Genomic DNA, 54680 nt, shown 5'->3' on the forward strand with positions numbered 1-54680 from the left:
AGTGGGCGGGCGTCGACATCGCCACGAGCTTCGTGGGCAAGCAGGCCGATCCCGCGGCCGTCGAGGCCGTACGGGTGAAGCTGGGCCTGAACGACCCGATCTACGCCCAGGTCTGGGAGTTCTTCAAGGGCATCTTCGCGGGCCGCACCTACGCGGCCGGCGGTGACGTCACCCACTGCGCCGCGCCGTGCTTCGGCTACTCCTTCCGCACCGAGCAGGCCATCTGGCCGGTGCTCACCGACCGCTTCCCGGTGACCCTGGGTCTCGCGCTCGGTGCCGCCGTCCTGTGGCTGGTCGTCGGTGTCGCGGCGGGTGTCCTCTCCGCGCTCAAGCGGGGCAGCATCTGGGACCGCGGCGCGATGGTCATCGCCCTGTCCGGTGTCTCGCTCCCCATCTACTTCACGGGCATGATCGCCCTGTCGGTCTTCGCCTTCGGCCTGAAGTGGTTCGACGCCGAGTACGTGCCCCTCAGCCAGAGCTTCGGCGGCTGGTTCGGCGGCATGATCCTCCCGTGGATCACCCTCGCCTTCCTCTACGCGGCGATGTACGCCCGGATCACCCGCGCGACCATGCTGGAGATCCTGGGCGAGGACTACATCCGCACCGCCCGCGCCAAGGGCCTGCGGGAGCAGACCGTCATCGGCAAGCACGCCATGCGCTCCACGATGACGCCGATCCTGACCATGCTCGGCATGGACCTCGGGGCCCTGATCGGCGGCGCGGTCCTGACCGAGAGCACGTTCAACCTGCCCGGCCTCGGCCGGGAGGTGCTGACCGCGATCAAGACCCAGGACCTGCCCATCATCCTGGGCGTCGTTCTGATCACCTCGCTCGCCGTGCTCATCGCCAACCTGGTCGTGGACATCCTCTACGCCGTGATCGACCCCCGAGTGAGGCTCGCATGACCGAACTCAGCAAGAGCGGAGCGGCCGTGGGCGAGCCCACCGCCGCCTCGCCCAGCACCGCCTTCCTGGAAGTACGCGACCTGAAGGTGCACTTCCCGACCGACGACGGCCTGGTCAAGTCCGTCGACGGGCTCAGCTTCAAGCTGGAGAAGGGCAAGACCCTCGGGATCGTGGGCGAGTCGGGCTCCGGCAAGTCGGTGACCTCGCTCGGCATCATGGGCCTGCACACGGCCGGCCAGTACGGCAAGCGCAAGGCGCAGATCTCCGGCGAGATCTGGCTGGACGGCACCGAGCTGCTGTCCGCCGACCCCGACCACGTGCGCAAGCTGCGCGGCCGGCAGATGGCGATGATCTTCCAGGACCCGCTGTCCGCGCTGCACCCGTACTACACGATCGGCCAGCAGATCGTGGAGGCATACCGGATCCACCACGACGTCGACAAGAAGACCGCCAAGCGGCGTGCGGTCGAGATGCTCGACCGGGTGGGCATCCCGCAGCCCGACAAGCGGGTCGACAGCTACCCGCACGAGTTCTCCGGCGGTATGCGCCAGCGCGCGATGATCGCGATGTCGCTGGTCAACAACCCCGAGCTGCTGATCGCGGACGAGCCGACCACCGCCCTGGACGTGACGGTCCAGGCGCAGATCCTGGACCTGATCCGGGACCTGCAGAAGGAGTTCGGCTCCGCGGTCGTCATCATCACCCACGACCTGGGCGTCGTCGCCGAACTGGCCGACGACATCCTGGTGATGTACGGCGGCCGCTGCGTCGAGCGGGGCCCGGCGGACAAGGTCTTCTACGAGCCCCGCCACCCCTACACCTGGGGCCTGCTGGGCTCGATGCCGCGCCTCGACCGCGAGCAGCAGGAGCGGCTGATCCCGGTCAAGGGCTCCCCGCCCTCCCTGATCAACGTCCCGTCCGGCTGCGCCTTCAACCCGCGCTGCCCGTACGCCGACGTGCCGAAGGACAACGTCACCCGCACGGTCCGCCCCGAGCTGACCGAGGTCGGCAGCCGGCACTGGGCCGCCTGCCACATGTCGCAGGAGCAGCGGGAGCGGATCTGGACCGAAGAGATTGCGCCGAAGCTGTGAGTGAGAACGCAGAGGACAACGCAGTGAGCATCCCTGCACAGAGCGACGACGCTGACAACGCCGGTGCGCGGACCGCGGGGACGGCCACCCTGGACAAGGGCGCCGCACCCGGCGAGGTCCTGCTCAAGGTGACCGGGCTGCAAAAGCACTTCCCGATCAAGAAGGGCCTGCTGCAGCGGCAGGTCGGTTCGGTGCGGGCGGTCGACGGGCTCGACTTCGAGGTGCGCTCCGGTGAAACCCTCGGCGTGGTGGGGGAGTCGGGCTGCGGCAAGTCCACGATGGGTCGGCTGATCACCCGGCTGCTCGAACCGACCGCGGGGAAGGTCGAGTTCGAGGGGAAGGACATCACGCACCTCGGCGTCGGCGGCATGCGTCCGCTGCGCCGTGACGTGCAGATGATCTTCCAGGACCCGTACTCGTCGCTGAACCCGCGGCACACCATCGGCACCATCATCGGCGCTCCCTTCAAGCTCCAGGATGTGACGCCCGAGGGCGGCATCAAGAAGGAAGTGCAGCGGCTGCTGTCGGTCGTGGGCCTCAACCCCGAGCACTACAACCGCTATCCGCACGAGTTCTCCGGCGGTCAGCGCCAGCGCATCGGCATCGCCCGCGCGCTCGCGCTCAACCCGAAACTGGTCGTGGCGGACGAGCCGGTGTCGGCCCTCGACGTGTCGATCCAGGCGCAGGTCGTGAACCTCCTCGACGACCTCCAGCAGGAGCTGGGCCTGACGTATGTGATCATCGCGCACGACCTCTCGGTCGTCCGGCACGTCTCGGACCGGATCGCGGTGATGTACCTCGGCAAGATCGTGGAGCTGGCCGACCGCGACTCGCTGTACAAGGCGCCGATGCACCCGTACACCAAGGCGCTGATGTCGGCCGTGCCGATCCCGGACCCGAGGCGCAAGAACGCCAAGAGCGAGCGCATTCTGCTCAAGGGCGATGTGCCCTCGCCGATCGCCCCGCCGAGCGGCTGCCGCTTCCACACCCGCTGCTGGAAGGCCACGGAGATCTGCCGCACGACCGAACCGCAGCTCCTGGAGCTGCGGCCCGGTCAGCGCGTCGCCTGCCACCACCCGGAGAACTTCGCCGACCAGGCACCGCAGGACACCGTCCTGCTGTCCGCGGCGAAGGAGGCCGGGGAACTCGTCCCGGACGCGATCCTGGAGGAGTCGGCGGAGACGTCGGCCGCGGTCGCGGCGGCGGTCTCGGATCAGGACGCGGACGCGCCCGCCGAGGAGTCCGCGCAGGCCCCTGCCGAGGCGACCGCGGTCAAGAGCGCGGACAAGACCGCCGACAAGGGCTCGGACAAGGGCTCCGAGGAGAGCGCGGACAAGGGCTCGGACAAGGGTTCCGAGGAGAGCGCGGACAGGGGCTCGGACAAGGGTTCCGAGGAGAGTGCGGACAAGGGCGCCGCGGTGACCGCGAAGGCGACCGCGGCGGAGCCCGCCGAGGCGAGCGCGGTGCCGGCGGAGGCGTCCGCGCCGAGCGCGCAGGACTCCGAGGCGGACGCAGCCGAGGGCGAGTCCCGGGAGACCTCCGACGACGAGCCCGACGAGGCCGCCCGTGACGCCGCCGGTGAGGCGGCGGCGGACGAGACGCCGCGGTCGAAGGACGCATAGGGACACCTGGTAGGGCGGCCGGCCGAGGCCGCCGAAGGACCGGACGGGAGGGTGCGCGGGGCGCGCCCTCCCGTCCGGCACGTGCGCGGACGGTCCCGCGCCGGGCCCGCGTTCCGGCCCCGGGTGAGAATGTCCGGGTGTTCCAGCAACTCTTCGGCCCGTCCGTCCAGCACACCCTCGATCTCGTCGGCATCTTCGTCTTCGCGATCTCCGGTGCGCTGCTGGCCGTGCGCAAGAACTTCGACGTCTTCGGCATCGCCGTGCTCGCCGAGGTCACCGCGCTCGGCGGCGGGCTGTTCCGCGACCTGGTCATCGGCGCCGTGCCGCCGGCCGCGTTCACGGACCTCGGGTACTTCAGCACACCGCTGCTCGCCGCCCTGCTGGTGATCTTCCTGCACCCCCAGGTGGAGCGCATCCAGGTCGCGGTCAACGTCTTCGACGCGGCGGGCCTCGGCCTGTTCTGCGTGGCGGGGACGACGAAGGCGTACGCCTACGGGCTCGGCCTGACCGCGTCGGCGGCGCTGGGCCTCGCCACCGCGGTCGGCGGCGGCGTCCTGCGCGATGTGCTCGCCAACGAGGTCCCCTCCCTGCTGCGCTGGGACCGCGACCTGTACGCGGTCCCGGCGATCGTCGGCGCCGCCTTGGTGGCGCTGTGCCTGCGCTACGGCGCGCTCAATCCGTTCACCAGCGGGCTCGCTGCGCTCACCGCCTTCGTCCTGCGGCTGCTGGCGATGCGTTTCCACTGGCGAGCGCCGCGCGCCTGGAACCGGCGGTCGACGGTGACGGAGGAGTAGCGCCGCCGACCCGGCTCTGGCCCATCTGCACGGTCAGCCAGCGGAACACGGCCGGCACCTGGGGCCGCCACAGCGCCATGGTGTGCCCGCCCGCGCTGCGCGGCAGGAACACCACGTGCACCGTCGTCGGCGCCCTGGCCACCGACTCCAGGGCCACGCCGGCCTGGTAGCCGTCACCGGACTCGCCGGAGACGTACAGCGCGATCCTGGGCGGCACGGGGGCCTTCTTCAGCAGCAGATAGGGGTTGTTGCGGGCGCGTACGGCAGGGTTCTGCGCCGTCAGCGAGTTCCGCTCGCCGATCGGGTCGTTGTAGCCGGACAGGCTCACCGCGGCCCGGTAGCGGTCGGGGTGGGCCACGGCCAGCTTGACGGCGCAGTGCGCGCCCGCCGAGTACCCGGCGACCGCCCAGCCGGCCGGCCCGGGCTCCGCGCGGAAGTTGTCCGTGACCATCTTGGGCACGTCGATGCTCAGCCAGCTGTCGGCGTTCACCGTGCCCGGGATGTTCGCGCAGCCCGTGTCCACCCCGGCCAGCAGGTTGGTGCGGGGCGCCACCAGGATGAACGGCGCGACTCGGCCGCTCTCCATCAGCGGCAGCACCTGCTCGTGCGCCTTCAGCGAGCCGAACCACGCCTTCGCCGAGCCGGGGTAGCCGGGCAGCAGTTCCACCACGGGGAACTTCCGGTGCCGGTAGGCGGGTTGGCCGTACTGCGGCGGGAGCCAGACGTAGACCTCCGCGTTCACCCCGGACACCCGGCCCCTGAGCTGGGTCACGCGGACCCCGCCGGCCGCGCGCATGCCGGGCCCGTCGGCCGCCTGGAACGCCTGCTTCACCTTGGGCAGCCGCTGGAGCGCAAGCCCGCCGGTGCCGTCCCTGCCGAGGTCGGCGGCCTGCTGCACATGGTTGCCGGTGCCGAGCAGGTCGGACCAGTTGTCGTACAGGTTGTTGGAGTTGTTGACCAGGACGAAGACCAGGGTCACGGCGGTGCCCTGGGCGAACAGCAGCATCAGCATCCGGGCGACGACGCGCAGGGCCTTGGGACCCCGTATCCGCGACCACAGGACGAGCGGCAGGACGAGGGCGACCACGCCCAGCACGAAGGTCGTGTAGAAGAAAGCAGTCCCGGTGAGGCTCATGCCCCCATAGAGGGGAAAGACCGGCGCGGGGTTACGGACGTGTCCGGACACTTACCGAGAAATTGCCGGAACCTCACCTGGCGGGCGGATCGTCATGTGATCAGATCGGGGGCCTCGAAAGCTACCGCTTAGTAGTTTCCCGTTGTACGGTTCACGCATGCCAGAACAAGCCACCGCGGCGGACCGGCGGGCCGTGCCCGGCGACAGCGAGTTCGACCGCGACACCGCCGTCGCCCGGCGCGAGCCCGGCGTCTACGACATCGACCTGCACGCTGGCTGGACGATCGCCAACGCGGTCAACGGCGGCTATCTGCTGGCCGTTCTCGGCCGGGCCCTCGCGGACGCCCTTCCGCATCCCGACCCGTTCACGGTCTCCGCGCACTATCTGACCGCCTCCCGGCCCGGCCCCGCCGTCATCCGCACCGAGACCGTGCGCACCGGCCGCACCCTCTCCACCGGCCAGGCATCCCTCTACCAGCGTGACGAACACGGCGAGGAGGTCGAGCGCATCCGCGTCCTCGCCTCCTACGGCGACCTCGACGCGCTCCCGGACGACGTCCGTACGACGGCGACGCCGCCCGCGCTGCCGCCCATGGACCAGTGCCTCGGCCCGAAGGACGGCCCGAGCCCGGTGGACGTCGGCTCGGCCATCACCGACCGGCTGACGCTGAAGCTCGACCCCGCCACCCTCGGCTGGGCGCTCGGCGCGCCCTCCGGCAAGGGGGAGATGCGCTCCTGGTTCGGCCTCGCGGACGGCCGGGACGCCGACCCCCTCGCGCTGCTGCTCGCCGTCGACTCCCTGCCGCCCACCGCTTTCGAACTCGGCCTGTCCGGCTGGGTCCCCACGGTCGAACTGACCGTGCATGTGCGGCACCGTCCGGCGCCCGGCCCGCTGCGGGTGTCGATCACCACCCGCAACCTGGCCGGCGGCTTCCTGGAGGAGGACGCCGAGGTCTGGGACGGCGCGGACCGGCTGGTCGCCCAGTCACGGCAACTGGCCCGGGTCAGGCTCGACTGAGCGGCCTGCGCCCCAGCCAGGCCGCCAACCGGCCGTAGGCGTCGGCGCCTTCGGGCGCCGTGACGGCGGCGTCGAAGGGGGTGTCGGCGCCCCGCGGCCGGGACTGCGGCAGCACCCGCCGGGCGTTCGCCAGTGCGAACTCGGCGAGATCCGGGGCGAGTTCACGCGGATGCCCAAGGGCCTCGGAGAGATCCCAGGTGTGCGTCACGATCTCCATCACATAGCCGGCGAGCGCGGCCCGGCCCGGAACCTCGCCCCAGGGCACCCGCACCGGTGCCGCCATCCGCTCGTCGCTCTCCCATGCCTTCAGAGCCCGGAGCCGGGCCTCCTCGTACGCCGCCGCCCAGCCGTCGTCCGGGACGCCGTCCACGAACGAGGGGACCGCGAAGCCGTCGCCGCCCTCGCCGATCACCGTGTTGCGCCGGGTGCCGCCGACGACATGGCTCAGCAGGGTGCGCACGTCGAACTCGGCGCACGGTGTCGGACCGGTCAGCTGCTCCGGCCGCACGGTCGCGATGAGCGCCGCCGCCTGCTCGGTGGCGCGGGCGTAGACGGGGCGCGGGTCGGGGCCGGTGACCTCGGGCGTGTCGCTGGTCATGATGTTGCCTTCCGTGAGTCGGTGCGGCCAGGATTCCCGGATAACCTGACAGCCGCCGTCAGCATTTGCCGCGCTTTCCCCACGGCGGGATCCTGGGGCAGTGAAGTCCGACCGGCTGCTGTCGATCCTGCTGCTCCTGCAGACCCGGGGGCGCGTCCCCGCCCATGAACTGGCCGACCGGCTGGAGGTGTCGGTCAGGACCATCTACCGCGACGTCGAGGCCCTGTCGGCCGCAGGCGTCCCCGTGTACGCGGAACGCGGCCGGCACGGCGGCATCGCGCTCCTCGCCGGATTCCGCACCGACGTCACCGGGCTGACCGCCGACGAGTCACGGGCCCTGTTCATCCTGGCCGCGCAGGGCGCGCATGCCGCGCTCGGCCTCGACGCGGCCCTCGGCTCGGCGCTGCGCAAGGTGATGGCGGCCCTGCCGGCGCCCCACCGGCCGGCCGCCGAGGTCACCAGCCGGCGCATCCTGGTGGACGCCACCCGCTGGCGGAGCGGGCCGCAGCGGGCCGTCGACCTGGACATCTTGCAGGACGCGGTGTTCGCCGACCGGCGGCTCAGACTGCGCTACCGGCACAGCGGGCAGCGGGAGGCACGGACGTACACCGTCGACCCGTACGGTCTCGTCGCCAAGGCCGGGGTCTGGTACCTGGTCGCCGACCGGCGCGCGAAGCCGCGGCTGTTCCGGGCCGACCGGGTGCACTCGGCCCGGCTGCTGGACGAACCGGTGCGCCGGCGGCCGGGCGTCGAACTCGCCGACGCCTGGGAGGTGCTGCGCCGCGAGGTGGAGCGGCGACCGGGCGGGGTCGAGGTCACCGTGCGGGTGCGGCGGGACCACCTCGACCTGGTCCGGCGGATGCTCGCCTCGGCACTGACCGGGCCCGCCGACGACACGGAGCCGGGCGATGCGGTCACCCTCCGGCTGACGTTCCCGACGCTGCGCGCCACCCGCCAACTGCTCGCGTTCTCCGACCGGGTGGAAGTCCTGGACCCACCCGAGGCCCGCACGGAGCTGAGACAGGCGGCCCACTCCATCACGACCCTGTACGGCACGAAACCCGTCGAGACCGGCTGAGAGGCGACACCGGAGCGGCTGTTCGGGGGCGAGGACCGCCGTGATGAGCGGGGTGCTGGGGGAGGGGCCGTCCTGACCGGGGGCAGGGGATGGTCAGGTCAGCCAGTTCCGGCGGCCGATGCCGATCAGCCGCAGGCGGCGGGTCGCGGCCCGGGTGACGTGTGCGCGTTCCGCCTCCGACGCGTCCGGCGCCTCCATGGCCTCAAGGAACAGCGAGGCCGTGCTGATCATCTGGTCGACGTAGAGGTGGGCCAGCATCAGCAGGTCGTCGTCGTCCCAGCCCGCGGCCTCCGGATCCTTGGCCAGCTCCGCCTTCACCTCCGCCGCGAACCGCGCCAACTGCTCCCGGATGGCCTCGCGCACCGGCTGCACCCCGCCGTGCCGCTCCCGGGCGAGGAAGCGGATGTGAGCGGGGTGCGTCCGCACATGACGGGAGATCAACTCGACGGTACGGGTGATGCGTTCGTCGCCGTCGGCCGTGGAGACCGTCGTGCGCACCATCGGGTGCAGGCTGCCCAGCGCCTCGTCGACCAGGGCCACGCCGAGATCCGCGACGGAGCGGAAGTGCCGGTAGAAGGCGGTCGGCGCGATCCCGACGGCACGGGTGACCTCGCGCAGGCCCAGGCTGCTCAGGCTCTGCTCCTCCAGCAGCGCCAACGCCGCGTCCAGGAGCGCCTGCCGGGTCTTCTGCTTCTGGGCCTGCCGGACACCGAGGGTGTGACTCATGTCATCCAGTTAACAACTGTTCTCCGGAATTGGGAAGGCATCCGGCGCGCTAGGGTGGGTAGTCAGTGAACAGTTGTAGCCACAACCGTTCACCGAGACCTGACGAGCGCATCTCGGAAGGGGATCGCATCCCATGCTGTTCATCGTCGCCGCGCTCCTGCTGCTGGGCGTCCTGATGGGCACCGTCGCCCACGCGCCGCTGCCCCTCACCGCCGTCGCCGGCGCCGCCATCGCCGTCTGGCTCGGTGTCTTCGCCCTCCGCGAGCGCCACGCCCGCCGTCGCGGCCCGTCGGCCGACTGACCCCGACGCACCGCACCCCACCGTCCACGCCGACCGTCCACCCCACCCCACCGTCATCGCTGAACCAGCCGACCGTCGGGAGCTGACCACCATGCACCTCACCGCACCGGCAACCCGCCGCCCCGCCACCCGGGACGCCGACGGCATGGCCGTCGCGTCCTTCATCCTGGGCCTGCTCGGCCTCCTCGTCCTCAACCTCGTCCTCGGCCCCATCGCCATCGCGCTGGCCGGCGTCGCCCTGTGGCGCGGCACCACCCGCCCCGGCCGCGCCGTCCTCGGCCTCACCCTGGGCATCGCCGACCTGCTGGTCCTGGTGGCCTTCATGCAGGCCGACCGCACGGTCTCCTGGAGCTTCTGAGCCGACCGGCCGCCGCCGCGCGCGGACACCGGTCCCGGCTGTACGGGGCGAGCGGCCGGGGACGGGCCGCGCCCGCCGCGCCGACTGGCCGAGAGCAGCCCCACACCCCCCGTGGCCGCCCGAGCGGGCGCCGTAGAATCGGCCTCACCATGGCTTACCTCGACCACGCCGCGACCACCCCGATGCTTCCGCAGGCGGCGGAGACATTGACCGCCCACCTGAGCGTCACCGGCAACGCGTCCTCGCTGCACGCCTCCGGCCGACAGGCCCGCCGTACGGTCGAGGAGTCCCGGGAAGCCCTCGCGGAGGCGCTGGGCGCCCGCCCCAGCGAGGTCGTCTTCACCTCCGGGGGCACCGAGGCCGACAACCTCGCCGTCAAGGGCCTGTACTGGGCCCGCCGTGCCGCCGACCCGGCCCGCACCCGCGTCCTGTCCAGCCCCGTCGAGCACCACGCGGTCCTCGACGCCGTCCACTGGCTCGGCGAACACGAGGGCGCCACCGTCGAGTACCTGCCCGTCGACCGGTACGGCCGCGTCCACCCGGACGCCCTGCGCGAGGCCATCGCCCGCAACCCCGACGATGTCGCCCTGGCCACGGTCATGTGGGCCAACAACGAGATCGGCACCGTCCTGCCGGTCCGTGAACTGGCCGAGGCGGCGGGCGAGTTCGGCGTGCCGCTGCACGCCGACGCGGTGCAGGCGTTCGGTCAGGTTCCGGTCGACTTCGCCGCGTCCGGGCTCGCCGCGCTGACCGTCTCCGGTCACAAGATCGGCGGCCCGTACGGCATCGGGGCCCTGCTCCTCGGCCGTGAGTACACCCCCGTACCCGTCCTGCACGGCGGCGGCCAGGAGCGGCACGTCCGCTCCGGCACCCTCGACGTCCCCGCCATCGCCTCCTTCGCCGTCGCCGGCCGGGTGGCGGCCGCCCAGCGGGACTCGTTCGCCCGTGAGATCGGCGCCCTGCGCGACGAACTCGTCGCCGCCGTGCGGTCGGCGGTGCCGGACGCGATCCTCGGCGGCGACCCCGTGCACCGTCTGCCGGCCAACGCCCACTTCACGTTCCCCGGCTGCGAGGGCGACTCGCTGCTGCTCCTGCTGGACGCCCAGGGCATCGAGTGCTCCACCGGCTCCGCCTGCACCGCGGGCGTCGCCCAGCCCAGCCATGTCCTGCTGGCCACGGGCACCGACCCGGACCTGGCCCGCGGCACCCTCCGCTTCTCCCTGGGCCACACCTCCACACAGGCCGACGTGGATGCCGTCGCCAAGGCCATCGGCCCCGCAGTCGAACGAGCCCGCGCAGCCGGCCTCACCTGAGAGCCGAGACCACCACCGCCCGCTCCGGTCGACCTGGCACAGGCGCCGCGCTCGCCCCGCCGGGTGGAGCGGGTCTCTGCCCGGCCGTCTCCCGGGCTGCCGGCGCTGCGGACTCCGGGCGGGGCCGCGCGGCTCGGCGGGGGTCAGGTCGCCGACGCGGTCGGCTGCGTAAGGTCGGTCGATGCCCTGCGCACCAGCCGCAGGTACCGGTCCCAGTCCCAGTGCCGCCCCGGGTCCGTGTGGTCCGTACCGGGCACCTCCACATGCCCGATGATGTGCCGGCGGTCCACGGACATGCCGTAGCGGGCGCATATCGCGGCCGTCAGCCGCGCGGAGGCCGCGTACATCTCGTCCGTGAAGGACGAGGCGCGCTCCACGAACCCCTCGTGCTCGATGCCGACGCTGCGCTCGTTGTACTCCCGGTTCCCCGCGTGGAACGCCACGTCCAGCTCCCGCACCAACTGCGTGATCCGGCCGTCCTTGCCGACGATGTAGTGCGAGGCCGCCCCGTGCCCGGGGTCCTGGAAGACCCGCACCGCGCTGCGGTAGCCGCCCTGCGTGACATGGACCACCACCCGGTCGATCCGGTAGTCGGCCGGCCGGTCCGCGCGCCGGTAGTTCGCCGAGGACGCCGCAACCCAGCGCGCGCCCCGGAAGTCCACCGCGCCCGCCACCCGCGGCTTGTCCACCCCCGGAAGCCGCCACCACAGATGGGACAGCTCCTGGCGGGCCAGCACGGCCGTGCCCACCGCCGCCGCCGCGCCGCCCACCAGCAGCGCACGCCGGCCCAACTGCCGGTCCCCGTCCCGCTTCCTGTCCCCCATGTGATCGTCAACGGATACTCGCGCGCCCCGGTTCCCGCGGCCCCGTACCCTGGAGGGGCTATGACTGACACCCAGCAGCGCACCCGTCCCCTCCGCGTCCTCGCCGCCATGTCGGGCGGCGTCGACTCCGCCGTGGCCGCCGCCCGCGCGGCCGAAGCGGGCCATGACGTGACCGGCGTCCACCTCGCACTCTCCGCGAACCCGCAGTCGTTCCGCACCGGCGCCCGGGGCTGCTGCACCATCGAGGACTCACGCGACGCCCGCCGCGCCGCCGACGTCATCGGCATCCCCTTCTACGTCTGGGACCTCGCCGACCGCTTCCGGGAGGACGTGGTCGAGGACTTCGTCGCCGAGTACGAGGCCGGCCGCACCCCCAACCCGTGTCTGCGCTGCAACGAGAAGATCAAGTTCGCCGCGCTCCTGGACAAGGCGCTGGCGCTGGGCTTCGACGCGGTCTGCACCGGCCACTACGCGAAGGTGGTGACGCTCGCCGACGGCACCCGGGAGCTGCACCGCGCCTCGGACCTGGCCAAGGACCAGTCGTACGTGCTCGGCGTGCTGGACGACCGGCAGCTGGCCCACGCGATGTTCCCGCTGGGCGACACGGTGACCACGAAGGACGAGATCCGCGCCGAGGCCGAGCGCCGCGGGCTCGCCGTCGCCCAGAAGCCCGACTCGCACGACATCTGCTTCATCGCCGACGGCGACACCCAGGGATTCCTCGCCCGGCGGCTCGGCCGGGCCGAGGGCGACATCGTCGACGAGGCCGGCACCAAGGTGGGCACCCACGACGGCGCGTACGGCTTCACCATCGGCCAGCGCAAGGGGCTGCGCATCGGCACCCCGGCCCCCGACGGCAAGCCCCGCTACGTCCTGGACATCTCCCCGGTGACCAACACCGTGACCGTCGGCCCGGCCGCCGCCCTTGACGTCACCGCGCTGACCGCGATCAAGCCCCGCTGGTGCGGCGCCGCCCCCGAAGGCCCCGGCGGCTACTCCGCGCAGCTGCGCGCGCACGGCGACGAGACCGAGGTGACCGCCGAACTGGTCGACGGCGCCCTGGAGGTGTCGTTCGCGGCACCGGTCCGCGGCGTCGCCCCGGGCCAGGCGATCGTCCTGTACGACGGCACGCGCGTGGTGGGCTCGGCGACCATCGCCTCGACCACACGCGCGACGCCCGCGGCGGTCTGAGCAGGCCCGACGAAGTCCCTTTGCGGTGCGACAGGGCGCCCCGAAGGGGCGCGGGGCTGTATCAATGTGCGGCTCCGCCGCGGTGGGGGTCCCCCCTGTTCGAGCGAAGCCGAGAACTTGGGGGAGCGAGCAGCCACGACGGCGCCGCAGCCGACCGACGGCACCGCGCGGCACAGACCGGCGCTGTCGGCCCGCGCGGAGCGCACGGCACCCGGCATTGCGCCCCGCCCCGCGCCTCAGCCGGTGGTGAAGAACTCGGCCAGGACCGGGGCGAGGACGTCCGGGTCGACCATGTGGGTCTGGTCCGCCAGGGTGCGGAACGCGCCCCGGGGAGCCGCCTTCGCGACCTCCGCCGTCGACGCCCGCAGCCATTCGGGGCTCGCCCCGCCCGCCACGGCCAGCACCGGCACGCCGATCGACGCGATCCGCTCCCGCGGCAGCACACCGCCGCCCAGCACGGCGTCGTCGTAGGCCAGGGTCGGCGCGATCGCCTCCATGTCGGCCCACATCGGGGACTGCCGGGCACCCTGGATCATCTGCTCGGCCAGCCCCGTGAGCCGCAGGAACAGCTCGACCGCGTCCCCGCGCCGCCCATGGGCAAGCGCCTCGGCGAGCCGTTCGGTGTACTCGGCGCGCTCCTTCTCACCGGCGGGCTGCGCGAACGGCGGCTCGTACACGGCGACCCGGGCGACCGGCAGGCCGCTCGCCGCCGCCTCCAGCGCCAGCGCGCCGCCCGACGAGACGCCGTACAGGGCCGCACGGCCGCCCACCGCCTCGATCAGCGCCGCCAGGTCCTCGACCTCGCGGGCCACGGCGTACGGCGCCGTGTCACCGCTCGCGCCGCGGCCCCGGCGGTCGTACACGACGACGGTGAACCGATCCGCGAGCCGCTTGGCCAGCGGGGCCAGCGTCCCGCCCGTCGACATCGCGCCGCTCACCAGGACGACGGCAGGACCCGCTCCCGAGCGTCCGTACGCGATGGGCGTGCCGTCAGGCGAAATGATCTGCTTGTCCATGCCTGTGCAGACTGCCATCCGGCACGCGCGTCATCGGTCCGACACTTCGGTCACGCCACTTCAGCGGGCGACACTTCCACTTCGTAGAAGCACAGGTGGTCCTTGATCCGGGCCACGTCGTCCTTGGGCTGCGGATAACCCCAGACGAGGTCTGGAGCGTCCGGCAGCGACCAGTAGGACGCCGTGCCCTTGAAGGGGCAGTAGGTATGGGTGTCGGAGGGGGTGAGGAGGTCGAGGCGCACGTCCTCGGCCGGGATGTAGTACCGCACCGGGCAACCGGTCTCACGCAGCAGCAGGGGGCGGTCGGTCTCGGCGAGCACCTGGTCCCCGTGCACCACGCGCACGTGCTGCCCGCCCTGTTCGATGGTGATGGTGTGTCCTTCGGCCATATCGGAACAGCACCCGTCGGCCCCGACTTCTTCCCGCGTACGGTGGGGCCCATGAACATCTGCGTCTTCCTGTCGGCCGCCGACCTCGACGACCGCTACACGCGCCCCGCGCGCGACTTCGCGACCCTGATCGGGAAGGGCGGCCACACGCTGGTCTGGGGCGGCTCCGACGTCGGCCTGATGAAGGTCGTCGCGGACGGCGTGCAGGAGGCGGGCGGCAGGCTGCTCGGCGTCTCCGTCGAGTTCCTTTCGACGAAGGCGCGGCGCGACGCGCACGACATGGTGATCGCCAAGGACCTCGCCGAGCGCAAGCGGCTGCTGCTGGAGAAGGCCGACGCCGTGGTGATCATGGTGGGGGGCACCGGGACGCTCGACGAGGCCACCGAGATCCTGGAGCTGAAGAAGCACGGGCACACCGACAAGCCCGTCGTGCTGCTCAACACCGCGGGCTTCTACGACGGCCTCAAGGAGCAGTTCCGCCGCATGGAGACCGAGGGATTCCTGCCCCGCCCACTGAGCGACCTGGTGTTCTTCGCCCAGGAACCGGTCGGGGCGATGGCCTACCTGGAGGAGAGCCTCGGCATCGAGTGACGCCCCGCTGATGCGACCATGGCCCGCATGGCTACTCATGTGATCACCGGGGCGGGCTCCGGCATCGGCGCGGCCGTGGCGCGCCGCCTCCACGCGCGCGGGGACGAACTCGTCCTGCACGCGCGTGACGCGGGCCGTGCGAAGGACCTCGCCGCGGAGTTTCCAGGGGCGCGCACGCTCGTCGGTGACCTCGCGGACCCGGACCGGCTGTCCTGGGCCTTCTCCCACCAGACGCTCCCGGACCGGGTGGACTCGCTGCTGCACATCGCGGGCGTGGTCGACCTCGGCGCGGTGCACGAGCTGACCCCGAAGTCCTGGCGGCAGCAGCTCGACGTCAACCTGATCGCCCCCGCCGAGCTGACCCGTCACTTCCTGCCCCAGCTGCGCGTCGCCCGCGGGCACGTGGTCTTCGTGAACTCCGGCGCGGGCCTGAGCGCCCACGCCGGCTGGTCCGCGTACGCCGCCTCCAAACACGGCCTGAAGGCGCTCGCCGACTCCCTGCGCGAGGAGGAGCACGGCAACGGGGTCCGGGTCACCTCCGTCTACCCCGGGCGCACCGCGAGCCCCATGCAGGCCAAGGTCCACCGGCAGGAGGGCAAGGACTACGACCCGGCCCGCTGGATCGACCCCGAGTCCGTCGCGACGACGATCCTGACGTCCCTGGACCTGCCACCCGACGCGGAACTCAACGACGTGACCATCCGCCCGGGCCGCTGAGCACTGCGCCGAACGGGCCGCGCCGTGCCGTCGGTCGCCCGCGGCACCACCCCCGCCCCGAACCACCGACCGCACTGTGCGACGCGACCGGCGTCCGACGCCCCCGGAACACCGGTCGGGCGGTGTGAAGCGGACCGCACCCGATGACCCCCGCCCCGGAACACCGACCGGGTTGTGTGACGCGGGCTGTGTCCGACGGCCCCCGGCCCCGCCCCCGGAAGCGGACCAGTCTCCGTGATGGGAGTGTGTCCGATCGCCGCTGCTCCGCCCTGGGCGTCGGGTTGATGGTTCCGTGGACGGGCTGTGCCGCTTCGGGGGGCGGTGGGGTCTCCGCGTGGGGGGCGCTTGTCGGTGGGCCGAGTCGGGTGGGTGGGTGGGCGAGGACGGGCACCCCGAAGCGGAGCGCTTACGCTTCCGGGGTGAGTGAGAACGAGTTCAGGTTCCCGGCAGCCACCGGTGTCGGGTCCATGCCCGGCGAGGACGCACGGGAGGCGGCCAAGACCGTCACCGGCAGCTTCGAGGACTTCCCGCATCTGCCCGAGCTGCCAGCCCGCGGACCCGGCGCCGACATGATCGGGCGGACCGCGGGGATGCTCGTCGAGCTGTACGCGCGCGTGGAGCCCAGCGGCTGGCGCCTCGCCGACCGTCCGGGCCGGGACACCAGGCGGGCGCGGTCCTGGCTGGGGGAGGACCTCGACGCGCTGGAGGAGTTCACCCAGGGCCACGAGGGCGACCTCAAGGTGCAGGCGGTCGGCCCATGGACACTGGCCGCCGCCCTGGAGCTGAGGAACGGCGAGGCGGCCCTCTCCGACCCCGGCGCCTGCCGTGACCTCGCCGCCTCGCTCGCCGAGGGCCTGCGCCTGCACCTCGCCGAGGTACGGCGCCGCGTCCCCGGCGCCCGGCTCGTGCTCCAGCTCGACGAGCCCTCCCTCACCGCCGTACTGCGCGGACAGGTCCGCACCGCCAGCGGCTACCGCACCCACAGGGCCGTGGACCGGCAGATCGTGGAGGCCACCCTGCGGGACGTCGTCGGGGCGCACGGCGGTGACCCCGTCGTCGTCCACTGCTGCGCACCCGACGTCCCGTTCGCGCTGCTGCGCCGCGCCGGTGCCGCCGCCGTCTCGTTCGACGTCGCACTCCTCACCGAGCGTGACGACGAGGCGATCGGGGAGGCCGTGGAGGGCGGCACGCGGCTGTTCGCCGGTGTCGTGCCGGCCACGGACGGCCCATTGTCAGACCCTGCCGGTAGCGTCGTGGGTGTCAGGACGCTGTGGCGCAGGCTGGGGCTGCATCCGGGGCTGCTCGCGGACGCGGTCACCCTCACCCCGTCGTGCGGTCTCGCGGGCGCTTCCCCCGCGTACGCCCGCGCGGCGCTCGCCCACTGCGTCCGGGCGGCGAGATCCCTCGCGGACGACCCAGAGTAACGGGAGGACAACACGGTGGCCGGCGACAAGCAAGCGGAGACGACGGTGCCCGCGGCGGCACGCGACAAGCACGCGCGGCTCGCTGAGCAGATCGAGGAGCACCGCTTCCGGTACTACGTGAAGGACGCTCCCGTCATCAGCGACGCGGAGTTCGACAAACTCCTGCGCTCCCTGGAGGCGCTGGAGGAGGAGTATCCGGAGCTGCGCACGCCCGACTCGCCGACCCAGAAGGTCGCCGGGGCGTACGAGACGGAGTTCACCGCGGTCGAACACCGCGAGCGCATGCTCTCCCTCGACAACACCTTCAACGACGAGGAACTGGCCGCCTGGGCGGACCGTATCCACCGTGAACTCGGCGACCAGGAGTTCCACTTCCTGTGCGAGCTGAAGGTCGACGGCCTCGCGGTGAACCTCACCTACGAGCGCGGCCGGCTCACCCGCGCGGCGACCCGCGGTGACGGCCGCACCGGCGAGGACATCACGCCCAACGTCCGTACGATCGCCGAGATCCCCGACCGGCTGCACGGCGAGCGCGTCCCCGACGTCGTGGAGATCCGCGGCGAGGTCTACTTCCCGATGGAGAAGTTCCTGGAGCTGAACGAACGGCTGGTCGCGGCCGGCGACAAGCCGTTCGCCAACCCGCGCAACGCGGCCGCCGGTTCACTGCGCCAGAAGGACCCGCGCGTCACCGCGACCCGGCCCCTGCACATGGTCGTCCACGGCATCGGCGCCCTGGAGGGCTACTCGGGCTTCACCCGGCTCTCCCAGGCCTACGACCTGCTCAAGGGCTGGGGACTGCCCACCTCCCCGCACAACCGCGTGGTCGACGACCTCGACGGCGTACGGAAGTTCATCGCCCACTACGGCGAGCACCGCCACTCCGTGGAGCACGAGATCGACGGCGTGGTCGTCAAGCTGGACGAGATCCGCCTCCAGGGCCGTCTCGGCTCCACCGCCCGCGCCCCGCGCTGGGCGATCGCGTACAAGTACGCGCCGGAGGAGGTCAACACCAAGCTCATCGACATCAAGGTGGGCGTCGGCCGCACCGGCCGTGTCACGCCGTACGCGCAGGTCGAGCCGGTCACGGTCGCGGGCTCCGAGGTCGAGTTCGCCACCCTGCACAACCAGGACGTGGTCAAGGCCAAGGGCGTCCTCATCGGTGACACCGTGGTGATCCGCAAGGCCGGTGACGTCATCCCGGAGATCCTCGGCCCGGTCGTCGACCTGCGTGACGGCACCGAGCGGGAGTTCGTGATGCCCGCCGAGTGCCCGGAGTGCGGGACGCCGCTGCGGGCCATGAAGGAGGGCGACATCGACCTGCGCTGCCCCAACGCGCGCGCGTGCCCCGCCCAGTTGCGCGAGCGCGTCTCCTACCTCGCCGGCCGGGAGTGCCTGGACATCGAGCACTTCGGCGAGGTGGCCGCGGCGGCGCTGACCCGGCCGCTTGAGCCGGCCGACCCGCCGCTGCGCGACGAGGGCGACCTGTTCGACCTCACGGTGGACAAGCTGCTGCCCATCAAGGCGTACGTCCTCGACCCGGACAGCGGACTGCCCAAGCGGGACCCCAAGACGGGCCAGGAGAAGGTCGTCACGGTCTTCGCGAACCAGAAGGGCGAACCGAAGAAGAACACCCTCGCGCTGCTGCAGAACATCGAGGCGGCCAAGGAACGTCCGCTCGCCCGCTTCCTGAACGGGCTGTCCATCCGCCATGTGGGACCGGTCGCCGCCCAGGCGCTCGCCCGCGAGTTCCGTTCCGTCGACCGCATCGAGCAGGCCACCGAGGAGGAACTGGCGGGCATCGACGGCGTCGGCCCGATCATCGCCGCCGCGCTCAAGGAGTGGTTCGCCGAGGACTGGCACCGCGAGATCCTTCGCAAGTGGAAGGCGGCCGGAGTCCGCCTGGAGGACGAGTCGTCGGGCGAGGAGGAGGGTCCGCGCCCGCTGGAGGGACTGACCGTCGTCGTGACCGGCACCCTGGAGAACTTCACCCGTGACGGCGCCAAGGACGCGTTGCAGAGCCGCGGCGCGAAGGTGACCGGATCGGTGTCGAAGAAGACCTCGTTCGTCGTCGTGGGGGACAACCCGGGATCGAAGTACGACAAGGCCATGCAGCTGAAGGTGCCGGTCCTGGACGAGGACGGCTTCGGCGTCCTGCTCGCCCAGGGGCCCGAGGCGGCGGCCGAAGTCGCCCTGCCGGCCGGCGAGTAGCGGTTGAAGACCACCCGATCGGCGCATACCAGATGCATACGGGAGCCCGGGGCGCATTCGGGCAACCGTCGACGACCGCTGCCCGTGAAAGCCTTCCGCGGCCTACTGTTGGGATGTGCGCCTGCCGTGCCCAGCTGCGGTCGGGGCATCCCCGTGTGCCCGAAGAGCACGGGGAAGGAATGTTCCAACGCGGAGCCGTCGACGGACGTCGGGCGTCGGGCCGCGTGGCGTGGGCACCGCCGGCTGTGAGAGGGACGGGAATGGAACCGACCGAGAGCGCCGCCCCGGACGCGTGGCTGCGCCTGCGCCGCAGAGCGGTCGCATGGCGGGAGAGCCGGTGGCCGGGCCGGACCGCGGAGCGCGCGGGCGTCGACGCCCGCGCCGCCGTCCGCTCGGCGCCCCGGGCACACGCCGTTCCCCTGGCCGTCGAGGGCGCCCCGGTGCTGGCCGGCGCCGACCATTCCCAGCCGGCCTGGCCGGCGCTGCCCGCCGCCGTCGTCGCGGCGGCCGGGTTCGCGCTGGGCGCCGGGTTCTACCGGGCGTTCACCGACAACCACGCCCTCTTTCCGTCCGGCACCGTCGGCTGGTCGCTCGCGATGCTCACCGGCATCATCGTCGGCCACCTCGTGATGCTCGGCCGGGCCCGCTGGTGGGGCGGCACCGGCTCCGGCGCCGCCCTCACCCTCGCCGTCCTGCTGCTCTACGGCTGGGTGCCGGCCGGCATGGTCAGCCTCACCGTCGTCGTCCTGGTCGGCGTCGCCCGCAGGCACCGCTGGCGGCAGGGCGTGCTGCACGGCGCCGTGGACATCCTCGGCATCGGCGCCGCCGCCCTGCTGCTGGGCTCCTTCGGCCGCGTACCGACCGTCGAGGACCCCTGGAACCCCGACCACTGGGACGTCACCACCGTCCCCGAGGTCGTGCTGGTCGCCGCGGCCTACCTCGCCGTCACCCGCATCCTGCTGTGGTATCTGAGCGCGCCGCGCGGCGGCGGCCTGCCCACCGTCGCCCGCACCGCCCTGGTCAGACAGGGCCTCGTCGCGGTCGCGCTGCTCGGCATCGCCCCGCTGATCTGCGTCGTGGCGGTCGCCCATCCGGTGCTGCTGCCGCTGTTCGCCATCCCGCTGGTCGCCCTCGACTCCACCCTGTGGATCGCCCGGGCCCGGGCCGAGGAGCAACTGCGCGACCCGCTGACCGGACTGCCCAACCGGCAGTGGCTGCTGGAACGTATCTGGACGGCCCTCGACGACGCCGAACGCATCGGCGCCCGGTCCGCGCTCATGCTGATCGACCTCGACCGGTTCCGCTCCGTGAACGACACCCTCGGGCATCTCGCCGGGGACCGGCTGCTGCTCCAGATCGCCGACCGGCTGCGTCTCGCGCTGCCGCGCGGCGCGGAGGCCGCGCGCCTCGGCGGCGACGAGTTCGCCGTGTTACTGCCGGTCGCCGACTCCACGACGTCCGCCACCCGCGTCGCCCGCAACCTGGTCACCGCGCTCAGCTCGCCGCTCGACCTCGACGGGCTCACCCTCGTCCTGGAGGCCAGCGCGGGCGTCGCCGTCTTCCCGGACCACGCGCTCGACGCCGAGGGCATGCTGCGCCGCGCGGACGTGGCGATGTACCAGGCGAAGCGGGACCGCACGGGCGTCGAGGTGTACGAGTCGAAGCGGGACTCCAACACCCCGGACCGGCTCGGGCTGCTGGGCGATCTGCGCCGGGCGCTGGACGCGCACGAGGTGCAGCTGCACTACCAGCCCAAGGTCCGCTTCGACGGGCAGGTCGCAGGGCTGGAGGCGCTGGTGCGGTGGGTGCATCCCGAGCGCGGGAAGGTGCCGCCGGACGAGTTCATAGCGATCGCCGAGTCCTCCGGGCTGATGCCCCATCTGACCGAGTACGTGCTGGAGACCGCGCTCGGGCAGGTCGCCAAGTGGCGGGCCCAGGGACTGCGGGTGCCGGTGGCCGTGAACGTCTCCCCGCGCGATGTCCACACGCCCGGCTTCGCGGGTTCCGTCGCCGCCCGGCTGGCCCGGCACGGAGTGCCCGCGGGAGCGCTCCAGCTGGAGATCACCGAGCATGTGCTGCTGGAGGACCCGCAGCGGGCCGCCGACACCCTCGCCGGGCTCACCGGGCACGGCGTGAAGATGTCCCTGGACGACTTCGGAACCGGCTACTCCTCGCTGGTGCACCTGCGCCGGCTGCCGGTGAGCGAGCTGAAGATCGACCGGTCCTTCGTGGCCCGGCTGGCCGTGGACAACGAGGACGCCGAGATCGTGCGCTGCACCGTCGACCTGGCGCATTCGCTGGGGCTCCTCGTCGTCGCCGAGGGCGTGGAGGACGACGAGACCTGGGAGCGGCTGCGGGACCTCGGCTGCGACGCCGTACAGGGATGGCTGGTGGCCGCGGCGATGCCGCCGGAGGAGACGACGGCATGGCTGCGGGCGCGGGGGTCCCGGGGATGGCAGCGGCCGCGTGCCGCGTTGCCCGCCGCCGAATAGTCTTCGACCCGGCCGTCCGGCTCGGCCGGGGAGTGGGCGTTTGCCGTGGGCCGTTCGCGGCCGCGGGCTCGTTGCGGCTGATCGCGCAGTTCCCCGCGCCCGGCGGGGCGCCATCTCGCCCCGCGCCGTCAGCCGCCCGCGAAATGACGGATCAGCAGCTCCAGCCTCTCTTCGTGTGCCTGCTCCGGCAGCCGGCCACTGCGCATCAGCGTCGCCAGGCCGTGCAGGCTCGCCCAGAACGTCTCCGTCAACAGGCCGGCGTCCTCTCCTTCGGACGTGATCGGCTCCACGACGACCAGCAGCTCGCCGAACGCCTCCCGCAGCGGTGCCGGGGCCGCCTCCGTCGCGAAGGGAAGGTCCACCAGGTGGGTGAACATCGCGTCGTAGAGGGCGGGCCGGCGCCGGGCGAAGGACGTGTACGTCTCCGCGATCGCCGCCAGCGCCTCGCGCGTGCCCGGCGCCGCCGTCCGCGCCTGCCGTAGCTCCGTCGCCAGGTCGGCGCAGCCCTGCACCGCGACCGCCGCCATGATCGCGTCCTTGCCCTTGAAGTGGCTGTAGAGGACGGGCTGGCTGTACTCGATCTCGGCGGCCAGCCGGCGGGTGGTCACCGCGTCCCAGCCCTCCGCCTCGGCCAGTTCCCGCGCGGCCGTCACGATCAGCCGCTCACGCTCCGCTCGTTCGCGCTCCCGGCGCTTCTGGATCGTCATACCAGAGACTCTAGCAGCGCTAGTCTTTCTGTCGGCGATCTGCTAGCTTCGCTCTTGTTCCTAGCGTTGCTAGCACCCATCTGGGGGAGATCCCATGACCGTCACCGCCTACGCCCTGGCCGTCCTGCTCGACCTGTTCTGCCTGTTCCTCGGCTACCGGTTCTGGTTCCAGCCCGGCCCGGCCGCGGCGGGTTACGGCGTCCCGGCCGACCCCCGCGGCGACGCCGGCGCCTATCTGTCGGTCAAGGGCCTGAGGGACGGCACCCTCGGGGTGCTGGGCCTGGTCCTGCTGGCCGCCGCCGGGGCCCGAGCCGAGGCATGGTTCATGGTCTGCGTGGCACTCGTGCCGCTCCTGGACACCGTGATAGTCCTGCGCAACGGCGGGGCGAAGGCGGTCGCCTTCGGGATCCACTTCGCCACCGCCGTCGTCGTACTGATCAGCGCCGGACTGCTCTTCGCGGTCTGACCATCAAAGAAGGCAAGGGGGACACCAGTCATGTCGCTGTCCGTTCCGAGATTCGACCAGTCCGTGATCGTCCGGGAGGCCGAGGCAGAGGTCGTCGGCCGGGCGCCCACCACCGTGCGCCTGCTGGCCGACAGCAGCGCCACCGGCGGCGCCCTGTCCACCCAGCGGGTCACCCTCACGGCGGGCGCCGACGGCGCCAAACCGCACTGGCACGACAACTCCGCCGAGATGTTCTTCCTGCTCGACGGCGCCGCCGACATCCTCTCCGGCGAGGACGTCGTCACCGCGGGCCGCGGTGACCTCGTCGTCGTCCCGCCGGGCAGGCCGCACGCCTTCGCGGCCGTGCCGGGATCCGACGCCGATCTGCTCATCGTCATCACACCCGGCGTCGAGCGCTTCGAGTACTTCCGGCACCTGCACCGCATCCGCCTGGGCGAGGCCACCCCGGAGAGCATCCTCGAAGTCCAGGACCTCTACGACAACCACTTCCTCACCAGCGAGGCATGGGAGACGCGCCGGGCCTGATAGGCGGGGCGGGGCAGACGCACCGGGTCCGCCGTGCGGGCCGGGGAAACCGTTTCACGGGGACCGGTCCCCGCCCCATAGGATTGGCCCCAAACCACACACACTCACCCCAGAGGATCGCTGCATGCCTGGCATCACGCGCGAGGAGGTCGCCCACCTCGCCCGGCTGGCGCGTCTGGAGCTGAAGCCCGAAGAACTCGACCACTTCGCGGGCCAGCTCGACGACATCATCGGCGCGGTCGCCCGCGTCAGCGAGGTCGCCGACCAAGACGTACCGCCGACCTCGCACCCGCTCCCGCTGACCAACGTCATGCGCGCGGACGAGGTCCGTCCCTCGCTCACCCCCGCGCAGGCGCTCTCCAGCGCCCCCGCCCAGGAGCAGCAGCGTTTCAAGGTGCCGCAGATCCTGGGGGAGGACTGACCATGACGGACATCATCAAGCTCACGGCCGCCGAGACCGCCGCGAAGATCGCCTCCGGCGAGCTGACGGCCGTCGAGGTCACCGAGGCCCATCTCGCCCGCATCGAAGCCGTCGACGAGAAGGTGCACGCCTTCCTGCACGTCGACCGCGAGGGCGCGCTCGCCCAGGCCCGCGCCGTCGACGACAAGCGCGAGCGCGGCGAGGAACTGGGCCCGCTGGCCGGTGTCCCCCTCGCCCTCAAGGACATCTTCACCACCGAGGGCGTCCCCACGACCGTCGGCTCGAAGATCCTCGAAGGCTGGATCCCGCCGTACGACGCGACGCTCACCCGGCGGCTGAAGGCCGCCGACGTCGTGATCCTCGGCAAGACCAACATGGACGAGTTCGCCATGGGGTCCTCGACGGAGAACAGCGCCTACGGGCCCACCGGCAACCCCTGGGACCTCACCAGGATCCCCGGCGGCTCCGGCGGCGGCTCCAGCGCCGCGCTGGCCTCCTTCCAGGCGCCGCTCGCCATCGGCACCGACACCGGCGGCTCCATCCGCCAGCCGGCCGCCGTCACCGGCACCGTCGGCGTGAAGCCGACGTACGGCGCCGTCTCCCGCTACGGCATGGTGGCCTTCTCGTCCTCCCTGGACCAGGGCGGGCCCTGCGCCCGCACGGTCCTGGACGCGGCCCTGCTGCACGAGGTCATCGCCGGACACGACCCGATGGACTCCACCTCCGTCGACGCCCCCGTCCCGCCGGTCGTCGAGGCCGCCCGCAACGGCTCGGTGCGGGGCATGCGCATCGGCGTGGTCAAGCAGTTCCGCGGCGAGGGCTACCAGGCCGGCGTCATCCAGCGCTTCGACGAGGCCGTCGAGCTGCTGAAGGAGCTGGGCGCCGAGATCGTCGAGCTGGACTGCCCGTCCTTCGACCTCGCCCTGTCGGCGTACTACCTGATCGCGCCGTCCGAGTGCTCCTCCAACCTGGCCCGCTTCGACGGCCTGCGCTACGGCCTCAGGGTCGGCGACGACGGCGGCCACTCCGCCGAAGAGGTCACCTCCCTCACCCGCGAGGCGGGTTTCGGCCCCGAGGTCAAGCGCCGCATCATGCTCGGCACGTACGCCCTGTCGAGCGGCTACTACGACGCGTACTACGGCTCGGCGCAGAAGGTCCGCACCCTGATCACGCGCGACTTCGAGAGGGCCTTCGAGCAGGTCGAGGCGATCGTCTCGCCGACCACCCCGACCACGGCCTTCGCGATCGGCGAGCGCGCCGACGACCCGATGGCCATGTACCTCGCCGACCTGTGCACCATTCCGACCAACCTGGCGGGCAACGCGGCCATGTCGCTGCCCTGCGGTCTCGCCCCGGAGGACAACCTCCCGGTGGGCCTCCAGATCATCGCTCCGGCGATGAAGGACGACCGGCTGTACAAGGTCGGCGCCGCCGTCGAGGCCGCCTTCGTGGAAAAGTGGGGGCATCCGCTGCTGGAGGAGGCACCGTCGCTGTGAGCAAGGCACTGTCCAAGGCCAAGGGCTTCAAGAAGTCGAAGTCCGGCACGTACCTGTCCATGGCCACCACCGCGTTCGGCGCGGTCGGCGTCGCCAAGCAGATCAAGAAGGCCCGCGCCGAGCACGACACGCTGCGCCTGATCGACGCCACCGTGTCCGCCGTCGCCATCGCCACCGGCCTCGCCATCCTCTACCGCGAGCTGAAGCGGCTGGGCGACGACGACGTCCTGCTGGGCTGAGAGGGAAGTTTCACCGTGACCACCACGACCGACCTGGTGTCGTACGAGGACGCGCTGGCGTCGTACGACCCCGTCATGGGCCTTGAGGTCCATGTCGAACTCGGCACCAAGACCAAGATGTTCTGCGGGTGCTCCACCGAACTGGGCGCCGAGCCCAACTCGCAGACCTGCCCGACCTGCCTCGGCCTGCCCGGCGCGCTCCCGGTCGTCAACGCGACCGGCGTCGAATCCGCGATCAAGATCGGGCTCGCACTGAACTGCTCGATCGCCGAGTGGTGCCGCTTCGCCCGGAAGAACTACTTCTATCCGGACATGCCGAAGAACTTCCAGACCTCCCAGTACGACGAGCCGATCGCCTTCGACGGCTACCTAGACGTACAGCTGGAGGACGGCGCGACCTTCCGCGTGGAGATCGAGCGCGCCCACATGGAAGAGGACACCGGCAAGTCCACCCATGTGGGCGGCGCGACCGGCCGCATCCACGGCGCGTCCCACTCCCTGCTCGACTACAACCGCGCGGGCATCCCGCTCATCGAGATCGTCACCAAGCCGATCGTCGGGGCCGGCGAGCGTGCCCCCGAGGTCGCCCGGGCGTACGTCCGTGAGCTGCGCGAACTCATCAGGGCGCTCGGCGTGTCCGAGGCCCGCATGGAGATGGGCCAGATGCGCTGCGACGTCAACCTGTCGCTGATGCCCAAGGGCGCCGACACGTTCGGCACCCGCTCCGAGACGAAGAACGTCAACTCGCTGCGGTCCGTGGAGCGTGCCGCCCGCTTCGAGATCCAGCGGCACGCGGCCGTGCTGTCGTCCGGCGGCACCATCGTGCAGGAGACCCGGCACTTCCACGAGGACACCGGGTCGACCACGTCGGGCCGGGTGAAGGAGGAGGCCGAGGACTACCGGTACTTCCCGGAGCCCGACCTCGTCCCGGTGGCGCCCGCGCGCGCGTGGGTCGAGGAGATCCGGGCCGCGCTGCCCGAACTGCCGCTGGCCCGCCGCACCCGCCTCCTCAAGGAGTGGGGCATCTCGGCCACCGACATGCAGGCGATCCTCAACGCCGGTGCGCTGGACCCGATCGTCGCCACCATCGGCGCCGGTGCCGACGCCGCCTCCGCCCGCAAGTGGTGGATGGGCGAACTGGCGCGCAGCGCCAACGAGTCGGGCCTCGCCCTGGACGAGCTGGCCATCACGCCCGAGCAGGTCGCCCGCGTCACCCGGCTGGTGGCCGCCGGTGACCTGAACGACAAGCTGGCCCGCCAGGTCATCGAGGGCGTCCTCGCGGGCGAAGGCACCCCGGACGAGGTCGTCGACAAGCGCGGTCTGAAGGTCGTCTCCGACGACTCGGCGCTCGGCACGGCCGTCGACGAGGCCATCGCCGGCAACCCGGGCATCGCGGACAAGATCCGCGGCGGCAAGGTGGCCGCGGCCGGTGCCCTGGTCGGCGCGGTGATGAAGGCCACCCGCGGCCAGGCCGACGCGGCCCGCGTCAAGGAGCTGATCCTGCAGAAGCTGGGCGTCGGCGAGGGCTGAGCCACCGCGCGCACCGGCCGCCCCTGGGGGAACGCATCGCCACGATGCGTTCCCCCAGGGCGTTTTCGTCACCGGCGACGCCCCGCGACGCACTCGCGTGGCACCCGTGAGGCACCCGCCTCGGCGCGACCGCATCCCCACGACCCGCGGAAGTTCCCGGTTTCCGCCTCTTGTGAAGAAGCCCACGAACCCGGCAAACGATCTCTTTCAGCTGCAACAGTGGTCAACGATTGCTCATGTGTTCTTTGCGGGCTGTTTCGTTCATCGACGTTCGTTCCCAGGCAAAGATCCGCACATCGTCCCTGGGAGCAGGTCGTGGCAGCCCTTGCACGCTGGTGTGTCCGGCACCGTCTGGTCGCCGTCCTGCTGTGGCTGCTCGCCTTCGGCGGCGTCACCGCTGCCGCCGCCGTCACCGGCTCCGCGTACTCCGAGACCTACGAGGTCCCCGGCACCGAAGCGGGCCGGGCCGGGGAGCTGTTGGCCGCGGGCTTCCCAGGTATGGGCGGTGACAGCGACACCGTCGTCTGGCACACCGGATCCGGCGGCGTCCGCGCCGCCGACGTCGAGCAGACCATGAGCCGCACCCTGGACGACATCGCGGACCTGCCCGGGGTGTCCTCGGTGACCAGCCCCTACGACGGCCAGGGCAGCGGGCAGATCAGCCGCGACGGCCGGACCGCGTACGCCGTCGTCACCTTCGACCAGCCGATCGAGCGCATCGACAGGTCCGAGGCCGAGGCCGTCGTACACGCCGCGAAGTCGGCCGAGACGGACGGGCTACGCGTCGAGTCGGGCGGCAGCGCCATCGCGCTCACCGCCTCGTCGGGCGGGCACTACGCCGAGGCGATCGGCGTGGTCGTCGCCGCCGTGGTGCTCTTCCTCGCCTTCGGCTCGCTCGCCGCCTCCCTGCTGCCCATCGCCACCGCCCTGGTCGGCGTGGGCACCGCGTACGCCGGCATCGCGCTGCTCGGCCACGCCATGACCGTCGCCGCGTTCGCGCCGATGCTCGGCCTGCTCATCGGGCTCGGCGTCGGCATCGACTACGCGCTGTTCATCGTCACCCGGCACCGTCGCGGACTCAAACGCGGACTGACCGTCACCGAGGCCGCCACCGAGTCCGTCGCCACCACCGGCCGCGCCGTCGTGTTCGCGGGCGCCACCGTCTGCATCGCCCTGCTGGGCATGCTGATCCTGCGGCTGAGCTTCCTCAACGGGGTCGCCGTCGCCGCCGCGCTGACCGTCGTCCTGACCGTCGCCGCCTCCGTGACCCTGCTGCCCGCCCTGCTCTCCCTCATCGGCGAGCGCGCGCTGAGCCGGCGCGAACGACAGCGGCTGGCCGAGCACGGTCCGCAACCGGAGCTGCCCACCGGCCTCGCCGCCCGCTGGTCCGCGTTCGTCGAACGCCACCCCAAACTGCTCGGCTCGGTCGCCCTCGCCGTCGTCGCCCTGCTCGCACTGCCCACCCTCACCCTCCACCTCGGCACCTCCGATCAGGGCAACGACCCCAGGAACTCGACCACACGGCAGGCGTACGACCTCATCGCCGACGGCTTCGGCCCCGGCGTCAACGGACCGCTGACCCTCGTGTCCCGGGTCGACGGGGCCGACGCCCGGCTCGCCCTCGACAACCTCGACACCACCCTGCGCGCCACCCCGGGCGTCGCGTCCGTGACACCGGCGCGGTTCAACACCGGGGGCGACACCGCGTACCTCACCGTCGTGCCCGACTCGGCGCCGCAGTCGCGGCAGACCAGCGACCTCGTCGACCGGCTGCGCCACGAGGTGCTGCCGCGCGCGGAGCAGGGCACCTCGCTCGACGTGCACGTCGGCGGCGTGACCGCGAGCTACGACGACTTCGCCGCCGTGATCGTCGGCAAGGTGCCGCTGTTCGTCGGCGTGGTCATCGGGTTCGGCTGTGTGCTGCTCCTGCTCGCCTTCCGGTCGATCGGCATCCCGGTGAAGGCCGCCGCGATGAACCTCGCCGCCGTCGCGGGCGCCTTCGGCATCGTCGTCGCGATCTTCCAGTGGGGCTGGGGCAGCGAACTTCTGGGGCTCGGCCGGGCCGGACCGATCGAGCCCTTCCTGCCCGTGATCATGGTGTCGGTGCTCTTCGGGCTCTCCATGGACTACCAGGTCTTCCTGGTCAGCCGGATGTACGAGGAGTGGCTGGAGACGGGCGACAACCGGCGTGCCGTCCGGGTCGGCCTCGCCGAGACCAGCCGGGTGATCAATTCCGCGGCCGTCATCATGATCTCCGTGTTCCTCGCCTTCGTGCTCGGCGGCGACCGCGTCATCGCCATGTTCGGCATCGCGCTGGCGGCCGCCGTCGCCCTCGACGCCTTCGTGCTGCGCACCCTGCTGGTGCCCGCCCTGATGCACCTGCTCGGCGGCGCCAACTGGTGGCTGCCGGGCTGGCTCGACCGGCGCCTGCCCAGGATCAGCATCGAACCGCCCGAATGCCGCGCCGCCCAGGCAAGGCTCGACGCCGTCGTGGCGGAACTGGAGAAGGAACAACAGCAGGATGCGGGCGACAGCCCCGTGTGACGACGGCGCCGGACCGCGGCCCCGGTGCCGATCCGGACGCGCGCACGGCTCACAACGATCATTAAGGGACCTCTCAGACAGCGTCCGTACGGTGCGGGGCATGGGAACGAAGACAGTGGACGAAGCCGGCGGCGACACCGGCACCAGGACCGAGCAGGCGGCGGACACCGGCAGGGCCGACGACGCCGCGGACACCGGGGCCGAGGCCGCCGCCCGGACCGACGAGGCGACGGAGCCCGGGGCGGCCGGCCAGGCCGCCGACGGGACCGACGACCGGACCGGTGACAGGGACGACGACCGGGCCGGTGAGGCCGTCGGGGACACGGCTGAGGAGACGGCCGAGGAGACGGCCGAGGCCGGGGAAGCGGCGGCGGACGGCCCGTCCGGGGTCGGCCAGGGCGCCGGGGCCGTCGTCTCCGCCGTGCTGGGCCTCGTCTCGCTGACCGGCGGCTGGATCGGCACCGTGGCCGGCGCGCGCCAGACCCTGATCGGCCAATTGCAGACCGCGTCGAACGCGAGCGTCGCCACCCAGGTGCAGGCGGTCTACGGCGACGCCTGGCAGACCACCGCGCTGTGGGCCGGGGCGTTCGCGCTGGCGGCGCTGATCACCGGCGTCGTCGTGCTGGCCCGGCCCGCGTTCGGCACCCCGGGCACACCGCAGGCCGCCTGGATCAAGTCGGTCGCCTGGGCCGGCGTCTCGCTCGGCGTCCTCGGCCTGCTGCTGGCCGTCCTCAAGTACTCCGACGCGCTCCTCGGACTGCCCTCGACCAGCTGAACCAGCCATCCCACCAGGGGCCTTGGGCCCCCGTAAGCACCTTACGGGGCCGTCTGAGGCCCCTTACGCGCCCCGGGATACCGCCGCCCGCCGCAAGATGCGGAACTCTCCCGATGTGCCGCGCCCCCCTGGCCGACAAAGGTGGGGGCATCGCCGGAAGCGACGCCGACACCACACTCTCCGAGGGGCCAGCCATGATCGAGTACGAACTCCACCTGTTCCGTGCCACCGAACTGCGCCGCCGGGCCGAGTACGAGCGCCTGGTCCGCGAGGCGCTGCGCGGGCGCCGCGCGGCCCGCCGTGCGACGGCCGCCCGCCGCCGCGCCGGCCGCGAGTCTCCCTCCGATACCGGGCGCCCGGGCCGTCATCGGCATCCCCGCACCGCGTGAGCGCATCGGCGGGGGCGGGCGCGCGCACCGGGGACGGCCGCCCGCTCCCGGTCCACGGGCGCCCGCGCCCCCGCACGGTCCGCCCGACGCCCCGGCCGCCCGCACCCGGTCCGGGCACCGACCCGCCCTCCCGGTGGACAACGGATCCCGCGCCGTCGGACCTCCGTGCGATGCTCAAACCCGTGGAGACCAGGTCCGTCAGTCCCGTGTTCGTCGGCCGCACCGACGAACTGCGCACGTTGAACGACGCGCTCGCCCGTGCCGACGCCGGCGAGCCCCAGGCGCTGCTGCTCGGCGGCGAAGCGGGCGTCGGCAAGACCCGGCTGGTCGAGGAGTTCGCCACCGCCGCCGGCCGTCAGGGCGCCGTCGTCGCCCTCGGCGGCTGCGTGGAGATCGGCGCCGACGGACTGCCGTTCGCCCCCTTCTCCACCGCCCTGCGCGCCCTGCGCGGCGCCCTGCCCGACGAAGTCGCCACGGCCGCCGCGGGCCAGGAGGACGACCTGGCCCGGCTCCTGCCCGAACTGGGCGAGGCCACCCCCGCCCGCGCCACGGGGCGGCACGACGAGGAGGGCACCGCCCGCCTGTTCGAACGCACCGCCCGCCTGCTGGAACGCGTCGCCGCCGACCGCACCGTCGTCCTCGTCCTGGAGGACCTGCACTGGGCCGACGCCTCCACCCGCCACCTGCTCTCCTACCTCCTGCGCACCCTGCGCACCCTGCGGACCAGCCGCCTCGTCGTCCTCGCCACCTACCGCTCCGACGACATCCACCGCCGCCACCCGCTGCGCCCCCTGCTCGCCGAACTCGACCGGCTGCGCACCGTCCGCCGCGTCGAACTCGCCCGTTTCAACCGCGAGGAGGTCGGCCGGCAGATCGCCGGCATCCTCGCCGCGGAACCGGACCCCGCCCAGGTCGACGAGATCTTCGCACGCTCCGACGGCAACGCCTTCTTCGTCGAGGAACTGGCCGTCGCGGCCTGCGAGGGCTGCTGCACCGGACTCACCGACTCGCTGCGCGACCTGCTCCTGGTCCGGGTGGAGGCGCTGCCCGAGACCGCCCAGCGGATCACCCGGATCGTCGCCGAGGGCGGCGCCACCGTCGAGTACCCGCTCCTCGCCGCCGTCGCCGGGCTCGCCGAGGACGATCTGATCGAGGCGCTGCGCGCCGCCGTGAACGCCAACATCCTGCTCACCGCCCCCGGCGGCGACGGCTTCCGCTTCCGCCACTCCCTGGTCCGCGAGGCCGTCGCCGACGATCTGCTGCCCGGCGAACGCTCCCGCCTCAACCGCCGCTACGCACAGGCCATGGAGAGCGACCCGGCGCTCGTCCCCGCCGACGAACGCGTCATGCGACTGGCCAGCCACTGGTACCACGCCCACGACCCCGCCAAGGCCCTGCCCGCCGTCCTCGACGCCTCCGTCGCCGCCCGCCGCCGCTACGCCTACAGCGAGCAACTACGGCTCCTGGAGCGCGCGATGGAACTGTGGGACACCGCCCCGGACCCGGTACGGGCGGCGCTGCGCCCCGTCGACTGCGCCGAGGTGTGCCCGCCCTGCGACGCCGCCACCCCGCTGCGCTATCTCGACCTGATGGCGGAGGCCGCCGTCGCCGGACGCAGGTGCGGTGAACGCGAACGCGCACTGAAGATCACCAAGCGGGCGCTGCAACTCCTGGACGACGAGGACGACCCGCTGCGCGCCGCCTGGTTCTGGACCCAGCGCTCCGGCCTCGTCCAGGCGCTGGGACGCGGCGACGGACGGCATGAACTGGCCACCGCCGAGCAACTGGTGCGCGGGCTGCCCCCCTCCGAGGTGCACGCCGACGTGCTCGCCGGCGTCGCCAACTGGTCGATGCTGCACGAGCCGGGCCCGGGCGCCCTGGCCGCCGCCGAACGGGCCGTCGAGTACGCCCGCATGATCGACGCCCGCGAGATCGAACTGGACGCATGCCTCACCCTCGGCACCCTCAGGGTCGACGCGGGCGACGTCGAGGCCGGACTCGCCGAGCTGCGCCGGGTCAAGGACCGGTCCGTGCAGGAGGGCTACACCCAGGTCGCGGGCCGTGCCTATGTGAATCTGCCCTCCGAACTCGACGCGGTCGGCCGCTCCCGGGAGGCCGTCCCCCTCCTGGACGAAGGGATCGACTACACCCGCACGTTCGGCCTGCTCGGATCCGAGGCCCTGCTGTGGGCCAACCTCGCCGAGTCCCAGTACGCCCTCGGCGACTGGAGCCGGGCCGCGTCCGCCGCCGCGCACGCGACCCGCCGCGGCCCCAGCACCAAACCCCTGGGCTCGGCCGCGCTGACCCTGGCGCGCCTCGCCCTGGGCCGCGGCGACCTGGCCGAGGCCGCCCGCCAACTCACCGCGGCCCGCGGCTACTTCGGCACCCGCGACGTCATGCCCCAGCAGTCGCTGCCGCTGGCCCGGGTCGCGGTCGGCCTCGCCGCCGCGGAGGGCCGGCTGCTCGACGCCCGCGCCGAACTGCACCGCGCCCTGGACGCCGGGGTCCCGCCCGGCAGCCACCGCTACGCCTGGCCGCTGGTCAGGGCCGCCGCCACCGCCGAGGCCGACGCCCGCGCCCTGCCCGCGGCGGAGCCCGGCCGGGCACAAGCCCTCGACCGCATCGCCGGCGCGGCGAAGAACCTCACCACCGGCGCACCCGTGTGGCTCGCCCACGACACCTGGGTCCGCGCCGAACTCCGGCGCGCCGCGGGCGAGGACACCCCGGGCCTCTGGTCCGAGGCGGTCACCGCCTTCGAGTCCCTGGACCGCCCCTACGACCTCGCGCGTGTCCGCCACCGGCTCGCGGCGGCCCTGCTGTCCTCGGGCGGCAGACGCCCGCACGACACATCGGGCGGCGGGGACGACGAGCGGGACCGCGCCACAGAGCTGCTGCGGCTGGCCGGAGCCGTCGCCGATCACCTGGGTGCCCGCCCGCTCGCCGACTGTGTGGCGCTCCTCGCCCAGCGCGCCCGCCTCGTGCTGACCTGCGCCCCCCGGCGGACGCCCGCCCCGGCCGACCCGGTCGAGGCGCTGGGCCTGACCAGCCGGGAGCGCGATGTGCTCCGCCTGGTCACCGCCGGCCGCACCAACCGTCAGATCGCCGAGGAGCTGTTCATCTCCCCGAAGACCGCGAGCGTCCATGTCTCCAACATCCTGGGCAAGCTCGGAGTCTCGGGACGGGGCGAGGCGGCGGCGGTGGCGCATCGGCTGGAGCTGTTCCCGCTGCCTCCCGGGACGGACGACCGGCTCACCGCGCGGCCACGGCCGTAGCCGACGGCGGCCTTCAGGGCGCGGGCGGGACGGGGCGGCCGGCCGCCGTCGCGCTATGTCACCCGGAGTTCCAGGATCCGGTCGTCTCCCTTCTTCGGCTCGCCCCGGCCGTCCGTGTTGCTCGTGACCAGCCACAGTCTGTCGCCGCCCGCCGCGACGACGGTACGGAGCCGGCCGTAGGTGCCCTTCAGGAACGCCTGGGGTGCCGCAGCGGCCTGAGTGCCCTTCAGCGGGATGCGCCACAGCCGCTGTCCTCTGAGCCCGGCCATCCAGATGGACCCGTTCACATAGGCGATGCCGCTCGGGGAGGCGACGTCCGTGTGCCACTGGGCCAGCGGGTTGTGGAACCGGGGGTCCGACGACTTGCCCTCGGCGTCCGGCCAGCCGTAGTTGTCGCCCGGCTTGATCGCGTTCAGCTCGTCCCAGGTGTCCTGGCCGAACTCCGAGGCGAACAGGCGTTGCTTGTCGTCCCACGCGAGGCCCTGCACATTGCGGTGGCCGTAGCTGTACACGACGGAGTCCTTGAACGGGTTGCCGGGTGCGGGCTCGCCCTCCGGGGTCATCCGCAGGATCTTGCCGCCCAGGGACTTCAGATCCTGGGACAGACCCCGTTCGCCGCTCTCGCCGGTGCCCGCGTACAGCATGCCGTCCGGGCCGAAGGCGATCCGGCCGCCGTTGTGGATGTAGCCCTTGGGGATGCCCCGGAAGACCGTGTCGGGCGCGCCGAGCTGTTCGCCGGGCGGCTTCCGCTCGTCGTACAGCATGCGGACGATCCGGTTGTCGGAGGCCGAGGTGAAGTAGGCGTAGACCATGTGGTCGGAGGCGTAGCCGGGGGAGAGGGCGATGCCCAGGAGACCGCCCTCACCGTCCGGGGACACCCCCGAGACCTTGCCCAGCCCGGTCTGCTTGCCCGTCTTCTCGTCGACCCGGGTGATCGTCCCCTCGTCCCGGGAGGAGACGAGCAGGCCGCCGCCGGGCAGGGGCGCCAGGCCCCAGGGCGACTTCAGATTCTCCGTGACCGTCCGCACCACCTTCACCGAGCCCTTGGCGGGCGGGGCCGGTGTGGTCGACCCGGCGGACGGGGCGGCCCCCGACGTCGTCCCCCGCGCGGCGGCGCTCCCGTCCCCGCCCGGGGGGCCGCCTCCGTCGGAGGAGCAGCCGGCCGTCAGCAGGAGCGCGGTTGCGGCCAGCACGGCCGACACAGCTCGACGTTGCACGATGATGGTCCCTTCGACGCGGTGGTTCCGGCGGCGCCTTCTCTATCTCTTACACCGCTCGCCCCACCCGGGTTCCCATGCGGCCGCGGATCGGCGCTGTCAGTCCCAGGAGCCCTGGGCCGGCGGCAGCCGGGTCAGTTCCGCCAGGTCGTCCGGGGTCAGCCGGACGGACGGGGCGCCCGCGTTCTCCGTCACCCAGCGCTCCCGCTTGGTTCCCGGCACCGTGACCACGTGCCGGCCCTGCGCCAGGGTCCAGGCCAGCGCCACCTGCGCCGGTGTGACGTGTTCGCCGTGCCGCCGCGCCACCCGGCGCAGCCCGGCGACGATGGGCTGGTTGGCGGCCATCATCTCGGCCGTGAAACGCGGATGGCGGGCCCGTACGTCGTCCGGTTCGAAGCCCTCGCCCGGGGTCAGCGTGCCGGTCAGGAAGCCGTTGCCGAGCGGCATCGCGGCGAGGAAGCCGACGCCGCGCGCCGCGCACCACGGCAGCAGCGCGTCCAGCGCCTCCGGCGACCACACCGACAGCTCCGCCTGCACCGCGCTCACCGGGAAGACCTGCTGGACGCGCCCGAGCTGGCGCAGCGTCGCGTCGTGCAGCCCGGTCCCCGAGCGGCGCCCTGCGCGCGCACCCACCGCGCACAGGCCCAGCGCGCGGACCTTCCCGGCCCGGACCAGGTCCGCCATCGCGCCCCACGTCTCCTCGACGGGAACCTCGGGGTCGGCGCGATGCAACTGGTACAGGTCGATCACGTCGGTCTGCAGCCGGCGCAGCGACGCGTCGCACGCCCGCCGCACATACCCGGGGCGGCCGTTGGCCACGACGTGCTGTTCGCCCACCAGCAGCCCGACCTTGGTCGACACGAAGGCATCCGCGCGCCGCTCCTTGAGGACCCGGCCGATCAGCAGCTCGTTGGTGAACGGGCCGTACATGTCGGCCGTGTCCAGCAGCGTGCAGCCGAGGTCCAGGGCCCGGTGCACGGCCCTGACCGACTCGTCCCCCCGCTGCCGCGACCCGCTGTACGCCCAGCTCATCGGCATGCAGCCGAGTCCGACGGCCCCCACCGCGAGCGCCCCCGCGCCGATCGTCCTGCGCTCCACCTGGTCGTGAACCTCCCTCGTCGGCCCCCAACCTAACCTCTGCCTGTTCACGAGCCTGACATAGCCTCCGGACCATGACTGCTGACGTATGGCTGCCCATCCCGCCGGAGGAGATCGAGGGGCTTCCCGACGGGCCCGACTACCTGTTCTGGGACGGGGAGGAGGAGTTCCCCGCGGACCCGGCCGACTGCGCTTTCTACGTCGTCCCCTACATGAAGCCCAGCGACGTCTGCGTCCGGCCGCTGCCGCTGATGAGCGGTGTGCGGGTCGTACAGACGCTGTCCGCGGGCATCGACCACGTGCAGCCGGGCCTCGGCCGGCTGCGCCCGGGCGTCCTGCTGTGCAATGCGCGCGGGGTGCACGAGGCGAGCACGGGCGAGCTGACGCTGGCCCTGATCCTCGCCTCGCTGCGCGGCATCCCCGATTTCGTGCGCGCCCAGGACAGAGGGGAGTGGCGCGGCGGGTTCCACCCGGCACTCGCCGACAGGAACGTCCTCATCGTCGGTTACGGCTCCATCGGCGAGGCCATCGAAGACCGGCTCGCGCCATTTGAACTCGCGCGGGTGGCGCGCGTCGCGCGCTCCGGGCGCACCTCGGCGCGCGGTCCGGTGCATCCGCTCACCGAACTGCCCTCCCTGCTACCGGAAGCGGACGTCGTGATCCTGTCCACGCCGCTGACCGAGACCACGCGGGGCCTGGTCAACGCCGACTTCCTCGCGCGGATGAAGGACGGAGCGCTGCTGGTCAACGTCGCGCGCGGACCCGTCGTCGACACCAAGGCGCTGCTCGCGGAGCTGGAGAGCGGCCGTATCACCGCCGCCCTCGACGTCACGGACCCGGAGCCGCTGCCGCCGGGCCACCCCCTGTGGCAGGCGCCCGGTGTGCTGATCAGCCCGCACGTGGGCGGGCCCACGTCGGCCTTCCTGCCGCGCGCGAAACGGCTGCTGACGGACCAGTTGAGCCGTTTCGTGAACCAGGAGCCGCTGCGAAACGTGATCCTTACGACGGGCTCCACCCGCGCGTGAGGGGCGACATGGCAGGCGTGTAATCCGTTTCGGGCACCCTCCGCATCCTTCCGGACGCGGGGGGTACCTGTATCTCCGCGATCGTCACGGAGCGTAGAGAAGCTATGTCCCTGAGTGACGAGACTGGTGTATCGTCCCGACAGGGGCTGCGCCGCGCACCGTTCGGCGCCAGGGATGGACATTTCAGAGATGTGAGGGGGGCGACGGGCGATGCACGGCCTATGGACGAACGATCCGACGCGGCGGGGCCGCCGACGGCGGCCCTGGCGCACGGCGGCGCACAGACGCGGCCATCACACCCACCACCGCAGGCACAGCGGGCGCAGAAGGCATGCGCACCGGGACCCCCGGGGCCCGGGAGCGGCACGGACCGGGAGGGACCGGTGAGTTCGCCGCCCACGGTGACGACCACCCCGCGCGGGGCGCTGCGCACGCAGCACCCGGCAGGGCCGCCGCTGCCCCGTCCGCCGGCCGTCGGCGGCGGGTCCAGCATGGTCCATCAGCTCGTTCTGGCCCTGGTGTGCGCGGGATACGCCGTCGGTTCCGCGCTCGACTGGGGATCCAGTGAAATCGCGCTGATCATGGGTGACTTCGGGCTGGCCGCGGCGGCGGGCTGCGCCGCGGTCTCATGTCTCCTCTACGCCCACAGGCGCCAGGTCCGCTTTCGACCCGCCTGGATGCTGTTCGCCCTCTCCTCGGCGATGGTGGCCCTGGGCAACACGGTCTGGGGGTGGTACGAGGTCGTGCTGCGGCGTCCGATGCCCAGCCCCAGCTTCGCCGACCTGTTCTTCCTGTGCTTCGCGCCGCCCGCCATCGTGGGCCTGCTGGTCCTCGCCAAGCGGCCGGTGTCGAAGGCCGGCTGGATGTGCCTGGCGCTGGACGCCTGGCTGATCGGCGGCTCGCTGCTCACCCTGTCCTGGAGTCTCGCGCTCGCGCAGGCCGCCAGGTTCGACGGGTCGAGCGTCGCGCACACCGCGCTGTCCCTCGCGTACCCGCTGCTCGACATCGCCCTGATCAGCATGGTGCTCGCGCTGCACTTCCGACGCGCCCCGGGCAACCGCACGGCGGTCAACACGGCGATCGGCGCGCTCGCCCTGACCGTGATGTGCGACGCGCTGTTCACCTCGCCGCTGCTGCACAGCAGCTACCGCTCCGGGCAGCTGCTCGACGCGGGCTGGTTCGCCGGCTCGCTGCTGCTCGCCTACGCGCCCTGGGCGGCGCCCCCGCGCCAGCACGAGCCCGACCGGTCCGGCGGCGGGCACGCCCGCCCGGCCCACCGGCGCCCGCCAGGCCCGCGCACCGGCGAGCCCGGGCAGCTGCCGCTGCCCGGCCAGGTGCCGCCGCCCGGTCACCTGCCGCCGCCGGGCCAGGGGGCCGAGCACAGCCGGTATCCGGCCGGCCGGCCGATCACCGGCTCGCTGGCCGCGCTCACCCCCTATCTGGCCGCCGCGGTGTGCACCCTGGGCATCCTGTACAACGTGCTCAACGGGCGCAGCCCCGACCACGTCGTGCTCGTCACCGCCGGCTGCGTGGTGCTCGCGCTCGTCGTGCGCCAGGGCATCATGCTGCTCGACAACATCACCCTCACCCAGGAACTGGCGCAGAAGGAGAACCACTTCCGCTCCCTGGTGCAGGGGTCGAGCGACGTCATCATGATCGCCGCGCCCAACGGCACCCTCCGGTACGTCTCCCCGGCCGCCGCCGGGGTCTACGGGCGGCCCGCGGAGGAACTGGTGGGCAGCGAACTGGCCGTGCTGATCCACCCGGACGACCTGGGCTGCGTGGTGCACGAGGTGCGCCGCTTCCTCACCGCCAGCCCCCTCGAAGAACCCACCACCCGCATCGAGTGCCGCTTCCGGTCCGGCGACGGCGGCTGGCTCAACGTCGAGTCGACCGTCAACCGTCACCACGGCGGCCTCATCTTCAACAGCCGGGACGTGACCGAAAGAGTGCGCCTGCAGGCACAGCTGCAGCACAGCGCGGAACACGACCCGCTCACCGACCTGCCCAACCGCGCCCTGTTCACCCGGCGTGTGCAGCAGGCCCTGTCCGGCCGCCGTGCCTCCGACCGCGCCGCCGCCCTGCACGGCACGGCCGTTCTCTTCATCGACCTGGACGGCTTCAAGGCCGTCAACGACACGATCGGACACCAGGCCGGGGACGCACTGCTCGTCCAGGCCGCCCGCAGACTCCAGGACGCGGTCCGGCAGGGGGACACCGCGGCCCGGCTGGGCGGTGACGAGTTCGCGGCCCTGATCATCGGGGACGGCGTCCGGGACCGCGGCGCCCGGGAGCGGATCATCCTGGAACTGGCCGACCGCCTGCGGACCACCCTCTCCCAGCCCTACCTCATCGACGGTAACGATGTCCGGGTCAACGCCTCCATCGGGGTCGCCTTCGCCGAACCGGGCCTCGGTGCGGGCGAGTTGCTGCGCAACGCCGACCTGGCGATGTACCGGGCGAAGTCGACGGGCAAGGGCCGCGTCGAGCTGTACCGACCGCAGATGCAGCAGGACGTCGTACGCAAGGCGGAGCTGGCCACCCGGCTGCGCGCCGCACTGCACGACGGCGAGTTCACGCTGCTGCACCAGCCGGTGGTGTGCCTCGGCAGCGGCCGCGTCATGTCCGCCGCCGCACAGGCGCGCTGGCGCTCCTCCCAGGGGGTGCTGTTCACACCGGCCGAGTTCCTGCGGGTGGCCGAGGACAGCGACCGGACCTCGGAGCTGGACCGCTGGATCCTGGAGGAGGCGGTGGCCCAGGCAGCCGAGCGGGCCGCGACCGGACTCGCCGTACCCGTGGCCGTGCGGATGTCCGCGCGTCGGCTGCTGGACCGGTCGATGCCGCTCGGCTCGGTGGAGGCCCTGCTGACCCGGCACGGGCTGCCGTCGGGGTCGCTGCTGATCGAGTTGGCGGACACCGATCCCCGGGTCTCCCTCGACGAGCTGGAGCGCCGGCTCGGCGCGCTCAGACGGCTGGGCGTCCGGATCGCACTGGACTGCTTCGGCAACGGCTACGCGGCGATCACGGCCCTGCGCAGGCTCCCCGTCGACGTGCTGAAACTCGACCGCAGTCTGGTCGAAGGCGTCGTCGAGTCCGCGCGGCTGCACAAGATCACCAGTGGGCTGCTGCGGATCGCCGCCGACCTCGGGCTGCAGTCGGTGGCCGACGGCGTGGACCTTCCGGAGCAGGTCGTGGCGTTGCGCGCGATGGGCTGCACCCATGGGCAGGGCATGGCGTTCTCCCCGCCGCTGGACGAGTACCGGCTGCGCCGGGCGCTCGGATCCGGCCATTATCCGGTGCCGCACGGACCGGCCGAACCGGCGTTCGCGGGCGGCGCGAGGGAGTCGAACGGACATGTCGCGGTCGAGGGCAGCTGGGTGTCCACCCGCCCGGCCGAGGCCGAGAGCGGGGGATCTCGGATGCCCGAAGGGCTGAGCACGGTCGTGGCCTCGCCCCCGACCGCGGCTCCCCGGAGGTGAACGGGTCATGAAGGGACACGCGGGCGCGTCCGCGGGTGATGTGTCCGCCGTGTCCGGAAAAGGCCGTGGCCCAAGCTGGTCCAATGAAGTCCCCTGCGGTTCGACAGCGCCCGAAGGGGCGCGGGGAACGGCGCGACCAGCCACAACGGTGCCGCAGACGACCGAGGGCCTGTCGCGGCACGTCCAGCGGAGCGCTTAGGCTCACATAATGAGACTCCCATCCCACCCACTTGACACGTGGTGCGTGCCGGGGGGAGGGTCGGTGCCATGCGCACCCGAATTCTCGTACTTGGACAGCGCGTCGGCTGAGCTGGGACCCACCGGAGGACGATCCGGAAACCCCAGCGACCTCACCGGCGCGCTCCCCTCGCTTGCCCTACGGCACGAGGGGTTTTTTGTTGCACGGGCACCTGCCGTACAGCAGACCGACACCGCACAAACCTCGCAAAAACCCTCAGCATCGAGAAGAGAATGCCGATGACCGAGCAGGCCACCGGGGCCCATCATCCGCAGCCGCGGCCCCGTTCCGGAGGACAGCAGTCCACGCCCGTCGAGCACGTCACGGGTGCGCAGTCCCTCATCCGCTCGCTTGAGGAGGTCGGCGCCGACACCGTATTCGGCATTCCCGGCGGTGCGATCCTGCCCGCGTACGACCCGCTGATGGACTCCACCCGGGTCCGTCATGTGCTGGTCCGCCACGAGCAGGGTGCCGGGCACGCGGCCACGGGGTACGCGCAGGCGACCGGCAAGGTCGGCGTGTGCATGGCCACCTCGGGCCCCGGCGCCACCAACCTGGTCACACCGATCGCCGACGCGCACATGGACTCCGTCCCGCTGGTCGCGATCACCGGCCAGGTCGCGTCCAAGGCGATCGGCACGGACGCCTTCCAGGAGGCCGACATCGTCGGCATCACCATGCCGATCACCAAACACAACTTCCTGGTCACCGACCCCCAGGACATCCCCCGGGTGATCGCGCAGGCGTTCCACATCGCCTCCACCGGCCGCCCGGGCCCGGTCCTGGTCGACATCGCCAAGGACGCCCTCCAGACCCGGACCACCTTCTCCTGGCCGCCGGTCATGGACCTGCCCGGCTACCGCCCGGTGACCAAGCCGCACGCCAAGCAGATCCGCGAGGCGGCCAAGCTGATCACCGCAGCCCGCCGCCCCGTCCTCTACGTCGGCGGCGGCGTCATCAAGGCGCAGGCCACCGCCGAACTGAAGGTCCTCGCGGAACTCACCGGAGCGCCCGTCACCACCACCCTGATGGCGCTCGGCGCGTTCCCCGACAGCCACCCGCAGCACCTGGGCATGCCGGGCATGCACGGGTCGGTGGCCTCCGTCACGGCGCTGCAGAAGGCCGACCTGATCGTCGCCCTCGGAGCCCGCTTCGACGACCGCGTCACCGGCAAGCTGGACAGCTTCGCCCCGCACGCCAAGATCGTCCACGCGGACATCGACCCCGCGGAGATCGGCAAGAACCGCGCCGCCGACGTGCCGATCGTCGGTGACGCCCGCGAGGTCATCGCCGACCTGATCCAGGCCGTGCAGAAGGAGCACAGCGAGGGCCACACGGGTGACTACACCGCCTGGTGGAACGACCTCAACCGCTGGCGCGAGACCTACCCGCTGGGCTACGACCAGCCCGCCGACGGCTCGCTCTCCCCGCAGCAGGTCATCGAGCGGATCGGCCGGCTGGCACCGGAGGGAACGATCTTCGCGGCGGGCGTCGGCCAGCACCAGATGTGGGCCGCGCACTTCATCGAGTACGAAAGGCCCGCCACCTGGCTGAACTCCGGCGGCGCCGGAACCATGGGCTACGCGGTCCCGGCCGCGATGGGCGCCAAGGCCGGCCGGCCCGACCGCACGGTGTGGGCGATCGACGGCGACGGCTGCTTCCAGATGACCAATCAGGAGCTGACCACCTGCGCCCTGAACAACATCCCGATCAAGGTCGCCATCATCAACAACGGCGCCCTCGGGATGGTCCGCCAGTGGCAGACGCTGTTCTACAACCAGCGCTACTCCAACACCGTCCTGCACTCCGGCCCCGCCGCAGTGAACGGCGGCTCCGCCACCGGGGCCGCCCCGCAGCCGAGCGCCGGCACCCGCGTCCCCGACTTCGTGAAACTCTCGGAGGCGATGGGCTGCTACGCCATCCGCTGCGAGTCCCCCGAGGACCTGGACAAGGCCATCGAGGAGGCGAACGCGGTCAACGACCGCCCGGTCGTCGTCGACTTCATCGTCCACGAGGACGCGATGGTCTGGCCGATGGTCGCCGCCGGCACCTCCAACGACGAGATCATGGCCGCCCGGGACGTCCGCCCCGACTTCGGCGACAACGAAGACGACTGAGCGAGGAAGAGCACACACACATGTCCAAGCACACGCTCTCCGTCCTGGTGGAGAACACACCGGGCATCCTCGCCCGGATCGCCGCCCTGTTCTCCCGCCGCGGCTTCAACATCGACTCGCTCGCGGTCGGCGTCACCGAACACCCCGACATCTCCCGCATCACCATCGTGGTGGGCGTCGAGGACCTGCCGCTGGAGCAGGTGACCAAGCAGCTCAACAAGCTCGTCAACGTCCTGAAGATCGTCGAACTGGAGCCCTCGCAGGCGGTGCAGCGCGAACTCGTCCTGGTGAAGGTGCGCGCCGACAACGAGACCCGCTCCCAGATCGTCGAGATCGTCCAGCTGTTCCGCGCGAAGACGGTCGACGTCTCCCCGGAGGCCGTGACCGTCGAGGCCACCGGGTCCGGCGAGAAACTGACCGCCATGCTCAAGATGCTGGAGCCGTTCGGCATCAAGGAGCTGGTCCAGTCCGGCACGATCGCGATCGGGCGCGGCGCCCGTTCCATCACGGACCGGTCGCTGCGCGCACTGGACCGGTCGGCCTGACGAGGCATTGGGGCGGTCGGGGGAACCCGGCCGCCCGTATGCCGAGACCCCGAATCGCCCTTACCCCTCACCGTCATACGGTGGAAGCAACACCTGCACACAAGGAGAGAACCCAAAGTGGCCGAGCTGTTCTACGACGCCGACGCCGACCTGTCCATCATCCAGGGCCGCAAGGTCGCGGTCATCGGCTACGGCAGCCAGGGCCACGCGCACGCCCTGTCCCTGCGTGACTCGGGTGTCGACGTCCGGGTCGGCCTGCACGAGGGCTCCACGTCCCGGGCGAAGGCCGAGGAGCAGGGCCTGCGCGTGGTGACGCCCGCCGAGGCCGCCGCCGAGGCCGACGTCATCATGATCCTGGTGCCGGACCCGATCCAGGGCCGGGTCTACGAGGAGTCCATCGCCCCCAACCTGAAGGACGGCGACGCGCTGTTCTTCGGCCACGGCTTCAACATCCGCTTCGGTTTCATCAAGCCCCCGGCCGGTGTGGACGTGTGCATGGTCGCCCCGAAGGGCCCGGGCCACCTGGTGCGCCGCCAGTACGAGGAGGGCCGCGGCGTCCCCTGCATCGTCGCCGTCGAGCAGGACGCGACGGGCAACGCCTTCGCGCTGGCCCTGTCCTACGCCAAGGGCATCGGCGGCACCCGCGCGGGCGTCATCAAGACGACCTTCACCGAGGAGACCGAGACCGACCTGTTCGGTGAGCAGGCCGTGCTGTGCGGTGGCACCGCGGCGCTGGTCAAGGCGGGCTTCGAGACGCTGACCGAGGCCGGCTACCAGCCGGAGATCGCCTACTTCGAGTGCCTGCACGAGCTGAAGCTGATCGTGGACCTCATGTACGAGGGCGGCCTGGAGAAGATGCGCTGGTCGATCTCGGAGACCGCCGAGTGGGGCGACTACGTCAGCGGTCCGCGGATCATCACCGACGCCACCAAGGCCGAGATGAAGAAGATCCTCTCCGAGATCCAGGACGGCTCCTTCGCCACGAACTGGATGGAGGAGTACCACGGCGGTCTGAAGAAGTACAACGAGTACAAGAAGCAGGACTCCGAGCACCTGCTGGAGACCACCGGCAAGCAGCTGCGCAAGCTGATGAGCTGGGTGAACGAGGAGGCGTAAGCCTCATGAGACGGGGCCGGGGCGGATCGCTCCGGCCCCGTTGTCCATCCCGTCCCAGCCCGGACGGGTGATCCTTCCGCAGAGGCGCAGAACGGCCTTCCCCACGCCACTACACTGCTGCACAACAACGCGTCAGGCCCACAGCGTCGTGCGTCTTCCGCGGCTAGCCCCCTCTCCTCCGCCTGCGGCCGTCGGGACGGCCGTCCGCACGCTTGGACTTGTGAGGACTCACGTGAGCTCGAAACCTGTCGTACTCATCGCCGAAGAGCTGTCGCCCGCGACCGTGGACGCGCTCGGCCCCGACTTCGAGATCCGGCACTGCAACGGCGCGGACCGAGCCGAACTGCTCCCCGCCATCGCCGAGGTGGACGCGATCCTGATCCGCTCGGCCACCAAGGTCGACGCCGAGGCCATCGCCGCCGCGCACCAGCTGAAGGTCGTCGCACGAGCCGGCGTCGGCCTGGACAACGTCGACGTCTCCGCCGCCACCAAGGCCGGCGTGATGGTCGTCAACGCCCCCACCTCCAACATCGTCACCGCGGCCGAGCTGGCCTGCGGCCTGATCCTGTCCACCGCCCGCAACATCCCGCAGGCCAACGCCGCGCTGAAGAACGGCGAGTGGAAGCGCAGCAAGTACACGGGCGTCGAACTGGCCGAGAAGACCCTCGGCGTCGTGGGCCTCGGCCGTATCGGCGCGCTCGTCGCGCAGCGCATGTCCGCCTTCGGCATGAAGGTCGTCGCCTACGACCCCTACGTCCAGCCCGCCCGGGCCGCCCAGATGGGCGTCAAGGTGCTGTCCCTGGACGAGCTGCTTGAGGTGTCCGACTTCATCACCGTGCACCTGCCGAAGACCCCCGAGACCCTCGGGCTGATCGGCGAGGAGGCGCTGCACAAGGTCAAGTCGAACGTGCGCATCGTCAACGCGGCGCGCGGCGGCATCGTCGACGAGGAGGCGCTGTACGCGGCGCTGAAGGAGGGCCGGGTCGCCGGCGCCGGCCTCGACGTGTACGCCAAGGAGCCGTGCACGGACTCCCCGCTGTTCCAGTTCGACCAGGTCGTGTGCACGCCGCACCTCGGCGCTTCCACCGACGAGGCCCAGGAGAAGGCGGGCATCGCGGTCGCCAAGTCGGTGCGCCTGGCCCTCGCCGGTGAGCTGGTCCCGGACGCGGTGAACGTGCAGGGCGGTGTCATCGCCGAGGACGTCAAGCCGGGCCTGCCGCTCGCCGAACGCCTCGGCCGGATCTTCACCGCGCTGGCCGGCGAGGTCGCCGTCCGGCTCGACGTCGAGGTGTACGGCGAGATCACCCAGCATGATGTGAAGGTGCTGGAGCTGAGCGCGCTCAAGGGTGTCTTCGAGGACGTCGTCGCCGAGACGGTGTCGTATGTGAACGCGCCGCTGTTCGCCCAGGAGCGGGGCGTCGAGGTGCGCCTGACCACCAGCTCCGAGTCGGCGGACCACCGCAACGTGGTCACGGTGCGCGGCACGCTCGCGGGCGGCGAGGAGGTGTCCGTCTCCGGCACGCTGGCCGGCCCGAAGAACGTGCAGAAGATCGTCGCCGTCGGTGAGTACGACGTCGACCTCGCGCTCGCCGACCACATGCTGGTGCTGCGGTACGAGGACCGTCCGGGTGTCGTCGGCACCGTCGGCCGCATCCTCGGCGAGGCGGGCATCAACATCGCCGGCATGCAGGTGGCCCGCGCCACGGTGGGCGGCGAGGCGCTGGCCGTGCTGACCGTGGACGACACGGTGGGCGCGGGTGTGCTGGGGGAGGTCGCGGCGGAGATCGGCGCGACGTCCGCCCGCTCGGTGAACCTCGTCTGACCCGTCCGCACCAACCTCCGCGAACGCCGGACGGGCTGACATCTGTCAGCCCGTCCGGCGTTTCCTGTTGCCCTACTTCTCTCCCACTTCGATCTTCCGCAGGCTGACCGCCGCCCCCACCGCCGACAGCACCAGGATCACCGCCCCGGCGATCGCCGCTCCCCGCACACCGTCGGTGAATGCCTGCAGGGCCGTGGCGAGGAGGGACGCGCCGGCCCCGCCGGGCAGGTGCGCGGCGGTGGCGAGGGCGCCGCCCAGGGTCTCGCGGGCCTCGGCGGGGGCCGTGGCCGGCATCCGGTGGCGGTAGACCGCCGTACCGATGGAGCCGAGCACCGCCATGCCGAGCGCGCCGCCGAACTCGGTGCCGGTCTCCAGCAGCGAGGACGCCGTGCCCGCCCGCTCCACCGGGGCGCCGCTCATGGCCAGGTCCACCAGCTGGGACGAGATCGCGACCATTCCGCAGGCGAGGACGCCGGCCCCGCAGAGCACCAGCCACAGCGAGTCGGTGCCGAGGAGGGCGAGCATCGAGTAGCCGGCCGCCATGGCGCCGAAGCCGCCGGCGACCATGTACCCCCGGTTGACGCCCCGCTGGACGAGCTGGGCCGTGACCGGACCGGCGAAGCCGATGAACACCGAGGGCAGCAGGCTCCACAGGGCTGCCGACAGCGGGCTCTTGCCGAGGACCGACTGCAGATACTGCGTGGTGAAGATGGCCGAGCCCATCATGGCGAGGGCGGCGACGAGGTTCAGGACCAGTGCCGGGGCGAAGCCGTGGCCCCTGAGCAGGGCCGGCGGGATCAGCGGGGCGGCGCTGGTGCGCTGGCGGTGGACGAAGAGCGCCGCGAAGAGCAGGCCGACGGCGACGGAACCGACGTAGAGCGGGTGCCAGCCCTCGGACGGGATCTGCTTCAGGCCGTAGATCAGGGGGAGCACGGCGGCCATCGACAGCGGGACGCTCGGCCAGTCGAAGCGGCTGGGGTCCGGGTCCTTCGACTCCGGCACCAGGACGGGACCGAGGAGCAGCAGCAGCGCCATCGCGGGCAGGTTGACCAGGAAGACCGAGCCCCACCAGAAGTGCTCGACGAGGATGCCGCTCATCACCGAGCCGAGCGCGATGCCGCCGGTCATCACACCGGACCACAGGCCGATCGCCTTCGCCCGCTGGGCGGGGTCGGTGAACATCGTGCGCAGCAGCGCCATCGTGGACGGCATCAGGGTCGCGCCGCCGATGCCGAGGATCGCGCGGGCCACGATCAGGGTTCCGGCGCTGGTGGCGTAGGCCGCGAGGAGCGAGGCTCCGCCGAAGGCGAGGGCGCCCGTGAGGAGGAGCCTGCGGCGGCCGATGCGGTCGCCGAGCGAGCCCATCGTCATCAGCAGGCCGGCCAGGACGAAGCCGTAGATGTCGAAGATCCACAGCTGCTGGGTGCCGCTCGGGTGCAGGTCGGCGCTGATCGCGGGGGTCGCGAAGTACAGGACGGAGACGTCCATCGAGACCAGCAGCAGCGGCAGCATCAGCACGCCGAGAGCGGTCCACTCACGGTGTCCGGCGCGGGCGCCCGCGGCGCCGGTGGTGGGGGTGGTGCTCGTCAGGTTCGTCATGCCGAGAAATATACGGACGTCTTAAACAACTGTCTAGGACGAGTGTATAGGTCGTGCGTCTAGGACGCTTGTATGGATCGCGGGGTAGGGTGAACGGCATGGGACACCGTGAGGATCTGCTCGACGGCGCCAAGCGCTGCCTGCTGGAGAAGGGGTTCGCGCGCACCACCGCGCGCGACATCGTCAAGGCCTCGGGGACCAACCTGGCCTCGATCGGCTACCACTACGGCTCGAAGGACGCGCTGCTGGCACAGGCATACATCGCGCTGGTGGAAGGGATGTCCTTCGAGGGCGGCACCGGGATCGGGGGCGCCCCCGGTTCGCTGGAGCGGTTCCGGGAGGTGTGGTCGAACGTCATCGACAGCATGCGTGAGCCGGGCTCGATCTGGCGGCTCAGCATGGAGGTCATGACCATCGACATGCCCGATGTCCGCGACCATCTGGCCCGCGCCCAGCGCGAGGGCGGACGCGGGCTCGTGTCCCTCCTCCAGGGCGTGCCGGAGGAGGAGGTCTCCGACGAGACGGCCGACACCCTCGGCCGCTTCTACACGACGCTGATGACCGGGCTCATCGCCCAGTGGACGTTCGACGCGAAGACCGCTCCGGACGGGGACGCGCTCACGGAGGGACTACGGCAGATCATCGAGGGGGCGAGCACGGGCACGCGGTGAGGTGCCGTGCCACGTTGAGAACGCACCGGCCGAGAAGCACCGTCGGCTCGCTCGCTCCTTGGCCGGTGTCGTGCTTCCACGGCCCGTCTCCTGACCCTCACAACCGCGCCTGCTTGAGCGCCATGTGCAGCAGCAGCCGGTCCTCGCCGTCGCCCAGGTCCAGGCCGGTGAGCCGTTCCACCCGGGACAGCCGGTAGTACAGCGTCTGCCGGTGGATGCCCAGCGCGGCGGCCGTGCGGCCGGCCTGGCCCGCGCAGTCGAGGTAGACCTCGGCGGTGCGGGCCAGTTCGCGGTGGGCGGGGGAGAGGATGGGGCCGACCACGGGATCGTCCGCGGCCTCGGGCGGCAGCGCCGTCAGGAGGCGGTACGGCCCGATGTCCGCCCACTGCGCGACCGGCCCGAAGCGCGGCTCGGCCAGCGCGGCGCGCGCGGCGGCGACAGCCTCCTTCCACACCGCCCCCAGTTCGGAGAGCCCGCCACGCGCCCGCCCGATCCCGGCGGCCAGACCTGCGGCCCCGCTGGGGAATGCGCCGGCACCGGCGGGGAGTCCGGCGGTGCCGGGTCCCACACCCCGCCCTGTCCCGACGCCCTCACCACTCCCAGCCCCCGACCCACCGGCCTGCCCGCCGGTCCCCGCTTGCCCCCCGGTCCTGCCGGTCTGCCCGCCGGTGCCCGCTTGTCCACCGGCCTTGCCGACCTGTCCGCCGGTGCCCGCTTGTCCGCCGGCCTGCCCACCGGTTCTGCCGGTCTGTCCGCCGGTCCTGCGGGTCCCCGGCTGTCCGCCGGTCCTGCCGGTCTGTCCGCCGGTCCCCGGCTCTCCACCGGCCTTGCCGACCTGTCCGCCGGTCCCCGCAGCCCCGCCCGCCCGGTCGGTCCTCGCGGCCGAGGCCGCCGCCGCTCCCCGTGCCGAAGCGCCTTGTGGCGCCGCTCTCCGCGCTGCCTCGGCCTCCTTCTGGAGGCGGGTGGCGGCCGTCGTGGCCGGGGCCGGCTGGTCCGGGGCGCGGAGGCGGATCAGGACGGCGAGGCTCAGGGAGGCCGGGCCCCAGGGGAGGGTGCACAGGGCGGTGGCGTGCGGGATGGTGCGGGGGGAGGGGGCGTCGTCCGGGTCGGACGAGGGCCAGGGGGCGACGCAGATCAGTGTGTGCGGGCCGTCGGCGCGCGGGCCGAGGGCCGTACGGAGTTCCGCCACCGCCATGTCCTGCTGCCAGCCGGGCTCCGCGGTGAGCACCGCCCGCAGCTCCCGGCTCAGCCCGGCCCCGGCCTCTGCCTCGTCCGCGAGCAGTGCGCCGATCCGGCCCCCCACCCGCATCGCGGCGGCCAGTTGGGCGTCTGTCGGTCCGGGGTCGCCGTCCAGGAGCCAGACGTAGCCGAGGACGACACCGCGATGGCGTACCGGCAGGCAGATGCGGCCCCGGTACACCCCGGCCTCCGGGGTGCGCGGGATGCGCACGGGTCCGGTCGCCCGGGTGATGCCGAAGCCCTCGAACCAGGCGCGGACCGCCGCCGTCGAGCGCCGGGTCAGGATCGACCGGGCGCGGACCGGGTCGAGGGCCGACGCGTCCAGCTCGCCCTCGCTGTCGTACGCGCCGAAGGCGATCAGCTCGAAGTCGCGGTTCTCCAGGGTCGCCGGTGCGCCCAGCAGCTCCGAGATCTCGTCCACCAGTTCCTGGTAGTCACCTTTGTAATCCGCCGCCACCCAGGCATTCTCCCGCATGTCCCGGCCCCCTTCATACATCTGTCTGAGATCCGGTGGGCGGATGCGTGACAGCTGTCGATGGCCGACGATCGGAGAGATCCTTAGGTTTCACGGTGGTTCTCCGTGCCGTACCCGAATCGTCGGCTGACGGCCCTTTGGTGCTTTGTTGTGGAGGTGCCCCGTGCTGGGTCCCGTCATTCTCGCCGCGTCGCGCAGCGACCGGATGCGCCGCCTGATCTCGGCGGCCCCGGTGACCAAGCAGGTCGTCGACCGTTTCATCCCCGGCGAGAGCGTGGCCGACATCGTGCCCGTCATCGAGGACCTGACCGCCAAGGGCCTCGAACTGACCCTGGACGTCGTCGGTGAGGACATCACCACCCCCGAGCAGGCCACCGCGGCCCGGGACGCCTATCTGGAACTGACCGGCCGGCTGGCGGAGCTGGAGCTGGGCCGGAAGGCCGAGATGTCCGTCAAGCTCTCCATGTTCGGGCAGTCCCTCGACGGCGGCCACGAACTGGCCCTGAAGAACGTGCGCTCCGTGGTCGAGGCCGCCGCCGCCATCGGCACCACCGTCACGCTCGACGCCGAGGACCACACCACCCTCGACTCGATGTTCGCGATCCACGAGGAACTGCGGAAGGACTTCCCGCAGACCGGCTGCGTCATCCAGTCCTACCTCTTCCGCACCGAGGCCGACGCCCGCCGGCTCGCCGCGAGCGGCAGCCGGGTACGGCTCGTGAAGGGCGCCTACAAGGAGCCCGCCGAGGTCGCCTACCAGCAGAAGCACGAGATCGACAAGGCGTACGTGCGGATCCTGCGGACACTGATGGACGGCGCGGGGTACCCGATGATCGGGTCCCACGACCCGCGGCTGATCTCCATCGCCCAGGAACTCGCGCACAAGGCCGGCCGCAAGCTGGACGAGTACGAGTTCCAGATGCTCTACGGCATCCGCAGCGAGGAGCATCTGCGGCTCGCCGCCGAGGGCCACCGCATGCGCGTCTACACCGCCTACGGCACCGACTGGTACGGCTACTTCATGCGGCGCCTCGCCGAGAAGCCGGCCAACCTGCGCTTCTTCGCCCGCTCGATGGTCAGCAAGGGCTGAGCCCCCCCCGCTCGCAACACCGCTCACGTCAAGGAGTAACGGATCTCATGGACGCTGTGACCCAGGTCCCCACCCCCGTCAACGAGCCGGTGCACGGCTACGCCCCCGGCTCGCCCGAGCGCGCCCGTCTGGAGGCCAAGCTCAAGGAGCTGGCCGAGAACCCGATCGACCTGCCGATGACCATCGGCGGCGAGCAGCGGATGGGCGGCGGCGACACCTTCCAGGTCGTCCAGCCGCACAACCACAAGGCGGTCATCGGCACGCTCCGCAACGCCACCCGGCAGGACGCCCAGGACGCCATCGACGCCGCCCTGGCCGCCGCGCCCGGCTGGCGTGCCATGTCCTTCGACGACCGCGCCGCGATCATCCTGCGCGCCGCCGAGCTGCTGGCCGGCCCGTGGCGCGAGACGATCGCCGCCTCGACCATGCTGGGCCAGTCGAAGACCGCCCAGCAGGCCGAGATCGACACCCCGTGCGAGCTGGTCGACTTCTGGCGGTTCAACGTCCACTACGCCCGCCAGATCCTGGCCGAGCAGCCCCCGGCCAACTCCCCGGGCGTGTGGAACCGCCTCGACCACCGCCCGCTGGAGGGCTTCGTCTACGCGATCACCCCGTTCAACTTCTCGGCGATCGCGGGCAATCTGCCCACCGCGCCGGCCCTGATGGGCAACGTCGTCGTGTGGAAGCCGTCGCCGACCCAGACCCACGCCGCCGTGCTGCTGATGCGGCTGCTGGAGGAGGCCGGCCTGCCCAAGGGCGTCATCAACCTCGTCACCGGCGACGGCATCGAGGTCTCCGAGGTCGCCCTCGTCCACCGCGACCTGGCCGGCATCCACTTCACCGGCTCCACCAGGACCTTCCAGTACCTGTGGAAGACGGTCGGCGAGAACATCGAGAAGTACCGCACCTACCCGCGCCTTGTCGGCGAGACCGGCGGCAAGGACTTCCTGGTCGCCCACCCGAGCGCCGACCGCGCGGTGCTGAAGACCGCCCTGACCCGGGGTGCCTTCGAGTACCAGGGCCAGAAGTGCTCGGCCACCTCCCGCGCCTACATCCCGGCGTCCCTGTGGAACTCCGGCTTCAAGGAGGAGTTCGCGGCCGAGGTCGACCACCTCACCATGGGGGACGTCACCGACCTGGCGAACTTCATCGGCGCCGTGATCGACGAGCGTGCCTTCGCCAAGAACAAGGCCGCGATCGACCGTGCCGAGCAGGACCCGGCCTGCACGATCGTCGCGGGCGGCTCCTACGACGACTCGGTCGGCTACTTCGTCCGTCCCACCGTCATCGAGTGCACCGACCCGGACAACGAGGTGTTCCGCACCGAGTACTTCGGCCCGGTCCTCGCCGTCCACGTCTACGACGACGACAAGTACGACGAGATGCTGACCCAGATGGAGTCGGTCTCCGACTACGCCCTCACGGGCTCGGTCATCGCGGGCGACCGTGCGGCGGCGGCGTACACGATGGACAAGCTCCGCTACGCCGCGGGCAACTTCTACATCAACGACAAGTCGACCGGGGCCGTGGTCGGCCAGCAGCCCTTCGGCGGCGGCCGTGCCTCCGGCACCAACGACAAGGCCGGTGCCCCGCAGAACCTGCTGCGCTGGACCTCGACCCGCGCCATCAAGGAGACGCTGGTCGCGCCGACCGACTACACGTACCCGCACATGGGCTGACCGGCCCCCCGAACGCGGGCCGGGAAGCCTGACCCCCCGAAGCAGGCTTCCCGGCCCGTTTCCATGTCCGGACCCGCCTCCGGGCCCGGCCGGAGCGCGGATGATGGACGCATGACCTTCACCCTGCGTACCGCCCACACCGCCGAGCTGGCTCCCGCCGAACTGCGTGCCGTGCGCTCCCTGCTGCACGACGGCTTCGCGGGCGAGTTCGAGGACGCGGACTTCGAGCACGCGCTCGGCGGCATGCACGCCTTGGTGGACGGCGAGGACGGCATCGTCGCGCACGGCTCGGTCGTCATGCGCCGGGCACGGCACCGCGGGCGGTGGCTGCGTGTCGGGTACGTCGAGGCCGTCGTGGTACGGCCCGCCGTGCGCCGCCGGGGCCTGGGCGGGCAGGTGATGGGCGCCCTGGAGCGGGTGGTCGACCGGGCGTACGACCTCGGGGCGCTGTCGGCGAGCGAGGACGGCGCCCTGCTCTACGGGCCCCGCGGCTGGCGCCCCTGGACCGGCCGGATCCACGCGCTCTCGCCGGACGGGATCGTGCGGCTCACGGACGAGGAGGGCGGCCTGCTGGTGCGCCCCGCACTGGCCGCGCCACCCGACCCCGCTCACGAACTGGTCTTCGACTGGCGCGACGGGGATGTGCTCTGACCCCTGGATGACGAAACCGCAGGTCACAGGGGTGGTGCCCGATCCGCCGTCTCAGATAGTAGGAAGTCCGACTAATTGTGGAGACAGCAGCGCGCTCCTCCCTTAGTTTTGTAGGAGCCGAACGTCTCGCTCGATCCAGCGAATGGCGGTCGTGAGCCGGGCCCGTGCAGGCAACCCCTGCGGCACCGCTCCCCGCCCCTCCGGCGTCTCGTAACCCCTTTTTTCCGTACTCCAGGTGTATCTCGAAGGAGTCGATCCCCATGGCCGAGACGACCGTCCGCCGCCGAGTCCGCCACGTGTCCCGCACGAGCGAGTCCGACCGCAAGAACGCCGCCGCCGCCCTCCAGCGCGCCCTCGACCGCCGCGACAACGGCGGCCAGACCGGCCACTGAACCGGGCCCGCACGGCGCGCGTGACACCCCGGAAGCCGGGAGCCGCACCCGCACGGGGTGGGGGGGGGGGGG

General features: G+C 72.1%; 47 protein-coding genes (1 of these 47 only partly in view). 36 read left to right on the forward strand and 11 right to left on the reverse strand.

All coding sequences use genetic code 11. The annotated features are described in order from the left end of the window. The 4 genes from AC27LF_RS30640 to AC27LF_RS30655 form a co-directional block, all read left to right on the forward strand. Window positions 1-905: the 3' portion of an ABC transporter permease gene (locus AC27LF_RS30640; RefSeq protein WP_479657251.1), read on the forward strand. Its footprint begins 94 nt before the window's first position; the window shows 905 of its 999 coding nt (coding positions 95-999); the start codon falls outside the window, past its left edge; its stop codon occupies window positions 903-905. Continuing rightward, a complete protein-coding gene (locus tag AC27LF_RS30645; RefSeq protein ID WP_479657250.1) occupies window positions 902-1996 on the forward strand; it encodes an ABC transporter ATP-binding protein in 1095 nt (364 codons plus the stop codon). The genes AC27LF_RS30640 and AC27LF_RS30645 overlap by 4 nt, the downstream gene beginning before the upstream one ends. A 23-nt stretch (window positions 1997-2019) precedes the next feature. Further along, the gene (locus AC27LF_RS30650; RefSeq protein WP_479657249.1) at window positions 2020-3618 is read left to right on the forward strand and encodes an ABC transporter ATP-binding protein; all 1599 of its coding nucleotides are present in this window, start codon (window positions 2020-2022) and stop codon (window positions 3616-3618) included. 137 nt (window positions 3619-3755) lie between these two features. Beyond that, a complete protein-coding gene (locus AC27LF_RS30655; protein WP_404035573.1) occupies window positions 3756-4412 on the forward strand; it encodes a trimeric intracellular cation channel family protein in 657 nt (218 codons plus the stop codon). Here the strand turns inward: AC27LF_RS30655 and AC27LF_RS30660 are convergent. Further along, complete coding sequence (locus AC27LF_RS30660; RefSeq protein ID WP_479657248.1) at window positions 4321-5547, reverse strand: alpha/beta hydrolase; 1227 nt, start codon at window positions 5545-5547, stop codon at window positions 4321-4323. The genes AC27LF_RS30655 and AC27LF_RS30660 overlap by 92 nt on opposite strands. 157 nt (window positions 5548-5704) lie before the next feature. Between AC27LF_RS30660 and AC27LF_RS30665 the strand changes: the two genes are divergently transcribed. Further along, window positions 5705-6565 (forward strand): thioesterase family protein, encoded by an 861-nt coding sequence (locus AC27LF_RS30665; protein WP_479657247.1) that lies wholly within the window; start codon window positions 5705-5707, stop codon window positions 6563-6565. On the opposite strand, the gene AC27LF_RS30670 is transcribed toward AC27LF_RS30665, so the two are convergent. Then, complete coding sequence (locus tag AC27LF_RS30670) at window positions 6552-7163, reverse strand: TIGR03086 family metal-binding protein (RefSeq protein ID WP_479657246.1); 612 nt, start codon at window positions 7161-7163, stop codon at window positions 6552-6554. The two genes, AC27LF_RS30665 and AC27LF_RS30670, sit on opposite strands and share 14 nt — an antisense overlap. A gap of 100 nt (window positions 7164-7263) precedes the next feature. On the opposite strand from AC27LF_RS30670, the gene AC27LF_RS30675 reads away from it, so the two are divergent. Further along, on the forward strand, window positions 7264-8241 hold the full coding sequence (locus AC27LF_RS30675; RefSeq protein WP_479657245.1) for a helix-turn-helix transcriptional regulator: 978 nt from the start codon (window positions 7264-7266) through the stop codon (window positions 8239-8241). Window positions 8242-8334: 93 nt separating this feature from the next. Here the strand turns inward: AC27LF_RS30675 and AC27LF_RS30680 are convergent, their stop codons facing one another. After that, window positions 8335-8967, reverse strand: a complete 633-nt coding sequence (locus AC27LF_RS30680) for a TetR family transcriptional regulator (protein ID WP_479657244.1) — start codon at window positions 8965-8967, stop codon at window positions 8335-8337. Window positions 8968-9100: 133 nt separating this feature from the next. On the opposite strand from AC27LF_RS30680, the gene AC27LF_RS30685 reads away from it, so the two are divergent. From AC27LF_RS30685 to AC27LF_RS30695, 3 genes are all read left to right on the forward strand, one after another. Next, window positions 9101-9268 carry a hypothetical protein gene (locus AC27LF_RS30685; RefSeq protein WP_479657243.1) on the forward strand — a complete coding sequence of 56 codons (168 nt, stop codon included), beginning with the start codon at window positions 9101-9103 and terminating at the stop codon, window positions 9266-9268. A gap of 91 nt (window positions 9269-9359) precedes the next feature. Beyond that, entirely contained in the window at window positions 9360-9626 is a 267-nt protein-coding gene (locus tag AC27LF_RS30690; protein ID WP_404035558.1) for a DUF4190 domain-containing protein, read from the forward strand. A 149-nt stretch (window positions 9627-9775) separates the two neighbouring features. Then, entirely contained in the window at window positions 9776-10939 is a 1164-nt protein-coding gene (locus AC27LF_RS30695; protein WP_479657242.1) for a cysteine desulfurase family protein, read from the forward strand. 143 nt (window positions 10940-11082) lie between these two features. On the opposite strand, the gene AC27LF_RS30700 is transcribed toward AC27LF_RS30695, so the two are convergent. Then, the gene (locus AC27LF_RS30700) at window positions 11083-11763 is read right to left on the reverse strand and encodes an N-acetylmuramoyl-L-alanine amidase (RefSeq protein WP_479657241.1); all 681 of its coding nucleotides are present in this window, start codon (window positions 11761-11763) and stop codon (window positions 11083-11085) included. Window positions 11764-11823: 60 nt separating this feature from the next. Between AC27LF_RS30700 and mnmA the strand changes: the two genes are divergently transcribed. Next, on the forward strand, window positions 11824-12954 hold the full coding sequence (gene mnmA / locus AC27LF_RS30705) for a tRNA 2-thiouridine(34) synthase MnmA (RefSeq protein ID WP_479657240.1): 1131 nt from the start codon (window positions 11824-11826) through the stop codon (window positions 12952-12954). Between the two features lie 236 nt (window positions 12955-13190). On the opposite strand, the gene AC27LF_RS30710 is transcribed toward mnmA, so the two are convergent. Continuing rightward, window positions 13191-13970 (reverse strand): alpha/beta fold hydrolase, encoded by a 780-nt coding sequence (locus AC27LF_RS30710; protein WP_479657239.1) that lies wholly within the window; start codon window positions 13968-13970, stop codon window positions 13191-13193. Between the two features lie 50 nt (window positions 13971-14020). Then, on the reverse strand, window positions 14021-14359 hold the full coding sequence (locus tag AC27LF_RS30715) for a DUF427 domain-containing protein (protein WP_388712658.1): 339 nt from the start codon (window positions 14357-14359) through the stop codon (window positions 14021-14023). A 51-nt stretch (window positions 14360-14410) separates the two neighbouring features. Between AC27LF_RS30715 and AC27LF_RS30720 the strand changes: the two genes are divergently transcribed. From AC27LF_RS30720 to AC27LF_RS30740, 5 genes are all read left to right on the forward strand, one after another. Further along, on the forward strand, window positions 14411-14950 hold the full coding sequence (locus AC27LF_RS30720; protein ID WP_479657238.1) for an LOG family protein: 540 nt from the start codon (window positions 14411-14413) through the stop codon (window positions 14948-14950). Window positions 14951-14968: 18 nt separating this feature from the next. Continuing rightward, the gene (locus AC27LF_RS30725) at window positions 14969-15667 is read left to right on the forward strand and encodes an SDR family oxidoreductase (RefSeq protein ID WP_479657237.1); all 699 of its coding nucleotides are present in this window, start codon (window positions 14969-14971) and stop codon (window positions 15665-15667) included. Between the two features lie 419 nt (window positions 15668-16086). Further along, window positions 16087-17091: a methionine synthase gene (locus AC27LF_RS30730; protein ID WP_479657236.1), complete on the forward strand. Its 1005-nt coding sequence runs from the start codon at window positions 16087-16089 to the stop codon at window positions 17089-17091. A 15-nt stretch (window positions 17092-17106) separates the two neighbouring features. Continuing rightward, window positions 17107-19299: an NAD-dependent DNA ligase LigA gene (gene ligA / locus AC27LF_RS30735; RefSeq protein ID WP_479657235.1), complete on the forward strand. Its 2193-nt coding sequence runs from the start codon at window positions 17107-17109 to the stop codon at window positions 19297-19299. 260 nt (window positions 19300-19559) lie between these two features. Beyond that, the gene (locus AC27LF_RS30740; protein ID WP_479657234.1) at window positions 19560-21791 is read left to right on the forward strand and encodes a putative bifunctional diguanylate cyclase/phosphodiesterase; all 2232 of its coding nucleotides are present in this window, start codon (window positions 19560-19562) and stop codon (window positions 21789-21791) included. Between the two features lie 128 nt (window positions 21792-21919). Here the strand turns inward: AC27LF_RS30740 and AC27LF_RS30745 are convergent, their stop codons facing one another. Next, window positions 21920-22498: a TetR/AcrR family transcriptional regulator gene (locus tag AC27LF_RS30745; RefSeq protein ID WP_479657233.1), complete on the reverse strand. Its 579-nt coding sequence runs from the start codon at window positions 22496-22498 to the stop codon at window positions 21920-21922. A 94-nt stretch (window positions 22499-22592) separates the two neighbouring features. Between AC27LF_RS30745 and AC27LF_RS30750 the strand changes: the two genes are divergently transcribed. The 10 genes from AC27LF_RS30750 (at window position 22593) to AC27LF_RS30795 (ending at window position 34155) form a co-directional block, all read left to right on the forward strand. After that, complete coding sequence (locus AC27LF_RS30750) at window positions 22593-22964, forward strand: DUF4267 domain-containing protein (RefSeq protein ID WP_479657232.1); 372 nt, start codon at window positions 22593-22595, stop codon at window positions 22962-22964. 30 nt (window positions 22965-22994) lie between these two features. Further along, window positions 22995-23489, forward strand: a complete 495-nt coding sequence (locus AC27LF_RS30755; protein ID WP_479657231.1) for a cupin domain-containing protein — start codon at window positions 22995-22997, stop codon at window positions 23487-23489. Between the two features lie 124 nt (window positions 23490-23613). Continuing rightward, on the forward strand, window positions 23614-23910 hold the full coding sequence (gatC, locus tag AC27LF_RS30760) for an Asp-tRNA(Asn)/Glu-tRNA(Gln) amidotransferase subunit GatC (RefSeq protein WP_351738126.1): 297 nt from the start codon (window positions 23614-23616) through the stop codon (window positions 23908-23910). A 2-nt stretch (window positions 23911-23912) separates the two neighbouring features. Beyond that, window positions 23913-25406: an Asp-tRNA(Asn)/Glu-tRNA(Gln) amidotransferase subunit GatA gene (gatA, locus tag AC27LF_RS30765; RefSeq protein ID WP_479657230.1), complete on the forward strand. Its 1494-nt coding sequence runs from the start codon at window positions 23913-23915 to the stop codon at window positions 25404-25406. Next, a complete protein-coding gene (locus AC27LF_RS30770; protein ID WP_404035514.1) occupies window positions 25403-25645 on the forward strand; it encodes a hypothetical protein in 243 nt (80 codons plus the stop codon). The genes gatA and AC27LF_RS30770 overlap by 4 nt, the downstream gene beginning before the upstream one ends. 15 nt (window positions 25646-25660) lie before the next feature. Then, window positions 25661-27175 carry an Asp-tRNA(Asn)/Glu-tRNA(Gln) amidotransferase subunit GatB gene (gene gatB, locus AC27LF_RS30775; protein ID WP_479657229.1) on the forward strand — a complete coding sequence of 505 codons (1515 nt, stop codon included), beginning with the start codon at window positions 25661-25663 and terminating at the stop codon, window positions 27173-27175. 315 nt (window positions 27176-27490) lie between these two features. Next, window positions 27491-29719 (forward strand): MMPL family transporter, encoded by a 2229-nt coding sequence (locus tag AC27LF_RS30780; protein ID WP_479657228.1) that lies wholly within the window; start codon window positions 27491-27493, stop codon window positions 29717-29719. A 100-nt stretch (window positions 29720-29819) separates the two neighbouring features. Then, window positions 29820-30494 (forward strand): hypothetical protein, encoded by a 675-nt coding sequence (locus AC27LF_RS30785; protein WP_479657227.1) that lies wholly within the window; start codon window positions 29820-29822, stop codon window positions 30492-30494. 194 nt (window positions 30495-30688) lie between these two features. After that, entirely contained in the window at window positions 30689-30883 is a 195-nt protein-coding gene (locus tag AC27LF_RS30790; protein WP_479657226.1) for a hypothetical protein, read from the forward strand. Window positions 30884-31053: 170 nt separating this feature from the next. Beyond that, window positions 31054-34155: a helix-turn-helix transcriptional regulator gene (locus AC27LF_RS30795; protein WP_479657225.1), complete on the forward strand. Its 3102-nt coding sequence runs from the start codon at window positions 31054-31056 to the stop codon at window positions 34153-34155. A 53-nt stretch (window positions 34156-34208) separates the two neighbouring features. Here the strand turns inward: AC27LF_RS30795 and AC27LF_RS30800 are convergent, their stop codons facing one another. Further along, the gene (locus AC27LF_RS30800; protein WP_479657371.1) at window positions 34209-35378 is read right to left on the reverse strand and encodes a PQQ-dependent sugar dehydrogenase; all 1170 of its coding nucleotides are present in this window, start codon (window positions 35376-35378) and stop codon (window positions 34209-34211) included. A 93-nt stretch (window positions 35379-35471) separates the two neighbouring features. Further along, window positions 35472-36470, reverse strand: coding sequence for an aldo/keto reductase (locus AC27LF_RS30805; protein WP_479657224.1), 999 nt, complete (start codon window positions 36468-36470; stop codon window positions 35472-35474). Between the two features lie 74 nt (window positions 36471-36544). On the opposite strand from AC27LF_RS30805, the gene AC27LF_RS30810 reads away from it, so the two are divergent. The 6 genes from AC27LF_RS30810 to serA all read left to right on the forward strand — a co-directional run bounded on the left by AC27LF_RS30810 (window position 36545) and on the right by serA (window position 46812). Continuing rightward, the gene (locus AC27LF_RS30810; protein ID WP_479657223.1) at window positions 36545-37495 is read left to right on the forward strand and encodes a 2-hydroxyacid dehydrogenase; all 951 of its coding nucleotides are present in this window, start codon (window positions 36545-36547) and stop codon (window positions 37493-37495) included. A 383-nt stretch (window positions 37496-37878) separates the two neighbouring features. Beyond that, the gene (locus AC27LF_RS30815) at window positions 37879-40974 is read left to right on the forward strand and encodes a putative bifunctional diguanylate cyclase/phosphodiesterase (protein ID WP_479657222.1); all 3096 of its coding nucleotides are present in this window, start codon (window positions 37879-37881) and stop codon (window positions 40972-40974) included. 477 nt (window positions 40975-41451) lie between these two features. Continuing rightward, window positions 41452-43329, forward strand: coding sequence for an acetolactate synthase large subunit (locus AC27LF_RS30820; RefSeq protein ID WP_479657221.1), 1878 nt, complete (start codon window positions 41452-41454; stop codon window positions 43327-43329). Window positions 43330-43349: 20 nt separating this feature from the next. Next, complete coding sequence (gene ilvN / locus AC27LF_RS30825; RefSeq protein WP_479657220.1) at window positions 43350-43874, forward strand: acetolactate synthase small subunit; 525 nt, start codon at window positions 43350-43352, stop codon at window positions 43872-43874. A gap of 117 nt (window positions 43875-43991) precedes the next feature. Then, entirely contained in the window at window positions 43992-44990 is a 999-nt protein-coding gene (ilvC, locus tag AC27LF_RS30830; protein ID WP_479657219.1) for a ketol-acid reductoisomerase, read from the forward strand. A 232-nt stretch (window positions 44991-45222) separates the two neighbouring features. Then, window positions 45223-46812, forward strand: coding sequence for a phosphoglycerate dehydrogenase (serA, locus tag AC27LF_RS30835; protein WP_479657218.1), 1590 nt, complete (start codon window positions 45223-45225; stop codon window positions 46810-46812). Window positions 46813-46884: 72 nt separating this feature from the next. Here serA and AC27LF_RS30840 read toward each other — a convergent pair whose 3' ends face one another. Then, on the reverse strand, window positions 46885-48411 hold the full coding sequence (locus tag AC27LF_RS30840) for an MFS transporter (RefSeq protein WP_479657217.1): 1527 nt from the start codon (window positions 48409-48411) through the stop codon (window positions 46885-46887). 98 nt (window positions 48412-48509) lie between these two features. On the opposite strand from AC27LF_RS30840, the gene AC27LF_RS30845 reads away from it, so the two are divergent. Continuing rightward, window positions 48510-49082 carry a TetR/AcrR family transcriptional regulator gene (locus tag AC27LF_RS30845; protein WP_479657216.1) on the forward strand — a complete coding sequence of 191 codons (573 nt, stop codon included), beginning with the start codon at window positions 48510-48512 and terminating at the stop codon, window positions 49080-49082. Between the two features lie 97 nt (window positions 49083-49179). On the opposite strand, the gene AC27LF_RS30850 is transcribed toward AC27LF_RS30845, so the two are convergent. Continuing rightward, entirely contained in the window at window positions 49180-50796 is a 1617-nt protein-coding gene (locus AC27LF_RS30850) for a PucR family transcriptional regulator (RefSeq protein ID WP_479657215.1), read from the reverse strand. A 163-nt stretch (window positions 50797-50959) separates the two neighbouring features. Between AC27LF_RS30850 and AC27LF_RS30855 the strand changes: the two genes are divergently transcribed. From AC27LF_RS30855 to AC27LF_RS30870, 4 genes are all read left to right on the forward strand, one after another. Beyond that, window positions 50960-51886 carry a proline dehydrogenase family protein gene (locus AC27LF_RS30855; RefSeq protein WP_479657214.1) on the forward strand — a complete coding sequence of 309 codons (927 nt, stop codon included), beginning with the start codon at window positions 50960-50962 and terminating at the stop codon, window positions 51884-51886. A 47-nt stretch (window positions 51887-51933) separates the two neighbouring features. Continuing rightward, on the forward strand, window positions 51934-53565 hold the full coding sequence (gene pruA / locus AC27LF_RS30860) for an L-glutamate gamma-semialdehyde dehydrogenase (RefSeq protein WP_479657213.1): 1632 nt from the start codon (window positions 51934-51936) through the stop codon (window positions 53563-53565). A 111-nt stretch (window positions 53566-53676) separates the two neighbouring features. Continuing rightward, the gene (locus AC27LF_RS30865; protein ID WP_479657212.1) at window positions 53677-54216 is read left to right on the forward strand and encodes a GNAT family N-acetyltransferase; all 540 of its coding nucleotides are present in this window, start codon (window positions 53677-53679) and stop codon (window positions 54214-54216) included. Window positions 54217-54476: 260 nt separating this feature from the next. After that, window positions 54477-54608: a hypothetical protein gene (locus AC27LF_RS30870; protein WP_086025501.1), complete on the forward strand. Its 132-nt coding sequence runs from the start codon at window positions 54477-54479 to the stop codon at window positions 54606-54608. Window positions 54609-54680: the final 72 nt, after the last annotated feature.

It is taken from the genome of Streptomyces diversicolor (assembly GCF_057537855.1).

Bases quoted from the DNA above. Each gene is read 5' to 3' on its own strand.
- AC27LF_RS30810 (WP_479657223.1), top strand. From the start codon at position 36,545: ATGACTGCTGACGTATGGCTGCCCATCCCGCCGGAGGAGATCGAGGGG.
- AC27LF_RS30790 (WP_479657226.1), top strand. From the start codon at position 30,689: ATGATCGAGTACGAACTCCACCTGTTCCGTGCCACCGAACTGCGCCGC.
- AC27LF_RS30690 (WP_404035558.1), top strand. From the start codon at position 9,360: ATGCACCTCACCGCACCGGCAACCCGCCGCCCCGCCACCCGGGACGCC.
- AC27LF_RS30660 (WP_479657248.1), bottom strand. From the start codon at position 5,547: ATGAGCCTCACCGGGACTGCTTTCTTCTACACGACCTTCGTGCTGGGC.
- AC27LF_RS30795 (WP_479657225.1), top strand. From the start codon at position 31,054: ATGCTCAAACCCGTGGAGACCAGGTCCGTCAGTCCCGTGTTCGTCGGC.
- AC27LF_RS30670 (WP_479657246.1), bottom strand. From the start codon at position 7,163: ATGACCAGCGACACGCCCGAGGTCACCGGCCCCGACCCGCGCCCCGTC.
- AC27LF_RS30740 (WP_479657234.1), top strand. From the start codon at position 19,560: ATGGAACCGACCGAGAGCGCCGCCCCGGACGCGTGGCTGCGCCTGCGC.
- AC27LF_RS30745 (WP_479657233.1), bottom strand. From the start codon at position 22,498: ATGACGATCCAGAAGCGCCGGGAGCGCGAACGAGCGGAGCGTGAGCGG.
- AC27LF_RS30750 (WP_479657232.1), top strand. From the start codon at position 22,593: ATGACCGTCACCGCCTACGCCCTGGCCGTCCTGCTCGACCTGTTCTGC.
- AC27LF_RS30685 (WP_479657243.1), top strand. From the start codon at position 9,101: ATGCTGTTCATCGTCGCCGCGCTCCTGCTGCTGGGCGTCCTGATGGGC.
- AC27LF_RS30665 (WP_479657247.1), top strand. From the start codon at position 5,705: ATGCCAGAACAAGCCACCGCGGCGGACCGGCGGGCCGTGCCCGGCGAC.
- gatC (WP_351738126.1), top strand. From the start codon at position 23,614: ATGCCTGGCATCACGCGCGAGGAGGTCGCCCACCTCGCCCGGCTGGCG.
- AC27LF_RS30820 (WP_479657221.1), top strand. From the start codon at position 41,452: ATGACCGAGCAGGCCACCGGGGCCCATCATCCGCAGCCGCGGCCCCGT.
- AC27LF_RS30785 (WP_479657227.1), top strand. From the start codon at position 29,820: ATGGGAACGAAGACAGTGGACGAAGCCGGCGGCGACACCGGCACCAGG.
- AC27LF_RS30850 (WP_479657215.1), bottom strand. From the start codon at position 50,796: ATGCGGGAGAATGCCTGGGTGGCGGCGGATTACAAAGGTGACTACCAG.
- AC27LF_RS30845 (WP_479657216.1), top strand. From the start codon at position 48,510: ATGGGACACCGTGAGGATCTGCTCGACGGCGCCAAGCGCTGCCTGCTG.
- AC27LF_RS30870 (WP_086025501.1), top strand. From the start codon at position 54,477: ATGGCCGAGACGACCGTCCGCCGCCGAGTCCGCCACGTGTCCCGCACG.
- AC27LF_RS30755 (WP_479657231.1), top strand. From the start codon at position 22,995: ATGTCGCTGTCCGTTCCGAGATTCGACCAGTCCGTGATCGTCCGGGAG.
- AC27LF_RS30715 (WP_388712658.1), bottom strand. From the start codon at position 14,359: ATGGCCGAAGGACACACCATCACCATCGAACAGGGCGGGCAGCACGTG.
- AC27LF_RS30680 (WP_479657244.1), bottom strand. From the start codon at position 8,967: ATGAGTCACACCCTCGGTGTCCGGCAGGCCCAGAAGCAGAAGACCCGG.
- pruA (WP_479657213.1), top strand. From the start codon at position 51,934: ATGGACGCTGTGACCCAGGTCCCCACCCCCGTCAACGAGCCGGTGCAC.
- AC27LF_RS30695 (WP_479657242.1), top strand. From the start codon at position 9,776: ATGGCTTACCTCGACCACGCCGCGACCACCCCGATGCTTCCGCAGGCG.
- ilvN (WP_479657220.1), top strand. From the start codon at position 43,350: ATGTCCAAGCACACGCTCTCCGTCCTGGTGGAGAACACACCGGGCATC.
- AC27LF_RS30725 (WP_479657237.1), top strand. From the start codon at position 14,969: ATGGCCCGCATGGCTACTCATGTGATCACCGGGGCGGGCTCCGGCATC.
- AC27LF_RS30700 (WP_479657241.1), bottom strand. From the start codon at position 11,763: ATGGGGGACAGGAAGCGGGACGGGGACCGGCAGTTGGGCCGGCGTGCG.
- AC27LF_RS30840 (WP_479657217.1), bottom strand. From the start codon at position 48,411: ATGACGAACCTGACGAGCACCACCCCCACCACCGGCGCCGCGGGCGCC.
- gatA (WP_479657230.1), top strand. From the start codon at position 23,913: ATGACGGACATCATCAAGCTCACGGCCGCCGAGACCGCCGCGAAGATC.
- mnmA (WP_479657240.1), top strand. From the start codon at position 11,824: ATGACTGACACCCAGCAGCGCACCCGTCCCCTCCGCGTCCTCGCCGCC.
- AC27LF_RS30645 (WP_479657250.1), top strand. From the start codon at position 902: ATGACCGAACTCAGCAAGAGCGGAGCGGCCGTGGGCGAGCCCACCGCC.
- AC27LF_RS30720 (WP_479657238.1), top strand. From the start codon at position 14,411: ATGAACATCTGCGTCTTCCTGTCGGCCGCCGACCTCGACGACCGCTAC.
- AC27LF_RS30710 (WP_479657239.1), bottom strand. From the start codon at position 13,970: ATGGACAAGCAGATCATTTCGCCTGACGGCACGCCCATCGCGTACGGA.
- AC27LF_RS30865 (WP_479657212.1), top strand. From the start codon at position 53,677: ATGACCTTCACCCTGCGTACCGCCCACACCGCCGAGCTGGCTCCCGCC.